This window comes from Chitinophaga sp. 22308, assembly GCF_052045305.1.
Taxonomy (GTDB): Bacteria; Bacteroidota; Bacteroidia; order Chitinophagales; family Chitinophagaceae; genus Chitinophaga; species Chitinophaga varians_A.
Window position 1 is genome coordinate 1 of record NZ_JBQEOP010000003.1, and the last position, 57,500, is coordinate 57,500.

The 57,500-nt window shown below is 47.0% G+C and carries 37 protein-coding genes and 2 rRNA genes (1 of these 39 running past the window's edge); 7 read left to right on the plus strand and 32 right to left on the minus strand.

Annotated features, from left to right (window positions below; genetic code table 11):
- The 19 genes from ACTJJS_RS11745 to nusG form a co-directional block, all read right to left on the minus strand.
- Positions 1 to 4,694 (minus strand): SDR family NAD(P)-dependent oxidoreductase (locus ACTJJS_RS11745; RefSeq protein ID WP_440663820.1); only part of this gene is annotated, 4,694 nt, incomplete at its 3' end.
- Positions 4,695 to 4,722: 28 nt separating this feature from the next.
- Positions 4,723 to 5,475, minus strand: a complete 753-nt coding sequence (locus tag ACTJJS_RS11750) for a 4'-phosphopantetheinyl transferase family protein (RefSeq protein WP_440663821.1) — start codon at positions 5,473 to 5,475, stop codon at positions 4,723 to 4,725.
- A complete protein-coding gene (locus ACTJJS_RS11755) occupies positions 5,472 to 6,749 on the minus strand; it encodes an MFS transporter (RefSeq protein ID WP_440663822.1) in 1,278 nt (425 codons plus the stop codon). The genes ACTJJS_RS11750 and ACTJJS_RS11755 overlap by 4 nt, the downstream gene beginning before the upstream one ends.
- Before the next feature lie 96 nt (positions 6,750 to 6,845).
- Entirely contained in the window at positions 6,846 to 8,132 is a 1,287-nt protein-coding gene (locus tag ACTJJS_RS11760) for a cation:proton antiporter (RefSeq protein ID WP_440663823.1), read from the minus strand.
- Between the two features lie 41 nt (positions 8,133 to 8,173).
- Positions 8,174 to 10,195 (minus strand): hypothetical protein, encoded by a 2,022-nt coding sequence (locus tag ACTJJS_RS11765; RefSeq protein WP_440663824.1) that lies wholly within the window; start codon positions 10,193 to 10,195, stop codon positions 8,174 to 8,176.
- A gap of 37 nt (positions 10,196 to 10,232) precedes the next feature.
- On the minus strand, positions 10,233 to 11,192 hold the full coding sequence (locus tag ACTJJS_RS11770; RefSeq protein ID WP_440663825.1) for an acyltransferase domain-containing protein: 960 nt from the start codon (positions 11,190 to 11,192) through the stop codon (positions 10,233 to 10,235).
- Positions 11,193 to 11,202: 10 nt separating this feature from the next.
- Positions 11,203 to 11,949, minus strand: coding sequence for a polyketide synthase (locus tag ACTJJS_RS11775; RefSeq protein ID WP_168875167.1), 747 nt, complete (start codon positions 11,947 to 11,949; stop codon positions 11,203 to 11,205).
- On the minus strand, positions 11,946 to 12,713 hold the full coding sequence (locus tag ACTJJS_RS11780) for an enoyl-CoA hydratase-related protein (protein WP_440663826.1): 768 nt from the start codon (positions 12,711 to 12,713) through the stop codon (positions 11,946 to 11,948). The genes ACTJJS_RS11775 and ACTJJS_RS11780 overlap by 4 nt, the downstream gene beginning before the upstream one ends.
- Positions 12,704 to 13,948, minus strand: a complete 1,245-nt coding sequence (locus ACTJJS_RS11785; protein WP_440663827.1) for a hydroxymethylglutaryl-CoA synthase family protein — start codon at positions 13,946 to 13,948, stop codon at positions 12,704 to 12,706. The genes ACTJJS_RS11780 and ACTJJS_RS11785 overlap by 10 nt, the downstream gene beginning before the upstream one ends.
- Positions 13,949 to 13,966: 18 nt before the next feature.
- Positions 13,967 to 15,217: a beta-ketoacyl synthase N-terminal-like domain-containing protein gene (locus ACTJJS_RS11790; RefSeq protein ID WP_440663828.1), complete on the minus strand. Its 1,251-nt coding sequence runs from the start codon at positions 15,215 to 15,217 to the stop codon at positions 13,967 to 13,969.
- A complete protein-coding gene (locus ACTJJS_RS11795; protein WP_168875163.1) occupies positions 15,214 to 15,456 on the minus strand; it encodes a phosphopantetheine-binding protein in 243 nt (80 codons plus the stop codon). Before ACTJJS_RS11795 ends, ACTJJS_RS11790 begins: the two co-directional genes overlap by 4 nt.
- Positions 15,457 to 15,458: 2 nt before the next feature.
- Entirely contained in the window at positions 15,459 to 17,714 is a 2,256-nt protein-coding gene (fabD, locus tag ACTJJS_RS11800; protein WP_440663829.1) for an ACP S-malonyltransferase, read from the minus strand.
- Positions 17,715 to 17,726: 12 nt separating this feature from the next.
- The gene (locus ACTJJS_RS11805; RefSeq protein ID WP_440663830.1) at positions 17,727 to 19,295 is read right to left on the minus strand and encodes a condensation domain-containing protein; all 1,569 of its coding nucleotides are present in this window, start codon (positions 19,293 to 19,295) and stop codon (positions 17,727 to 17,729) included.
- A gap of 42 nt (positions 19,296 to 19,337) precedes the next feature.
- Entirely contained in the window at positions 19,338 to 21,092 is a 1,755-nt protein-coding gene (locus tag ACTJJS_RS11810) for a non-ribosomal peptide synthetase (protein ID WP_440663831.1), read from the minus strand.
- Positions 21,093 to 21,121: 29 nt separating this feature from the next.
- Positions 21,122 to 22,270 (minus strand): adenylyltransferase/cytidyltransferase family protein, encoded by a 1,149-nt coding sequence (locus ACTJJS_RS11815; RefSeq protein ID WP_440663832.1) that lies wholly within the window; start codon positions 22,268 to 22,270, stop codon positions 21,122 to 21,124.
- Between the two features lie 34 nt (positions 22,271 to 22,304).
- Positions 22,305 to 23,441 (minus strand): phosphonopyruvate decarboxylase, encoded by a 1,137-nt coding sequence (gene aepY / locus ACTJJS_RS11820; protein ID WP_440663833.1) that lies wholly within the window; start codon positions 23,439 to 23,441, stop codon positions 22,305 to 22,307.
- A complete protein-coding gene (aepX, locus tag ACTJJS_RS11825; protein ID WP_168875157.1) occupies positions 23,435 to 24,307 on the minus strand; it encodes a phosphoenolpyruvate mutase in 873 nt (290 codons plus the stop codon). The genes aepY and aepX overlap by 7 nt, the downstream gene beginning before the upstream one ends.
- Before the next feature lie 50 nt (positions 24,308 to 24,357).
- A complete protein-coding gene (locus ACTJJS_RS11830) occupies positions 24,358 to 25,503 on the minus strand; it encodes an iron-containing alcohol dehydrogenase (RefSeq protein ID WP_440663834.1) in 1,146 nt (381 codons plus the stop codon).
- 36 nt (positions 25,504 to 25,539) lie between these two features.
- Positions 25,540 to 26,082, minus strand: coding sequence for a transcription termination/antitermination protein NusG (gene nusG / locus ACTJJS_RS11835; protein ID WP_168875155.1), 543 nt, complete (start codon positions 26,080 to 26,082; stop codon positions 25,540 to 25,542).
- Between the two features lie 917 nt (positions 26,083 to 26,999).
- Here nusG and ACTJJS_RS11840 point away from each other — a divergent pair.
- Positions 27,000 to 28,316, plus strand: coding sequence for a hypothetical protein (locus ACTJJS_RS11840; protein ID WP_440663835.1), 1,317 nt, complete (start codon positions 27,000 to 27,002; stop codon positions 28,314 to 28,316).
- Positions 28,317 to 28,360: 44 nt separating this feature from the next.
- On the opposite strand, the gene ACTJJS_RS11845 is transcribed toward ACTJJS_RS11840, so the two are convergent.
- The 6 genes from ACTJJS_RS11845 to ACTJJS_RS11870 form a co-directional block, all read right to left on the minus strand.
- On the minus strand, positions 28,361 to 30,175 hold the full coding sequence (locus ACTJJS_RS11845) for a glycoside hydrolase family 88/105 protein (protein WP_440663836.1): 1,815 nt from the start codon (positions 30,173 to 30,175) through the stop codon (positions 28,361 to 28,363).
- Positions 30,175 to 32,070, minus strand: a complete 1,896-nt coding sequence (locus tag ACTJJS_RS11850; protein WP_440663837.1) for a RagB/SusD family nutrient uptake outer membrane protein — start codon at positions 32,068 to 32,070, stop codon at positions 30,175 to 30,177. Before ACTJJS_RS11850 ends, ACTJJS_RS11845 begins: the two co-directional genes overlap by 1 nt.
- A gap of 30 nt (positions 32,071 to 32,100) precedes the next feature.
- The gene (locus tag ACTJJS_RS11855) at positions 32,101 to 35,268 is read right to left on the minus strand and encodes a SusC/RagA family TonB-linked outer membrane protein (RefSeq protein ID WP_440663838.1); all 3,168 of its coding nucleotides are present in this window, start codon (positions 35,266 to 35,268) and stop codon (positions 32,101 to 32,103) included.
- A 266-nt stretch (positions 35,269 to 35,534) separates the two neighbouring features.
- Positions 35,535 to 35,948: an LIC_13387 family protein gene (locus tag ACTJJS_RS11860; protein WP_440663839.1), complete on the minus strand. Its 414-nt coding sequence runs from the start codon at positions 35,946 to 35,948 to the stop codon at positions 35,535 to 35,537.
- Positions 35,949 to 36,210: 262 nt separating this feature from the next.
- Positions 36,211 to 38,196 carry a SusD/RagB family nutrient-binding outer membrane lipoprotein gene (locus tag ACTJJS_RS11865; RefSeq protein WP_440663840.1) on the minus strand — a complete coding sequence of 662 codons (1,986 nt, stop codon included), beginning with the start codon at positions 38,194 to 38,196 and terminating at the stop codon, positions 36,211 to 36,213.
- An 11-nt stretch (positions 38,197 to 38,207) separates the two neighbouring features.
- The gene (locus ACTJJS_RS11870) at positions 38,208 to 41,465 is read right to left on the minus strand and encodes a SusC/RagA family TonB-linked outer membrane protein (protein WP_440663841.1); all 3,258 of its coding nucleotides are present in this window, start codon (positions 41,463 to 41,465) and stop codon (positions 38,208 to 38,210) included.
- Between the two features lie 1,470 nt (positions 41,466 to 42,935).
- Here ACTJJS_RS11870 and ACTJJS_RS11875 point away from each other — a divergent pair.
- The 3 genes from ACTJJS_RS11875 (at position 42,936) to ACTJJS_RS11885 (ending at position 45,495) form a co-directional block, all read left to right on the plus strand.
- Entirely contained in the window at positions 42,936 to 43,868 is a 933-nt protein-coding gene (locus ACTJJS_RS11875) for a GlxA family transcriptional regulator (protein ID WP_440663842.1), read from the plus strand.
- Positions 43,858 to 45,039: a DJ-1/PfpI family protein gene (locus ACTJJS_RS11880; protein ID WP_440663843.1), complete on the plus strand. Its 1,182-nt coding sequence runs from the start codon at positions 43,858 to 43,860 to the stop codon at positions 45,037 to 45,039. The genes ACTJJS_RS11875 and ACTJJS_RS11880 overlap by 11 nt, the downstream gene beginning before the upstream one ends.
- 279 nt (positions 45,040 to 45,318) lie before the next feature.
- Positions 45,319 to 45,495, plus strand: coding sequence for a DUF3606 domain-containing protein (locus tag ACTJJS_RS11885; RefSeq protein ID WP_440663844.1), 177 nt, complete (start codon positions 45,319 to 45,321; stop codon positions 45,493 to 45,495).
- A gap of 224 nt (positions 45,496 to 45,719) precedes the next feature.
- Here ACTJJS_RS11885 and mnmE read toward each other — a convergent pair whose 3' ends face one another.
- The 5 genes from mnmE to ACTJJS_RS11910 form a co-directional block, all read right to left on the minus strand.
- Complete coding sequence (gene mnmE / locus ACTJJS_RS11890; RefSeq protein WP_440663845.1) at positions 45,720 to 47,099, minus strand: tRNA uridine-5-carboxymethylaminomethyl(34) synthesis GTPase MnmE; 1,380 nt, start codon at positions 47,097 to 47,099, stop codon at positions 45,720 to 45,722.
- A 101-nt stretch (positions 47,100 to 47,200) separates the two neighbouring features.
- Entirely contained in the window at positions 47,201 to 48,037 is an 837-nt protein-coding gene (locus ACTJJS_RS11895; RefSeq protein ID WP_168875144.1) for an energy transducer TonB, read from the minus strand.
- Positions 48,038 to 48,089: 52 nt separating this feature from the next.
- Positions 48,090 to 48,677: an ExbD/TolR family protein gene (locus ACTJJS_RS11900; protein WP_168875143.1), complete on the minus strand. Its 588-nt coding sequence runs from the start codon at positions 48,675 to 48,677 to the stop codon at positions 48,090 to 48,092.
- Positions 48,678 to 48,742: 65 nt separating this feature from the next.
- Complete coding sequence (locus tag ACTJJS_RS11905; RefSeq protein ID WP_168875142.1) at positions 48,743 to 49,405, minus strand: ExbD/TolR family protein; 663 nt, start codon at positions 49,403 to 49,405, stop codon at positions 48,743 to 48,745.
- Positions 49,406 to 49,463: 58 nt separating this feature from the next.
- Complete coding sequence (locus ACTJJS_RS11910) at positions 49,464 to 50,081, minus strand: MotA/TolQ/ExbB proton channel family protein (RefSeq protein WP_440663846.1); 618 nt, start codon at positions 50,079 to 50,081, stop codon at positions 49,464 to 49,466.
- Between the two features lie 990 nt (positions 50,082 to 51,071).
- On the opposite strand from ACTJJS_RS11910, the gene ACTJJS_RS11915 reads away from it, so the two are divergent.
- The 3 genes from ACTJJS_RS11915 to ACTJJS_RS11925 all read left to right on the plus strand — a co-directional run bounded on the left by ACTJJS_RS11915 (position 51,072) and on the right by ACTJJS_RS11925 (position 55,662).
- Positions 51,072 to 53,624 (plus strand): zinc-dependent metalloprotease, encoded by a 2,553-nt coding sequence (locus ACTJJS_RS11915; RefSeq protein WP_440663847.1) that lies wholly within the window; start codon positions 51,072 to 51,074, stop codon positions 53,622 to 53,624.
- Between the two features lie 146 nt (positions 53,625 to 53,770).
- Positions 53,771 to 54,805: a LacI family DNA-binding transcriptional regulator gene (locus tag ACTJJS_RS11920; protein ID WP_168875139.1), complete on the plus strand. Its 1,035-nt coding sequence runs from the start codon at positions 53,771 to 53,773 to the stop codon at positions 54,803 to 54,805.
- Between the two features lie 38 nt (positions 54,806 to 54,843).
- Positions 54,844 to 55,662, plus strand: a complete 819-nt coding sequence (locus tag ACTJJS_RS11925) for a hypothetical protein (protein ID WP_168875138.1) — start codon at positions 54,844 to 54,846, stop codon at positions 55,660 to 55,662.
- Positions 55,663 to 55,808: 146 nt separating this feature from the next.
- On the opposite strand, the gene rrf is transcribed toward ACTJJS_RS11925, so the two are convergent.
- Positions 55,809 to 55,920 (minus strand): 5S ribosomal RNA (gene rrf, locus ACTJJS_RS11930).
- A 121-nt stretch (positions 55,921 to 56,041) separates the two neighbouring features.
- Positions 56,042 to 57,500 (minus strand): 23S ribosomal RNA (locus ACTJJS_RS11935) (it continues 1,424 nt past the right edge of the window).

Below are 57,500 nucleotides of genomic sequence, written 5' to 3' on the forward strand. Positions count from 1 at the left end.
ATGATAAAACTGTCCCGCACCACGCCTGCCGCGTGGATAATACCGTGAAGCTCCCCGTAGTTGTCCTGCACCCAGCTGATCAGCGATGCCACTGAGGCCGCATCCCCCACGTCGCAGCGGCGATAGCTCACTGCCGGCAACGCTGCAACCCACGACGGCGCCTCGCTACGGCCGCAAAGCACCACGCGGGCGCCAGGCGTATTCGTGATATGTGACGCCAGCAACCGGCCAAGACCGCCACCTCCTCCGGTAATCAGGTACACACCGTCTGCACGGATACCTATCCCTGGTGAAGGAGAAGACGATGAAGATCGCAGTTCCTGTAACTGCTTTACTTCTCTCACACCGCCACGGTAGCGCACTTCAGCATCTGACGTATCCAGCTCGCAAGATACCAGCTGCGCCAGCTCTTCAATATCTTGAAGGGACAAGCGCTCCACGCCTATCGTTTTACTTTTAAGCCTGGGATATTCACGGCTGGCCGTTTTCAACAATCCTCCAATAAATCTGTAGCGCAAAGACTCCTCTTCAGGAAAAAGCACCAGCACATTTGCTACAGCCTTCCCTTCCATCTTTTTCCTGATCTCCAGGAACACCTGCACAAAATATTCTTCTGCTTCCACAGCAGTCGTAACAATCACTTCTGCTTCCGGTATTGTCTGCCGCAACTTCTCATCCAAGCCAAGCGGCCCCCCTGCAAGCAGTAAAAGATGAGTGCCAACCGATTGCTGCTTTTTACTTTCAGCAAGACTGCTTATTTGCCATATCGCGTCAAACAGGTGAACATTTTTATTAAAGCTTGACAGTACCGGCTGTTTAGCGGCAACAGTGCCTTTTGCCGGCAGCATACTCACTCCCCTGAAAAATAGTCGGACCTCTCCATCCATGGTCAACAGCACTGCATCATATACCGTTTCACCACCTCTTTTCGTCGCGTAGCAATACATCTGTGATGCTATATCTCCATAAATCAATACTTCTCCTATGCTGAACGGCAGTAACAAATCTGCTTTTTGCAGGGGAAGATTAAGGCACAGACATGTTTGCAGAACACCATCCATCAGTCCGGGGGGCAACCCGTAACCTGCTTCAATTGGAAGGCTGATGATTGCCAACGCCTCGGTCCCGTTATAGTTCAATTGTTCTATTCCCTGGAAACCTTGTTTATAATCCAGTCCCTGCTGACGCAGAAAACGATAACACGCATCTTTGTCTGCTGAATATTCCAGTCGCTGCCGGATGGCAATGAGGTCAGGAGAAGGGCAGGCAGCCGGCTCCCGGTAATCCAGCAGACCTCTTGCATGTATAATGCTGTCTGTCCCATTATTCGTATATACCTCATATCCAATATTTTCTCTGTCCGGATAAACACGGACATGTACCGCCTGAGGCGCATCATTTACGCGTATGGGGCTTAACCAATAGACTTCGCTGATCCGGGACGCATTTTTTCCCGTGGCCAACAAACCCGCTGTTCTGGCCATTTCCAGATAAGCAACTCCGGGCAGCATTTTTTTCCCGTCTACAATGTGGTCAGACAGGAACTGTTCGTTCCCGGTATATATGCTGGTATATCTTTGTTCGTTTAAGTCGGAGGTATTGTTATGTACCAGGGGATGCAGTTGTTGGGCACCTGCACTTTCAACCTTCTCGGACGTGGACACCCAGTAGGAGTCGCGGGCAAAAGGATAACCCGGCAGGACGGTCCTGTCAAGCTTTTTAGCCCCATATAACAGGTTCCAGTCAATCGCCGTTCCATAACACCAGTGTTTTGCAAGCTGTTCAGGATTACGGTCAGTAATCCATTGTTGTACAACGGAAGATGTTTTATTGAAAGCACCAGCCAGCTGGCCGTCTGTTTTCACATTTCCGGTAAAACAGCCGTTCAACACCGTACCTCCGGTATAGCAGCGCAGTTTTTCTACTAACTCCTTCACAGAGCTATACACAATAGCCAGTCGTTCATCCATTTCCTCACGGGCAGTCTGCATCGTGTAAGCAATACTTGCAGGGTCGGCTTCAGGCATATCCTGCAGATAAGCCAGCATATCAATAACATACGCCAGTAGCCTGTTTTTATTTTTGGCTGATAAAACGAAAATACATGGAGTAACCAGCTTTGCGGAAGGCGTTTCAGTCTGTGTAAAAGATTCCAACACAACATGGCAGTTGACACCGCCAATACCGAAACTGCTGACACCCGCCCGGAGTGGTAAGCTGCTATTTGCAGGCTTCCAGGGCTGAGCGATATGCTGAACATAAAAAGGGCTTCCTTCCAGCTCTATCTTTTTATTCAGCGTATCGAAATTTATCGTTGCCGGCAGATATTGCTTCTTCATTGACAGCAGCACCTTCAGCATACCGGCAACACCGGCTGCGGCCTCCAGGTGACCAATATTTGTTTTTATCGATCCTATTCCACACCAGGCCACGGCAGGTAATGCAGTTTCATGGCGTTTCTGCAGATGGTTAAATGCTGTCGTTAATCCCGTCACCTCTATCGGGTCACCCAGACTGGTACCCGTCCCATGCGCCTCTATGTAGCCTACCGTCGACACATCTATTCCCGCCTGCTGGTAGGCCGCTTTCAACAGTTCCTGCTGTCTATGGGGATTAGGAACAGTCAAACCACCGGATTGTCCTCCATGATTGACTGCAGTAGCCTTAATAACACCCAGTATCTGATCATTATCTGCTAAGGCTACAGTCAATGGTTTCAACAGGAAAAGCACCGCACCCTCACCTCTTACATATCCGTTGGCCTTTTCATCGAAGGTCTGGCATTTACCATCAGGACTTAACATCCCGGCCTCATAGTAAGAAAGGCTTTTGGCATAGTGACACATCAGATGAACTCCGCCGGCAATTGCCTGCATACACTCACCAGACCTTATTGCATTCACCGCTTCATGTATAGCCACCAATGAGGAAGAACAGGCTGTATCTATTTGAAGGCTGGGACCTTCCAGGTCATAAAAATACGATATCCTGTTTGCCAGAATGGACAACGCAGTACCCGTTGCGATCGCCGACTCAAATGCTTTCTCCTTTTGCAGCACCAGCTCATAATCACTCCCGCTGGCACCGATATATACCCCTGTCCTGCTACCTTTCAGGTTACCGGCCTTATATCCGGCCTTTTCCAGCAGCTCCCATGTCAACTCCAGTAATAATCTCTGCTGAGGGTCCATCAATTCGGCTTCTCTCGGTGAGATCCTGAAAAATGTCGCATCAAACTTTTCAATGTCCGGCAGATATCCTCCACGGCCAAGCCCCCTGTGCGTGTTCTCCGGATCTGTTCCTGAGGGCCAGCGCCACCTTTCGGATGGCGTATTGGTTATAACAGACCGCCCATTTGCAAGAATATCCCATAGCGCTTTCCAGTCAGCAGCACCTGGCAAACGAAAAGCTGTTCCTACAATTGCAATATCTTCTGTCCGGCTTTCCCGCCGGTCATCTGTTTTAATACCCGTTACCTGTTCTTCGTTTAAAAGATAGGAAACGATTTCATCTATCGTTGAATGTCCGTAAAACCGGCTTGGATTGCTCTTCAGCCCAAACTTATCCTGTAAGAAGGCGGAAAGCTCCAGGAATACTACGGACTCTATTCCATACAACCTGAGGTTAGCAGACCCGGTCAGGGTTGCCTCTCCCAACATGGACGACAGGAATACAGCAATGGCCTCAGACAAGGATTTCCGGTTATACGCCACATCAACTGCAGACTGTTTATCAACAGTTGCCGTCACCTCGGCTTCATCTTCATTGTCCCCGGCAGACACCACCTTAACAGAAAATATCTTCGCTATTAACTGCTTGTCTTCTTTTCTAAAAAGGGATGCACTCAGCCGCACCAATTGCGTTGTGATGAACTCACAGCTGTCAAGCTGATATTCCAGTTGCTCACCGGGATTCGCATTTCCGAAATAATAGATATCACGTGCCAGGCAGGAGCTCCGGTACGCCCAGTCTTTGGCCCCCGCTGATTGTTGATTAAAATAAAGCCGTTCGCATTTGTCGCTGATTTTCGGAAATGCAGCAAAATAAATCAGGCCTACGCCGTTAATATCATCGAAAGGATCAATAGTATAGTCTATATTAAATAAAGGCGTGGTATCCAGCTCGAATGGATGGCCTGCCAGGCTGAACTCCACATCCTTTGGTTGTCCCTCCTGCGGGAATAACCTCGTTTTAACATCAAAGTACTGCCGCGCAAACGAGGGTAGTTTATCGTGGGTTGCAATTCTGTCGTCTCCCTGCACCAACGGAACTGCATTTTTCAACGCCCGGTTGTCGCCTGTATTCCGCGCAGAAAAAACGGACATCAGCGAAGCCGTAATAGTACACTCCGACGAAGTCAATACAGCATCACTAAAGAACATCTTCTTTCCAAAGCGGGATAGTTCACTGTTGACAGACAAATGCTGGTTCTCCCGAAAAGCACCAAGGCTTTGGCTGCTTTCCCAACAAAGACGTACAAAACTGGCATAGAGCCGTTCTCCATTACTGTCCGTTAACCGGTCTGATGTCACGCCCAGTCCGTCCCCGATCATAGACCAATGGATGTCACCCAATTCTTTCAGCAGCCAGTTTTCAGACATCCCTCCCCAGACCATACCTGGCATGCTCAACGTGTAATCCCTGCTACAGAGGACCTTACCCGAAGAACTTTCCTTATCCTTCAGCCAACTCATATATGCTCAAAAATTTTTTGTTTGTATATTAAATTTTCTGCGTCACAGCACTAAAAGCGTTAAAGAAATTCAGCAGGGGGAACTGTGTTTTTTTAGGTAACGCAACGGCGCAGGCATGTTCGTTGACATAGATTACGACAGCCTTATATTGTTTTAAATATTTGAACGTTCCTTCATAAAACATGCCGTTGCGCTGCAGGCTGTCTATTTCCAGTACAATAAAGTCGGCCGTCATACCTGTCCGCAATACTTTCGATACCGCCTCCTTCATGCTCCATACAATTGTACAGCCGATTGACAAAGCAATACCACAGGCCGATATAAGCGCTCTTTCCTGTTCTGAGATATGGTCTCTGATAGCGTCAATATGATCGTCATCTACCTTTTCCATATCAATGCCCATGGGATGCTCCTCTTCAAATGCCAATGCCACACCAATGTTGCCGGTATGACTGATGCTCACTTGCAGGTTAGGAGTCTTCAGTCCCTTAACTACAGGGAAATGGAAAACACCAAAGCCGATAAAAACCGAGTCGGGCTTGTTTTCTGGGGCGATAGCAGCGAGAGCATTTTTTGCTGCTACCCTGCCCAATAGATAACTTTGTTTTCGCCTCTCTGACTTTAAGCCATCGTAGTATTCACGCTCTACAATATGCAACTGAGGAAGATATGCGGCCAGCACGTTCATGTTAGCTGTGATCATCGAGCAAGCAGCCGGCAGTATCCGGTTGTCCCGGGTAAGTGCAATCCTGTCGGTAAAACAGCAGGTGTTTATATTCATTCCTGCGCCTCCTTTATTTTTACGCTTTTGCTGAAATAGGTTTCCTTCACCGTTACCCTGGTGCGGAGGTAAAGGACAACCCAATACATAAGACCAACAGAAAGGATCATCGTCGCTATCACGATATTACCCAAGTCGGAATAATGTTCCAGTTGACCATTGCCGGATTGTGTCACCACGAGCCCGGCAACATAAGACGCGATACCGCCGGAGATCTGCTGAAAAGCAGAATTAAGGCTCATAAAGGCGCCCCGGTCTTCGGTTTCAGGCACCATGCTCATCAGCACGCCGGCTGAAACCTGGCGGAAGATAACGCCGGTAAAAAGCGCAATCACCACTGCTATACAGCTCCATAAAGGCGTGATGCCCAACGTGGTATAGATCCGGACAAGTATGACGCACAGCACAGACCCGGTCACAAACAGCCTGAAAGGGCCTACGGAGTCGCATAACTTTCCGCTCAACGGAGCTGCAATGATCATAAACACCCCCAATGCACCATATAACACCGGCAGTTCGTCCATTTTAAGCCCCAGGTTATGCACACCATACGCGCTGCCCAACGGTATTAACATAAACCCACCGGTTGTCAGTAATGTAATAGAAAGAAAGGCCCTTAAATAACCGGGATTGGAAATTGCGTCTTTCAAATGTTGTATCGCCCGGCGCTGCCGCTTTTCATTCAGATGTCCCGCTACAGAGGGAATAAATTTTACAAGGGCAACTGCAATCATCATCCCGCACAAAGTGATAAGCCAGAAAGGAGAATGCCACCCAAACCGGTTGGCCAAAAACAAGCCAACAGGAATACCCAGTACCTGACTGGCCCCGAAAGCCATTTGGAAAAAGCCCATCGCGCGTCCGCGCTGTCTTGCCTCGAACAAGTCAGTAATGATGGCATAGCTTACAGAACTGACAATTCCGCCCAAACCTCCGGCGAAAATCCTTGCCGCCACCAATACCTCATAGTTGGGCGCCATGGCACATAACAATGTTCCCAGTATAAATCCGCCGGTAAAAAGAACAAGTAACTTCTTCCTGTCAAACATATCTGCAAAACCCGCAGCGACCAATCCTCCGGCACACGCGCTAAAAGCATAAACCGAAACCGCCATCGAGAACCGGGCAGTAGTTATCTCCAGCTCCTTCATCATAATAGCACCCAATGGCGATAAAACCATAAAATCCAATATGATGAGAAACTGGAGAAGCGCCAGTATGACGATCGTTAATTTTTGCTGGCGGGTAAATTTCTTTTTTTCCTCTTTTTGCATAAAAACCAAACCGGCTTATCCCTACAGTTTTATCAACAAAATCTTTTAAAATAACCATAACGGCCTATTACATGCCATTGGTGAACCAGGCATCGCTCAGGAGCTGAGCGTCAAGTCACCGACCTCTCCGGCAACTCTTTCACGCTTTTTGTTCTTTTTCCCTACGGAGAGATTATACAAGGGCAACGCAGCAAAAGTGGTAGTGACCGCGACCAATACGATGATAGAAAAAAGATCAGGCGTAATAATATTATAAGACAGTCCGATATTAGCCACCAGCAAGTCCATCAGTCCCCTCGCATTTAACAGACTTCCGATAGAAGAAGCGTCCCGCCAGGAAGCACCTTTCAGTTTCATGGTGAGCGTACAGGAAACATACTTGCCGATAAAAGCAAAACCAATGATAGCGAGGCAAGGTAACAGGATGCTTGCATTCTTAAGCACCAGCAGGTTGGTCTTAAGCCCGGAGAAAGCAAAGAAAATCGGCAATAACAACACCACTGCCATATCCTTGAGTTTATTACGAAGTTCTTTTTCCATCGTCGGGCAGGAACGGGGAATAGCCAGGCCCAGGATAAAGCCGCCAAATACAGAATACACGCCAAGGTAATCTGTAATCATTGCCGCCGCCAATAACAGCAATAGTATAATACCAAATTCAAACTGCTCCATAAATCCCCTCTTTTCAACCTTCATTCCAAGCGACTTCAGCAGCGGCTTCACGACCAGGAAGACCACTGCCACAAAAACACCCGTGCCTGCCAACGTTTTCAGACCTTCGCCATATCCTTTATTCATAGAAATCGCAGTCACGAAAGCGAGTAACAGCCATGATACAACATCCTGGATACAGGCAGACAACAAAGACAGTACGCCAATCCGCGAATTGATCATCTTTTTTTCCTGCAGAAGCCGGGCCAGCATCGGGAAAGCCGTGATGGCCAGCATCGTCCCCATAAACAAGATGTAGGATGCCATCGGTACCGCCGGCTGTTTTAATCCGTCTGAAAACCAAAAAGCCGTGAGCACTCCCAGCACAAACGGCATCATCAGTGACGAGAACGAAAGCCAGCCTGCGTCAAGAAAAGTTTTCCTGTTAAACAGCTTAAAATCTATCTCGGCACCCACCAGAAACATATAAACCGACAGCCCCAGATTACTTAAAATAAAAAGGGAAGGCATCACTTCCACACGAAAAATCCTGTCTGAAATCTCAGGAGCAAAATATCCGAAAAAAGTGGGGCCTAATAAAACACCTGCCACCATTTCGCCCACCACTCTGGGCTGCCCAATGTAGGTAATCAGTTTCCCACATACCTGGGAGACAATCATAATAACAATGATGGCCGTAAGAACGGCTAAAAACAAGTCCAGATTATTCATAGGACATTTTAAATCAAAGGTTAAATAATGAGATGTGTAAACTACTCTTCTGTCAAAACAGCATTGGCCACCGCTGTACTTTTCTTCCTTTCAGCCACCCTGTTGAAAGCTTCACTGTAACGTTTGAAAAAATCGTGGTACTTTGATTTGTTTTTCAGATCATTAAACGGAATACGGGTAATTCCGGTTTTCCTGCCAATAAAGATGGTAGCAAACACCGCCAGCAGGCTAAGTCCGGGAATCAGCGGACCAGGATAAAAACAGGTGGCTACCATAGCACAAACAATAAACAGGTTCAGATACCGGTGCAGGTTGGTAGCCAGCGCCACTACAAGTACAATAAACGGATTATACAAAAAAAGAAGTGACAGGGGCACCTTAATAAAGACAGACATGGGCAGCAGACAGATAAAAGCCAAAATATTAACCTGCATCAGCAAATAGTTCAGGATGTAATGTTTCATCAAACTGAACCCGCTGTGCTCCTGCCATATTTTTTCCACCATTTCCTTTACACCGTCTACTTTATACTTACCCTCCTGACGATATTTAAAAGCATTATTAGGGAAAAGGTAGTACTTAAATATATCTTTGACGCTTTTGCCGGCAAACGCGGATCCCGCAATACCGATTAATTTCGCAAGATCGTGCGTATAAAACCCATAAAACACCAAATGGTCTGTCAGTCTTTTCTCTGCCGTTCCATAGTATTCAATATCATACTGCTTTATCCTCTCCTCTATATTCTGATAGATGCTGTCATTAAAGCTTTTATCGGTAATCATGCGGTGAACAAATAAACATTGCATTTCAATGATGTTGTTCAGTCCTCCCGAAGTGGGCCTTGTGTAACCTACGAGGTAAATATTCTTTAACTCCCTGGGAGCAATACCCATAAAATTATCGCGATAAACATATTCATACGGTTTATCCATGCTTCCGCTGCGTTTGGATATAATCAGCGGCAGGTTAGGCATTTCGCGGTCGCCTTCTATGAGAGCATCATATTGTACGATTTTATCTCCCCATTTAATCGTCTTGGTGTCAGTGTCTATAGTGGTTTGACTCTTGGACCAAAGGTCAACTTTTCCCTGTTCCACAAAGTAGCCGATATCATTCATCAGATATCCGTCCTCAATATGTTGCTCCAACTGACCATCATCATATAATCGCTGATAGGCGTCGATAGGCCAGTATTTGATAACAATATATCCGTTAGGTACCGGGCTTGTAGCGTCCCATCCCAACTCCTTTGCCAGCTTCCAGTTCCTGTTTGCCATAGGATATTTAACATGCAGCGTTTCGCCGAAAAACCATTTTCCAACGGTTTTAGGCAGCATCACACTGAAGTTGAACCCTCCGCCGATCAGCCGCTTATAGATAAACTTAGACACATACCGGAAGTTGTGCATTTCCAGCTGGTCCAGCGTATAGGAGTCTTTTTCAAAAAAAGCAAGCTTATCGAGACATACAAACCCATTGGTCAACAGCACAACACGATTATTTCCCGGCATCAGTTTGGACACGATCAGATTGGCGGAATCGCCATAGGCGGTAAACGCAATGGTTTTATTGGTAGCTGCCCCAAAGTCAAAATTGGTAATGGAATCATGAATCTTCCGCCGGAAGGCGGTAGCTATCATCACATGCGTTGCACGGTATATTTTTCCGCTTCTTGTATAGACCAGAGAAAAATCGTCATAGTTATGCACTTCCGTTACCCAGTCTTTTACAAAATATCGCTGATAGGTTGCAAAGTACTTTCTGTGGAAACTCAGAAACTCTTTAGACGTCGGATAAACATCTTTTGTATCATGATTCACCAGCTCAAAGGAATACATACTGGACTGTTTGCTGCTTACCAGATCAAAGTCCAGGCGACCGCTCTTCTCCAACCTTTCCCAGATCGAATAACCGTCGGCAATAATAATAAACGCTTTACCCTCCTTTTCAAGCTCCCTCACTAGTGGAATGGCAGAGAAGTTTCCGCCAACAATCAGTGTCTCAATGGTGACAACATCCTCACCGGACACGGCATTTCCGGAAATGCTTTTAATTTCCATAATATTAAGTTAAAGGTAAGTGGTATAAATCTGCATGCTATCGCACCAGCAGCTCGTGTAACATATTTAACTGCTGCTTTTCCTTTTGAAAAGGGGTCATTATTGGCAGGCTCCGGGACAGGCTTCCGGAGCCTAAATTATGCTTGAAAAAAGTGGCAGCCGTGCCGGAAGGGCCAAGGTCGATATATACGCACGGTCCTTGTTGTTCCATATAATGACAAAGCGCGGGAAAACTTGTATGATTGCTTATAGCCTGCCAGAAATAATCTGCTGGTAGCTGCTCTTGTGATGCGCAGGTCATCGCAGAAATAAATCCGCGACGGGCAGGCCGTAATTGTTGCGCACAGGCCATATAATAGGCAAATCCTCCCGCCGCCTCCGCAATACGGGGCGAATGAAATGCATACCTGACAGGCAGTTTTATATATGGTATCCCTGCGCTTTTCAAGACCTCTTCCAGCTTCACCAGGCATGTCGCATCTCCAGATACAGTGAAATGGCCGCTTGTATTGTCTGAAGCGAGAGATAAGCCGTATTGTGAACACAGCTGCTCCAGATATGGCCTGCTGCAATTGATGACGGCTGTCATGCCACCGTCTGCACAGTGCCTGATAAGTGCTTTGGCCTGCTCAATAGCCGCTTCCAATGCATCCTCATCACTCCATACACCAGCCACTACTGCAGCTGCAAACTCGCCCAGGCTGTTCCCTGCTACCAGGTCCGGAACAATGTCCTTTGAACATAACAACCGGTACATAGCTATTTCAACAGCAACAATAGCAGGATGGGTGATTAACAGGTCATCAAAAACGGGTCCTTTCACTGTATATAGTTCCGCTATAAGATCGGTCCCCAGTTGTTTCCGGACAATAGCGCTGCTTTTTTCCAGGCTGTCGCTGAAGACTTTTTCAGACCGGAACAACTGCTCCCCCATGCCCCTGTACTGGCTTCCCTGGCCGGTAAACAGAAATACTGTCTTCAATTGACTTTTCCCCATCTGAAAAGCTTTATCGTCCGAATAATGTGTTTATCCTTTCTCCAACTTCAGGCAGATGGAAACTGATCTCATGCATCTTTAACTCCCGTTCAATCACTTCAGGCAGACCAGCCTTAATCTGACGGGTTAAATGTTCCTTTAAAATAATCAACGACTGACGGGGTTTCTCCGCCAGCTCTCTGGCCATCGACAATGCTTCTTTCAATACGTCCGCCCTGGGAAAAACTTTCAGCTGAACACCACGCTCTTTCAACTGCCCCCCCCTGTAATTCCCGGCAGTGTATAACATTTCACTGCCCAATACTTCACCCAACTTTAAGGGCAGCATCATTGTGCCACCCACGCCTGGGGTAAACCCATATCTCATGAAGTTTGCGCTGTAAATACTTTCTTTGGCCATTACGGGGAAATCCGCATACAAGCCAAATACAAGCCCGGCGCCGATACCATGACCCTGCATCGCAGCGATCACCGGTAACCGGCATTCCAGTGGAAGCGTAAAAAAATCAATGTCATTGAATTTTATCTCTCCCTTAAAAATACTTATAAGCTCCTCTTTAGTACCTCCACAGCAGAAGTAATTATCGTAACCGGTAAGGACCACCACTTTGTAATTTGGATTACCCGCGATATGCTGAAAAGCCTCTAATAATCCCGCTACCAATTCCTTCGAGAACGTATTACGGGACACCCTGTCTTCCATGGCGATCAGCACAATACCATCTTCCAGCTCATGTAATGCAACTACCTTACTCATATCAGTTTACCATTTGATATAAAACCGCCTATTGTTTGTCGCACTTTTTCTGAAAGTGCCAGCGACGAAATTTTACTGACCGCCAGCTGCCGGGTTTCTTCATTGATCAGCCACAATTTGGATGTATAGTTTTTCAACTCCTTTATTGTCCCAGTCTCCAGTCTGCCTAACCTAAGCAGGCAACGACGTACCGAGTCCGCGGGCGTTTTACTGACTTCGTCTACTAATCCTATCTGCAAAGCCCTTTCGACATCAACAGCCTGGGTCATCAACGACATCCACTGGGCTTTTTGCGCACCCGTACGTCTGATCAGAAAAGGCATTACGCAGGCAGGCAGCAGGCCGAACAACGCTTCCGGCAGCGCGAATACCGCCTCCTCCCCGGCAATAACAATATCACTTGCCGCCACTAATCCAATACCTCCTGCAAGCACCTTTCCCGTTACTTTTGCAATCACAGCCTTGGAGCATAATGACAGGAAAGCAAGAATGTCATAGTATTTATTTGCATAATCCTCGAAAGATGCCGCCGCGTTTTCATCCTGTACGTTCCCAAAGTCCATTCCTGTACAAAATACGTCCGACAGACCTTCCAGAATAATGCACTTAATGTCCGGCTCTTTTTCTACGTCCAGCAGTACCGACATCATCTCGTCCATCAGTTCAACACTGATGGCATTCGCCGTCTCTGGCAGATTCAGCTGTATCGTAAGCGCAGCCCTGTCTCTGGACACCTTTATGGTAGCGTAGTTGTTTACACCCATTCGTATAGTCTGTGATAGTCGTTTATACCGGAGAAAACCAACCGGTTATTTCCCTTCAGTCGGTTGAAAATCCCGCTGAATGCAGTTTTGTCCACCTTATAATTTCTCGTTCCAAATTTAAGGCCTGCATTTGCCCGGATCGTTTCTTCATATTCTGTCATAGAGAGGGCCATCCGTTCATCAAGATGCCTGGAAAGCTCAAACTGGCGTAGTTTCTCCCTTGACTGCCCCGTTACTGTGCCGCTGAAAAATTCAGCGCAACAGCCGGAACCATAGGAAAAAACACCCAGCCTTTTCGGCTGTGGGAAACTGCCGTTATCAATGGCACTGGCCAGCGCAAGGAAAGTTGTAGCACCCATGATATTGCCTACGCGTTGACAATACATCAATGAAGGCAATACACGACTGGTGAAATCCGCTTCTATCTCCTCAGGTTTTGCCCTTCTGAATTTTCTCATATTGGTTCGGTGCGCACCTTTCACCATGCCGCCAAACGGCGTATGAAAAACGAGATAATCGAAAGAAGACTGATAATCGGCACCTTCCACCCTTTTCTGATATTCCCTGAAAGTGTTCTCACAACAATCCAGATAAGAAAGCAGGGAAAGATCAGCATTCCCGGCCTCCGCGTCGGGGACCGGGCGGCACGTATCCATAATTTCATAACCATAATACCCGCTGGCCCCCCTGTCTACTTTAAATAGAACCGGATAATCACTGACCAGCATAGCCACCGCCCCTGAGCCGGAACTGGGTTCAGCAAATGCCATCTCCAGCGACTCTTCTACCACCCCCATTCTCAACATGTCCGTGCAAACCACCAGCGCTTTGCGGCCCGGTGAAGACTGGCTGAGTATATAGTTGACCGCCATCTGAAGCCCCGCTGCACCTGAGTAACAGGCATTCTTCAGTTCAAACAACCTGCAGTTCCTGTTTAATCCCAGATAATGATGCAGATAGGTACTGATCGACTTGCCAAAGTCAACCCCTGATTCGGTACAGGTAATGACCATATCTATCTGGTCCCTTTCCTCCTTCGAAAGGCGGCTGATAATAGGCCATGCTGCGTTTACACCGTTGGAAACGGGATCTTCAAAGGGCATAGGCACTGATTTTTCTCTCATCAACAGATTTTCAAAACGCTGATTGTCCAAACCTCTTGCCTTTGCCAATAAGCCCACATCCAGCGAGGCTATACCGCAATAGATGTTCATTGCTTCAATTCCGGCATTCATTTTTCAATTTCATTTATATTAGTCCTTACTTAAAACAATGGCGGTATTTATTCCACCAAAGCCAAAACCGTTGCTGACAGCGTATTCAATCCCGGCTTCGATCATTGTGCCCCTTACCCAGTCTATTTCATTACTGACCGGATTGTCCAGGTTAGACGTAGGATGGAGAAAGCCGCCATTCATTTGTAACAGGGTGGTAATAGCTTCCACCACTCCGGCTGCGGACAATCCATGCCCAATGAGCGACTTCGTACTGTTAGCCCTGACACCTGCCAAGCCAGCACCAAGTATGGCCTCCACTTCAGCCAGATCACCGGCCTTGGAGCCCGTGCCATGTGTATTAACATAGCTGATCTGCGCAGGCGTTAGGTTGGCCGCGGTAATCGCCTTTATAATCGCCGTTTTTTCACCTGCTGCCGATGGGTTCGGATTCCTATTCGCATCCATACATACCCCGTACCCCCTGATCGTTCCATAAGCGCTCCTGTTCCTGGCGGCTGCATGCGTCTCCGATTCCAATATCATGCAGCCAGCAGATTGTCCGTACACGAACCCGTTATGCATTCTATCAAAGGGCCGGCAGATAGCCGACGGAACATCCGCTACAGGAGCCATCGCACCAAGGGCGGCAATGGCCTGGTATTCAAACACGGAAAGGTCCATAAGAGGCGCCACCACCAACACGACGTCATATTCACCTCCCAACAGCAACCGGCAGCCGTTTATGATCCCCATATTGCCACTGGCGGAAGCCGCGCCTATACAATGCCCTTCACCACGTATCTTCAGTAATTCAGACAGTACCCCCACGATATCCGTATCAAAAAAACCAAATCCGTAAGCCGGGTTGATAAACCGCAGCTTGTCATGGTAATTGTCCATGATATCCTTATACATCGCATGTTGCGTATTACTGCCGCAAGAGATGACAGCCACCCTTGACAGATCTGTGTTATCCCCGTTAAGACCAGCGTCTGACCAGGCTTCCAGCGCGCAATACAAGCCAGTCCGGGTGCTATGGGAAATATGCCTGAACTGTTTGGCCTTCCGGATAATATCTCCATCCAGCTGCAGCGTCTCCGTCAACGGCTGAAAAGAGCTTGTCTCCAACCCGCTGAAAGGAAATCTGAATATTTCCCCTCCTGATTCCATTGATAATATCGAGAACCGGGTCTCTCCCTTGCTGATGGCGGCTGTATATGACCGGCAACCCGTGGCGACCGGTGTTGCGATGCCCATTCCCGTTACACGTACAGACATTCCGCTCATGCCGGCAGCTTCTTTTCGATCAATGTTGCTATGTCCTCAATGCTGTTTGCAGTAGCAAATTCAACACGTGAAATGTCCAGTTGCAATCGTTCCAGCGTAACGGTAATAAGTTCCGCCCTGTCAATCGAATTCGCGCCAAGATCTACCAGACTTACATCACTCATCACTGTGGTACCTTCCAGCTCCGGAATGATTTCTATGAGATTCTCCTTTATCAGATTAATGATCTTATCTTTCATTTTCAGTTATTTTTAATATGATGCCCGCTTTCCGCAAACAGGGCTAATTTATCCAGCAGCAGCTGTGCAGCAGCTTCCATCAGTTTGATACCGATTTCATCGACATGCCTGTTTCTCCAGTTTTCCAGTGCTGTTCCCTTCACCCATTGATTGAAAGCTCCCATAGCTGGTCCTGTGTGCACCTGATAATTGACCAGATCATCTCTGTTGCCCTCAAAAGACAACCTGGCACAATAGCCGAAATACCAGCGAAATACCAATGCCATTTTGCTTTTGGGGTTCTGCAAAGCTTTGGTGACTATGGCCTCATTCCCTTGTCTGCGGAAATATGCCACTGTTTCATCCCAAACACCGGCAACTGGCTTTTTAAAGTAATTTTTCTCCAGCTGTTGCAGCGTTTTTTCGGGTATCTCCTCCAATGCGGCGAATTGATTGTAGAGTGCATATAATTTATTGGCCCTTGCAGGAAACAGGACGCCCTTTCTCAACACCTGCACCTGCGCGCCAATTTCAAACATATCTCCGGCGGGAGCATATGCTGTATCCTGCACATTCATGTCCATCAACAGGTCCTTTACCGTATCGCTTGTACCGGCTTCAACAGTGCATTGATTAATAGATCCGGTGAGCACAAAATCGGCTCCCATCATAAAAGCACATACAATGGCCTGGGGTGCGCCGATACCACCCGCCAAACCAATGTGTATCGGACAATCATAGTGGTACCTTTTTTCCATCACAGCCCTGAGCTCCTGAACAGCTGGCAGTAGTACCAGCGCAATGCCTCCATCTGTATGACCTCCTGAATCGGCCTCCACGCAGATGTCGGCACTCATAGGTACCCTGCGGGCCAGTGCGGCCTGCTCTGCATTGATCAGTCCTTCATCCAGCAATTCATTCACTATTTTTTCAGGAGCCGGGCTCATAAATGCTTCCGCTACTTCCGGCCGGGACAACTTCGCTAAGATTTTGTTATCACAAATGATATCTTCTCCCTCCTTCCTTATTCCTTTTAATTTATAATAGACAAGCGCCCGGGTTATCTGCATAAAGGCCGCCGCCTCTATTTTGCGGACTCCGTATTTTATATAAAGCTGTACGGTCTCCATCTCCAACCCGGGATCTGTCAAATTATGTATGAGGTTCATCCCGTAAACTTCGCCGTTGTTCAGTACGCTTTGAATATGTTTTATATTTTCTTCGATGTCATGCAATCCCATACCCGCAGTGCCCAGAAACCCCAACATACCTGCCTTTGCCATACGCACCACCAGCTCCCGGGAAGCAATTCCCCTATACATGCCACCAGCCAGATAGGCGTATTTCAGACCATATTCTTTTCTGAACCGCGCGTTGCCCAGCCTGGTAGCCAGTCCTCCCTGCTGTTCAGGAGCTGTTGCCGATAAGGGCACCTCCATTACCGGCGTGGTTTTCTCCCGGATCTCATTTACCATTTTAGTTAAAATTCCTCCTCCTATTTCATCATACGTCGTTACCCTCCGCCCCATTAAAAAACGGATTGAATCCATCCAGCGGACAGGACTCGCTATCTGTACGGTCAACAGCGATTTTATATCGTCATCAGTATATGGTTTTGCTGAAACATTCGATATTACAGGCACCTGTAACGGGGAAAAACGGAAATCTTCCAGAAAGACGCCAAACTCATCAGCTGCAGGTTTCATGTAACGGGAATGAAACGGAGCGCTCACATAGAGTGGGATAATCCGGATACCTTCCTGCTCAAATTGTTTAATGACATTTTTTATCTGCTCCTGCCGACCGGCGATAACTGTTTGACTGGGCGTATTATAGTTAGCAATATCTATATCTGTATAACCGGCTTCCTCCAGCTTCCGCTTAAGGGTGGCAACATCAGGGCCCAATACTGCCGCCATTCCTCCATTGGAGGCTGCAGCCATCAATTCTCCCCGTTTTTTCACCAGTCTTAGTCCCGTCTCAAAGTCAAAAGCTCCCGCAGCAAGTAGTGCATTATACTCCCCCAGGCTGTGCCCTGCGAAATAGGCGATTTCCCGTTTCTCATATTCATAATAATGTAACGCATTCACCACATACAACGCCGGCTGTGTAAACGCCGTACTTCCAAGTTGCCTGCGAGGGTCATGCAGACAAAGCTCTTCCAGGTTATAACCCAGTATTTCAGAAGCTTTGTCCGTTTCAGTTCTGTATACCCGGAACAGGTCCTTCCCCATTCCTTTATATTGAGCTCCCTGACCGGGAAATATAACTGCTTTCATGTTTTCATTTTTTTAATAACAAACAGCCAGCTTCGTGGACAACACGTCTTTATCGGACAATAATTCAATTAGCGACAGATACGCTTCCATCACCTGTTCAATATCTTCCTTTGAATGTGTGTTGCGATTATAGTCCGTCTTCATTAACACACAATTGCCAAACTCTATAAGGTTGCATTTGAAATCATAATGATTATAAGTGGCTTCCATATGCACAGGGGTAAGATCATTATACTCCATATCCGTTTTATGGATCAGATTTAACTGGAGTGGAATTAACACATCCAGCGGAACATCCAGCTCGTGAATGATTTGCTCATAGGGATAGAAACGAAACCTGGAGACATCCAGCATCAACATAGTGCTGCTTCTGATAAACTGGTAAATACTGAGATCTTCATCAGCTTCCAGACAAGCAATGGCGTCTCCCGTAAACCAGCCGGTTACTTTAGTGAGATCTTCAAATACCCGGGTATTAAAGGTGATGCCCATTCGTAGCATTTTACGCCGGTGTTGTCTGATAAAAAGCAGCCCGAAGACAGCCATCAATGTCATAAACAAGGAAGAGTCACATGAAACGGCCAGCTTTCTGGCTTTTTCCAACAACGCTTTCTGCATAAAGGATATATAGGAAGATCCCGGCTTAGGGTTAATATTGGCCATCGTTCCCAACGCCTCTTCATAATACAGTGCCGCAGCATTCCCCGGAATGCTTTCCATTTCCGTTTTTAATTCCTTCCGGTACGACCGTTGCGCTACGGCGTTTTCCATTGACAGGCTGGCCTTGATTTTATCCAGGTACAAACGCTTTGCCACCCTGAATTTTTCTGTTGCAGCAAACGTTGTTACCCAGGAAGCATATTCTTTGTATTGTAGTTTTAAAGCCGGCAGCGTTTCCCTGCACTTTGAATGATAGAGCCGGGTGAAGTCGTTCTCAAAGATCCTGGAAGAAATATCGTCTGAAATAGCGTGATGGGCCGTAAAGAACAACACATTTGACCCATCCGGATACACAACGGCCATCACATCCAGCAACGGTCCTTTTTCCAGATTGAACCGGATAGCCATACACTCCAGATAGATTTTCCGGAGATCGCCACCACCCGCCGTATCAGCAGCATGTACATACCTGATCTGCGGAATGGCCGGCGCACTGCGGTGAATCCGCTGTTGTAGTTTACCCCCCAGGGTAATAAAAGTTGTCCTCAGGCTCTCATGCCGGTCAATCAGTGCGTTGAGCGCTTCCTCTAAAAGTTCTCTGTCCGGATTTTCAATTTTTATATTGAAGGAGACATTGAAACTGGAATCTCCCAGCAGAAGAAACTTCAGGTACGCCTTCCGCTGTTGTATGGTAACATCAAAAGTGTCCTGGTCGTCGGGGAAACTGGTCCCGCGGAACGTAGCTTCCTCAAACCACACTGCATCCCCCGCCAGAATTGCCCTGATCTCGTCTCTGTATGCACGGATCTCTTCCAGTAATGCTTTGTTGACAGCAACGTCTTTGGGTACCCCAAACTTTACCTTGTCATCTTCGAGGAAAAAACGTATTCCAGCCCGTGTCGCCTTTGCTATTACCCCCATTGCCGGATTTAAATCAATACTATTATTCATCATTCAAAGATCTTACAAGTCATAAATGTCATAAGCTGCTTCCTCAACCGGCACATTGGCTGCTGTTGCCGAAATCTCCATATACGCAGCAATAGCTGCGATGTTTTTCAGTTGGAAGATCATCGGGAGTGATATCTCCACGGAAAACGCCTTTTTGATACAGGCAATCAGGTCAACGACCAGCAGGGAATGGCCACCAATCTCGAAAAAGTTATCTGCTGTTCCTATCTGCTCTATCCCCAACAGCTCCTTCCATATTGCCACCAATCGCTCTTCCAGCTCATTTTCAGGCGCAACGTATCTCCGCTCGCTATTATGATGGTCCTTGAGGTCAGGAAGCGCCTTCCTGTCTATTTTCCCGTTATTGTTAAGTGGTATGGCAGACAATTTCGTCAATACGGACGGAACCATATAAGAGGGCAGCACGTCCTTCAGTTGAGCAATAATATCCTGATTGCTCAATTCCTGCTGTGACACATAATACCCAACGAGCAGGTTATTCCCACCTTTGTCTGTCACACATTTTACAGCCGCATGTTCAATACCTGTTACCCGCAACAGTGCATTTTCCACCTCTCCTATTTCAATTCTGTATCCCCGGATCTTTACCTGGTCATCTTTCCTTCCAAGGAATACGAAAGTGCCGTCGGCCATTTGTTTGCCTATATCGCCGGTGCGGTACAATCTGGCTCCTGGTTTTCTGCCAAACCTGTCAGGCACGAATTTTTCCGCCGTGAGCTCCGCTTTATTCAGATATCCTCTGGCAACACCGCTGCCACCGATACAGATTTCGCCCGTTAAGCCTACAGGAAGCAAATTCCCCTGATCGTCTGTTATATATAGTCGCTCATACAACAGGGGCGTGCCTATACCCAGTATCTCGCTTTCATGAATAGCAAGAGAGCTGCTCCAGACCGTCGCCTCAGTCGGTCCGTACACGTTATAGATGCGTACTTCCTTTAATTCTTCTTTCAGCCGTCGGAAAGTTCGTTCCTGCAGATGCTCTCCGCCAACCATGAGTATTTCGAGGCGACGTAAGGGCGACAGGTCTGTTTCTGCATAGGTCAGGAGATTTAGTCTTGATGGTGTAAGCTGCACTACATTTACCTGATGCTCCTCCAGCTGCCTCCATATAACAGCAGGGTCAGTCTCATCTATCAACACAATTGTAATCCCTATCGCTAACACACACACCAGTTCCAATACGGACAGATCAAATGTATATGGTCCCATTGCGCCAATCCGCATGCCTTTCCTCATACCCCACCGCTGCGTAAGATTGTGGGTAAGGCTGGCCAGGTTACGGTGCTCTACCATTACGCCTTTGGGAGTCCCTGTGGAACCGGACGTATAAATTACATATGCAAGGTCAGACGGACTTATATCTACCGGAAGTCTTTCCACGTTCTCCTGCGCTATCTTATCCCCGTCAGCATCCAGATTAACAGTAACGGACACACGATTATTTCCACGGAACAGATCTGCCACGGTATCATCCAGAATGATCATACCGGCATTAATATCTTTCAATATAAAATCCACCCGTTCTGCCGGGAAACTGCCGTCAATCGGAACATAGGCGCAACCGGCCTTCATAATGCCCAATAATCCCACGATCATGTTAATTCCCCGGCTGACCATGATCGGCACCATTGTCCGGGGCTTTATACCAAGTCTGCTGAGATGATGTGCCAGCTGATTGGAGCGGCTTTCCAGCTCACGAAAACTCAGCTGTTGACTTCTAAATATAACTGCAGGTGTATCCATGCTTATTTAAATTAATCGTTCCCTTACCATTATCCCGCGTAATCATGTTCTGCAGAAAAGGCATACAACATACTGCGATCATATTTCTCCATAAAAAAAGCATCGTATCCCGTACCGGACATTCTGGTGAGGGTATCCGGATGTTGAATGCCCCGCATTATCAGTATTTCGGGGAAGTGGTCCTTTATACGCGTCAATAAATCGGGCTGGTCAGTGCCCGTTGGCATGTAGGAAATAACTATTCCGCTGACACCGTTCGCGGCCAGCACAGCAATTGCCGCCAGCACTTCCTTTTCCGGAACAGTAGCCGGGATTTCGGCGAAGAGTAAAAAATCGCTTGCCGTTGATATTTTCCTGAAACCAGCCACGACTCCGGCAATGAGTTTCAAACAGTCATCCCGCTGATCATCTCTGTCATCCAATTCAAACGTCACTCCCGACACGCCGAGTGCCTGTAGATGTATCAGATAGTCTCTGGTGGCATTTATGTCAGTCACCAGTCCGATACTGTGCAACAGCGGATAACTCGTATTTCTTAATATCTCCTGGATAGACAAAATCGAAAAATTCACAAAATCCGTGTCTGTGTAGGGATATTGCTTATAATGATAGTAGCGTAAGGCATGAACAGATACATGGGGCATCTTATTCCTGATGACATCTACAAAAAGAGGACTGCTGATATCTATAATAGTCAACGGATTTTCCTGAAGATTGCCTTCCAGCAAGACAAGCAGGCTTTTCAGCCTGCCGGACCGTGACGGCCCCGGAAGAGCCTCCTGGATAATGGTAGAAGAAATTCCTTTAGTGTATGGGACTTCTATCAACTTCCCATTCCATTTTTCCAGCTGCCGGATAATGTTCATGCGGGTAGTTGCCTGTACCCCATCTTTCCAGTCATCCCCATGCATGACAAATTCAGGTCTGATCAATTCCAGATTGTCGGAATAATCCAGCGTATACTGGGGCAGTACTTTGTGTACATACTTTATACTTTCCACGATTTCCTTTCTGCTTTCGTAGGGAAGATGGGGAAATCTCTTATAGGAGGCCATGGCGGCGTCTGTCAGCAGCCCAACAACCACATTTCCGTATTTCGCTGCCTCCCTTAGAATATTGATATGGCCGTGATGGATCAGATCGGCACACATACCAAGGTATACATTCGGTCTTGTCATATTGAAAAATTTCCTACCACCGGGAAGAACGCTTCTACAATGCAGCGCGGTCTCTATTCCGGAGATGCTTCATCAATTGGTCTTTTAACAGATGCGGAGCTTCATCCGGCCGTACCGGTTCTTTTCTGACGCCGTTTGCTATTTTAACTTCAATCAGCCCCAATGCTCCCAGTGCCTTTAATTCACGTACCGCCTGCGTAAGGTCAGCTGCCCCGGAAACGGTGTACACATATTTATACCCATTGCCGCGGGCTATTGCGGGGATATCAATATCCATAGCAAGCGTCCGCTGTCCTCCTACCGAATCATGCGCGCCGTTATTCAGTATCACATGAATGAAATCAGCCGGCTGCAGGCTGCCAATATTGGCCAACGCCCCAAGATGCATCAGTAAGGCTCCATCACCGTCGAGGCAACAAACATGCTGCTTCGGACTGCCCATGGCAATTCCTAATGCGATCATGGAAGCATGGCCCATAGCGCCAACATTGTAAAAATCCCGCTCATGAGGTTGCCCGGACAATTGACGCAATTCATATACTTCCCGTGCACATTTTCCGGTGGTGGAAACGAACACCGACTCTCTCAGTTCCTCCAGCAACACGCAAATGGCATCTTCACGATATAGGTTGTATGCCTGCTGTATCTCTCTGCGGAATGGCTCAAATGTGTGCTTCTTCACCAACAGGGCCACAGGCGTGGAAGATAAAGCCGCGGTTGCCGACAGGCGGCCTACCTGTTCCGTCGCCTCCTGAAAGTCTGCCGACAGGATTTCATAAGGTATGTTCATCAATGCCAACAACTGTTCCATTATACTTCCCATTAACCTGTGCTGAGGCTCGTCTTTTTCTCCCGGGAACCCCCTCCAGCCGATCATCAGAAGCATAGGAATTCTGCTGGCATCTGTATTGGTCAGGGAAGTAAGCGGATTTACCGCGTTGCCGAGACCCGCATTCTGCAGATATACAACCGGCAACTTGCCGGTACTGAGATAATGCCCGGCTGCCAGCGCTACGGCACTTCCTTCATTAGGTGTAATGACATGGCTTTGCGCACCCAGGGTATCATCCAGGTAACTGCAAAAGGGCTCCAGCACGGAGTCTGGTACGCCTGCAAAAAAATTAATCCCATGCTTGTCCAGCATGCCTGCAAATAACGCTGTGTTTAACATTGAGAACCGGGGATTAACGTAAGTATTTTGTCGATTGACATAATTTTGTCGCTGGCCTCATAAGACCTGTCATGGGTCAGGATATCAACCGCTACATTAAACATAGCCGGATAAGCTGCCCGCAAAAGATGGTTAGCATGGATTACAATATGAAAGCCTGAAGCAAACAATTGCTCGTCACAAATGCTGTTGAATTTGGATGGCACGCAGACAAGCGGAACGCCGGGGTGGGCCGTCACAAATTGCTCCGCAAAGCTGATCACGCTTTCAGGGGACTTGTCCTTACTGTGGATCAGGACGCCGTCGGCGCCCGCGCTAATATAGGCAGCCGCACGTTCAAGAGCATCGTCCATGCCTTTTCCCAACACCAGGCTTTCAATCCGCGCAATAATGCCTATAGGATGAGGCGTAGGCGTACTTTTACCAATACGGATTTTATCGCAGAAATTTTCTATTGTGTCCTGTACCTGCGAGTGATGATCATCAAAAAGTGAGTTTTGTTTAAACCCTACCTTATCTTCTATCACAATAGCCGTTGCACCGGCACCAGCCAAAGCACTCACCGTAAAAGAAAATTGCTGGTTCAGCCCACCAGTGTCGCAATCCACTACGATCGGCTTGGAAGACACCCGCTTGATCTCCTGTATAAGATTCACTTTAGTAGTAATATCCACCAGCTCTATATCCGGAAGCCCTTTGATGGTTGAAACGGTCAAACTGCTAAGCCATATGCCGTCAAATGCTTTTTTTGAGCCATTGTTGCCTACGACTGCCGTATTTTCAATAATCATGGCGGATAACGCGGAATGGGCCTCCAGTAAGCGGATATGCTGCCCTTGTTTGATTCTGTTTAAAAAGACATCCATGTAATAAAGTATACTATAGGTTAATAATCATCACTTGCGTAGTGATGCATTCAGGCAATTGCTGATAATCTGTCAAATGAAGAGGTGAATATTTGCTGAATATCAGATCTGTTAATGGTTACGGGGTGGTTGCGCAGCCTGTCTTCGTTGAAGTTGCACTGCTGCAGGACTGCCAGATCACCGGCACTGATGTATGCCGACAATGAAATATCAACATTTATGCGCGCAGCCAGACCACATAAAACCTCGAAGGCATGACGGCCTGACTTCACATTAAGCAGGCCCAGGATATATTCCAGATGCTGTCTGAGCACTGGATAACTTTCATCCTCTAAACTTAAAATCTTGTCATGGAAAAGGAAAAAATAAGGAAGCGTAATCATGACAGCCAGTCCATGAGGAATACTGAACTTCCTTGTTAACGGGTAGGAAAGTGCGTGGGGTCCTGTTGTCTTCGTAATAGCAATCGCCCGGCCGGACAAGAACGACGCCTTCATCAGACAAGTCATCGCTTTCGGCGAACGCGTCCGGACAGCTTCATCTATATTGTCCATGACCAGCCGTACCGCTTCTCCTGCATATTCCCTGGATGCTGTCACAGAGCCTTTGGACCAGATGCTTTCAATGGCCTGGCTCAGGGTGTCAAAGGCACCTACAGCTATTTGTTCGTTACTAAGGGAAACAGCAAGCGGTGGACAGTGAATAAATTGCTGGGGGATAAGGCTATTGCCATAAAAAGAATGTTTGGCCGCCCCATTATAGATAACGGCAAAAGGTGTCACCTCTGCACCGGTGCCACACGTGGTGGGTATTGTCAGGAGTTTTAACCTTTGGGGCTCCAAAAAATCAATATCAGTATCCAGTAATGAAAGCATCGTAGCTGCTTCCTGCTGCCAGAGTACCGACACCGATTTGGCAATGTCTATAATAGTACCACCGCCTATAGCGATGACCGTATCTATACCTTCTAAGCGGGCCGTATTGGCGACATTCAGAATGTCTTCCAGTTCCGGGTACAGAGAAAAACCTGATGCCCGGAATAACAGGATGTCCGGAGCTATCGCATCGGTCACAACAGATTCATAGTCTTTAAATGATTGATATCCGTGTATGAGCAGGACTTTCTTTGTGTTAAATGTATGCAGTATGCGCTTAATGCTTGCGCCAAGAGAACTTAGTGAACAGGGATCGTACATGCAGATTAATTTTCAACAGCCGCCTCATGACAATATTTATTCGGCTTCCATATTGGATAACATCAACGGATCGTTAACAACGTCCAGGTATTCGGGCAATACTTCCATCATTATATTTCTTTGCAACAGGCCAACTCTTACCACCAGTTTCCTCGTGCCTTTATATTTTACGACCTCACAAAAAAGACCAGACAAGGGTCCATATGTTATCAGCAACTTCTGCCCCGGCAAAAACTGCTCCGCAGACGCATTCACATTATGACCATAACAAACCGCGATGTCAATCTGGTCTATCAGACATTGGTCCACTCTCGCCAACTGTTTACCGAATCTTACATAACAACAAAATCCGTCAACAGCCTGTGTGGTAAAAAAATCTTCCTGATTCTCAAGATTAACAAAGACATAAGAAGGGAAAAGCGGTGTGTCTATCACCTTTTTTCTGTCACATCGTAGCCGTATCTCTTTAATTGTTGGCAAAAAGTATTTGATTTTGCGCTCAGCTAGTAGTTGTGCAACCTTTTTTTCACGCTGCGACATAGTGTAAATCAAATACCAGCCAGAAGCAAACTTACTCATGGGCAAACCTTTTAAATATATACAAGGGTTATTAAGAACGAGGGCGTTATTCGAGGTAGAAATAGCGGGAGTATAACAATCATGTAAAAGTTGTCATTATCGCGACCACTTTTAATTAGTAGATAAAGCTATCGCTACAGCCAGCAACAGTTACTTTCTGCAATTAAAAAATCAAATTAAAATTAACTTCACAGACTACACTGGTGGGTAATAATCAGATTACCCATCGCATTCCCCACAGATTAGAACAACAGTATGCTTTTTCTACGAACAAAATATCAGGTCACAAATCTAAATACCAGACAGGTTTATGAATAATCCATACAGGTCACTCAGCCTGTATATTTATCTTGTTACTCGATAAAAAAAGAATATAACAGAATATGCTCTTCGGGTTAAAAATCAAGCGCTTACTTAAATTGCTAAGGTTCAGGGTTGTGGTAACAAATTTTATGCGGTCGCAGGATGACTTCTCCGTCAGAGAAAAAATCAACAGCCACCCAATGAAACAGGCAAGGAAAAGTAAGATTAACATTATGGCACAGTAGAACCAATTTTGAATAAACAAATGTTCTGGCATAAGGCTTTCTGAATATTACTTGATTTCACTAATCTAATAACTGAAAATCAATTTACACAATTTTTTTTCGAGCGCCTAACTGTTTTTATAAAAAGATAAAAATTTGATTCATATTCATATGTAATAGAAAAACAAATGTATTATCTGTTAATACTGTCAAATTTGATACGTCGGCTCAGGAAAAACATGAATGTTTCCACACCCGGTTCAATTTTAAGAAAAATCAACGCTCCTGGATAAGCAACAGATAAATGTGCTAAAGTCTGCAGGAAATTACCATAATATTCCCCAATTTTACCAGCATAACTTATCAACCAAAACTATCTTGTAGCTACTTATGGACGAAATAAGAGATAGACGGTACATCAAAGAAATCATCAGTGAATATGCCACGCGTTTTGATGCCTGGGGCCCGCCGGAGTCCTGGGACCTGGACCAGTTCAAGACCCTGGAAAATATGATCCTGGAAGCAACAGATATTACTGTTAATGCTAATACATTAAAAAGATTCTTTCAGCAGCGTACCGGCAATCCACAGCTGGCCACACGAGATGCGCTGTGCCGTTTTCTGGGATACACCGGCTATACAGATTTTGTCACCAAAAGGATACGGGTGGAAGAGACGGCCCACATCCCGGCAGAGACCAGCGAGGAACAACCGCCTCCTACCGTGACCAGCGCAGCAAAATCAAACCGCATCTATCTCTATCTGTTGGGCGCGCTGTTATTAATCGTTGCCGGGTACTTTTTGTATATCCTGAAGCTCAAAGACATTTATACCAACTACCTGTTGTCGGCAATAGAATTTTCCGTTTCAGACCCAAAAGGCGCTAACCCTGTAACGATAACGGTGTCTTATAATATCCCGTCTCCCCTGCTAAAAGACATCAAACTGGTGTACGAAGAGGCCAATGGCGATACTTCTGAAAAACGGCTGACAAGGGAAACAGGCAACGTAAATGCTACGTATATCTACGAGGGCGATGGCTACTGCCACCTGCAATATAACGGGCGTACCATTAAAACCATCACGATAGAAAACCGTAAACCCGGCTGGTCTGTTTACACCCGCAACGAACGAAAGGGCATTTTCAGGACCCTTCCCATTAGCCAGGCTTATCACAAAGAAGGATATGTGAGCCTTCCCCTGGACAGCGTAGTGGCGGAAGCCCGCCCCGGACACCTGTTCGTAAGTTATGTGTACTATAAGGAAGGACTGGTGGATGGCGATAATTTCATGCTGGAAGCCAGGGTCCGTAACTCAGCGAAAGACTTTGCCATTCCACGTTCCGACGTTATGATGTACATTTCGTCTGATACCGGAAGACATGGCTTTGCCTTAAACGAAGCAGGTTATGCCTATATAAAATTCATCAGTGGCGAAAAGAGCATCAAAGGCGATGATTACAACCTGAGCAAATTTAATTTTGATGCTTCAACATGGCACATTATGGGCGTCAAAGTAGAAAAGGGGACGTCTACATTTTCCCTGGATGGACAAAAAATCTATCAGATAGCCTACACCAAACCGATAGGAACAGCCAATGAGTTGATTTTACGGTTCAAGGGATGTGGCGCGGTAGACTACATAAAGCTGCATAAGCTGGATGGACAGCTGGTCTACGAACAAAATTTTGATGAAATGATCCAATAATCAACGGGCGGCCCTGTAACAACAAGGCCGCCCGTTAAGCTGCACTACCGCTGCTTCTGCTGGTCCAGCATCTTCTGTACTTCCATACCGGCAAATATCACGGCAAAGGAGCCATGTGTATCATTGTCATAGAAAGGCCTGGTCATATAGTAATTCACATCTTCGGAACACATCGTGCCAACACAAATCTTATGCACGGTGCCATCCTCTTCGATTTCACCAGCAATTGCCTTCCACCCTCTTTCTACAACAGGGGCAAATTTCTTCCGGTCCAGCCATCCCAGCCGGACACCCCTGGCCATCGCCATCGTAAATATGGCAGTACCCGAAACTTCCTCCGGAGAATCTGCCCGGTTGATAACATTATGCCAGAAACCACCGGGGCTTTGATAACGGGCCAGTGAACCCGCGAAATCCCGGTACAGGTCCAGGACCGCTTTGTATTTGGCATGTTCCCTGGGCAAAGCCATCAACACTTCTGTCATTGCCCAGATAGCCCAGCCATTAGCGCGGGACCAGTAAGGCAATTTCACCTGCGGCCGGCGGGAGTAATTGGCATGCATAAAAAGTCGCGCGTCTTTATCCCATACATGTTTGGCGAAATCCAGCACCTGACTGGCGGCATCGTCAAAAAACAATTGCCTTTGTTCAGGGCTGCCGGCATAAAGTCCAGCCTGCATCAAAAAAGGAATGCCCATAAACATGTCATCCACCCATACCGTATATGCTTCAGGGGTAGTGCGGGTGTAGTTGGAATACCCCTCGCTTCTGATCTGTCCTTCCTGTGCATAGTGTATCATTTTATCGATATACGCTTTATAGATGGATTCATTTGCAAAACCTTTCTCTTTACGCAAACGGTAAATAAGCGGTAAAGAGGGGGCCAGTGTAAAGTCCAGCAGCCTGGAACCGATGACCATCGCGTTGGCTGAGTTGTACGCCCGCAGGCCGTTTACCTGGTAATCCACAAAAGGCGTCCCATTCATCTGGAAATCGCAGAAGTTCACCGCCCATTGACGATATTGCTTTTCGCCGGTCAGCTCGCTCAATTGCTGCATCGCCCATGCCACGCCGCCATTATGGTAATTCCATTGGTAGGTGGTCCCCCAGGCTTTGGCGCCGATTACATCCCCCAGCACTTCCTTTTTAGGAATAGTCCATGTTACCGGCCCCTCAAGCCCCGGATACATAGCGCCAAAAATAAATTCCTTTTCCGGCGTATGGCCCGCGGTGGCAGTAGTAGCAAAAGGACCGCAGACAAGCCAGCTGCTCAGCGCGGCCACGCTGGTATCAACATGCTTTACATACTTTAATCCAATTTCAGGATACGGCTGCCGCCCATTCAATACAGCGTCATGCTCACTGGGAGGCTGTAAAAACACACACCACTCTTTTCCACTGGTGGCCGACTTTATCAGCAGATCGTTGCTTCCCTTTTTTAATAACACCCGGAAGGAGTCCGACATCGCCATACTCCTCTCATCTCTCACTATAGCAATGTTGCTGTTGCCCTGCTTATCATAAACAAGTGCGCCGTTACACCAGATCGTACAGGCGTCATTATGCGCTGTCTGTACGGTAAAGAGGGTATCATGCAATACTGTCAATTGCGTATAGGCATATGCGACAGCTGCCTTTCCCTTCCCAAACGCCGCCCCGAAATCAACAAAACTTAAACCATTAAAACGTTCATTACGCGCAGGTGATATCAACCGGTAGGCAAACGGTGTTTCACGTATCAGCTTATCACCTATCTTTTTTACTTTATCTACCGGACGCGGGTTTTCTTTTCCCTGCTGTGCCTTGCCATTGGCCAGCACTAAAAGAACAAACAATAAGGTGCTTATATATTTCTTCATCAATAACCTTTATTCTGTACACAATTGCTGTTTCTGTCTAACTCTGTCTGGAAAACCGGAAGCGCATACTGATTATCTGAGTTCCAACCAATCGTTCCGGCCCTGCTTTTCTCGTACACCTTTGCTTCGTTCGGGCCAAGTCCCCATCTCCTTACATTGAACCACCACTTTGATTCACCAAAGGTTTCCGCCCACGTTTCATAATACAGCGCGTTCAGGGCCAGCTGATCTCTGAAGGCGGGATCTGTAGTATTAGGGTTCAGCTGCGCTTTGGTGATCTTTACACCGGATGCAATGGTGGTATAGTCTACACCAGGCTGACCGGTACCATCGGAAAGCTCCCATGCACGACGGTGTACCCGGTTGATATAGTCCAGCGCCTGTGCATCGTTGTCATTCCCGCTCAGCCTCCAATAGCATTCAGCCAGGTTCAGGTACACTTCGGGCAACCGGGTAAAATAAAAATCTGCGCCGTGCATCCGCGGGTCCTGGCTTGCCTGCACATCATACAAATTGAATTTGCGAAGGCTCCATCCATGTTTGATAACATCGCTGCTTAACTTCCTGTTCTCCTGGTATTCTGTTTCCACGCTTTGACCATAAGGCAATATGGCCACCCTGCTGGTATTGTTCATAACAGAGTCGACCCATGGCTGATAAGCACATACCCATAAACGAGGGTCCGGGTCAATGGCATATCGCTTCATCGTTTTCATATGCAAACAGGAATCGATATACGAAGGTTCAACAGTGCGGCCAGGAGTGCCCAGGTTTTTCATCACCGGATAATATTGCTGGGGGAACCCGAAACGGCCAAGGTTCCGGTCATGCATAAACATATTGCCATAACCGGGCGTCACGCCGCCGGGGGCGCCATTGTCATAGAAGGGGGTAAAAATCAGGCTCACGGCGGAAGCGGTGGAAGGGCCAGCCATCGCGTTATCACCAGACCTTACGATTGTGATCTGGTGCAGCGCTTCCGTATTATTTATCTCTGTATTGGCATATTGTGGATTACCATTCCACATATTGTAGTAATTCGGAAAACTCATCAGCGACTTGCCGGCATGCTGAACAATATCCAGAAAAGCATCGCGGGCCTCGCTCCAGCGCTCTTCATACATTAAAGAACGGCCTAACAGGGCTTCTGCAGCGTAATAGTCAATGCGGCCTTTGTCTGCGCCAGTCCAGGTTTTCTTAGCGCCGCCGGACGGATCGGTTAAAAGCGCCATTGAACTTTTCAGATCTGATATAATGTAGTCCCAGCATTGTTTAACAGTGCTGCGGGGACGCATTTCATCTTCACGGGTGCCAATCTTAACGTCTGATGTAAAAAGAATAACACCAGGATTGGCATTATCACCATTTCCTTTTACTACCACTTCCTGCGCATATAAATTCATCAGGAAGAAATAATGCCACGCACGGAGGTAATAAGCTTCTCCCAGTTTATACCGCAATGCCAGCGTGTCAGCGGCAGACAAACTATTCCCTTTCTTTTGTTTGAAATTGGGAACGATCTGATCTATAAATGTCCTGGACTGCTGTACTCCTCTGTACAGGCCCCGCCACTGGGCGCCGGAGTAGGTATTGGACGAATTCATCCTGAACAGCTGTATGTCATTCCATTCGTTGGTGCCCAGCCACGCCAGGTCTCCGGTGTGATCTATATTGTACATAAATCTGCCTAATCCGGTAAATCCAAACAGCTCCACGCTGTGGATGTTGGCGTAGGGGGAATTCAGGAAATAATCCACCTGGGCCATGCTTTCAGGAAAAATATCCGGGTTTAATACATTGTACGGTTTGGAGCCGTCTACGAAGTCCTTGTTGCATCCCCATAGCAATGCGCTTAAGCCAAGGAACAGGGTGAGTTTTATCATGGAGCGTTTCATGAATCGTATTTTTTTGCTTGATAGAATGGATTAAAACCCGATTTCAATTCCGAAGGAATGAATTCTTGTTCTCGGATATACTTCGGGTGATATAATTCCCTGCGCGAGGGCGCTGGAATTAGGACCGGCAAAACCCGCTTCCGGATCGGCGTTTTTCACTTTTGATATCACAAATAAGTTTTGACCGCTGTAATAAACCCTGAGCTGCCTTACTTTCAGGCGGCTCAACAGATTTTCCGGTAGATTATAACCTATTTGCAGATTCTGCAGCCGCAGGAAAGATCCTTTCTGTACGTGGTAGTCTGAGATCTTCATATAGTTGCCGTTGGGATCATAGAGGAAGCTGCCTCCGTTCATATAGCCAAACCTTGGTTGGCTTGTCAGGCCGTTGCCATACATAAACGAGCTGTTGAATACATTGGCGGTAGTGTTAAAATCGCTGTAGATGCTATTGAAGTATCCATCCATCCCGTTATAGACATCGTTACCATATACACCATTAAAGAAACAGGACAGGTCAAAATTCCGGTAGGACAGGCCAATATTAAACCCATAGGTCATTTTAGGCAGCGGGCTGCCGATCACTGTCCTGTCCTGCTCATTGATTGTATTGTCACCATTCAGATCTTCATACCACAGGTCTCCCGGCCCTGAACCGCTGGAATACCACCATGCGGCGCCCGAATTTTTTGCTTTTGCATTCAACTCGTCGATGGTCTTCTGGTCCGGTATGATCCCTTTTGTCTTAAACCCGTAGAATTGTGAAACAGGTGAGTTCAGTTGCGTGCGGGTAACGGTCCCTGACCTGTATTCCCCTGCATAGCCGGCATCAATGGGCAGGCTTTCCCCTCCGAAAGACAATATTTTATTGCGGTTGATGGCAGCGTTAAAGCCAAGCTCCACGCTAAACTGACCGAACCGCTCTTTGTAGTTGACAGTCACTTCAAACCCTTTGTTCCTCATTTTACCCAGGTTCATATCCAGCACATAGGTGTCCGGAGAGGAGTGGCCGTTGGCCATACCGGAGCTGGGAGGCAGATTGCGCTGGTACAGCATGTCTTTCGTGTCCCGGATGTAATAGTCCAGTGTCAGGTTTAGTTTGTTATTAAACAGTCCTACGTCTACCCCGATATTGGAGGTGGTAACTGTTTCCCAGCGAATGTTTTCATTCGCCACACGTCCGATTCCCCATCCGTTCACAGCGCTGGTTCCAGGCAACTCATTGAATTGTGTTTTATCATAGTTGGCCAGCGACGGGATATATACATAGCTGCCCACGCCATCGTTGCCCAGGCTGCCGTAGGACACTCTCAGTTTGAGGTCAGACAACTGCCTGAACCTGTCTTTCATAAAACCTTCTTCTGATATCCTCCAGCCGGCGGCGGCAGACGGAAAATTACCTGTCCTGTATTTCGGGGCAAACCGGTCACTTCTGTCCTGGCGCAGGTTGGCTTCAAAAAGATATTTATCCTGATAGGTATAACTCACCCTTCCGAAATAACTAAGCATACGGGAGATACCATAATCCATCTCTGAGGAACGTCCGCTCGTATTAGGCGGCACATTACTCAACAAAGACGATTCTGAAAATCCGACAGGAAAAGCATCGGGTATTAACGGCATCGTATAGGCTGAGTTGACAGCATAAATGGAGCCGGAGAGGTTATCGACAGAAGACCGCCGTCCTTCCATGCCTGCCAGTAGCTTAAACTCATGGGCGCCGATCTTTTTGTCATAGGACGCCACAATGTTTCCCACATACGCCATTGACAGGCTGCTTTGTTTTCTGAGGTTGTCTTTCTGCTGATTGGACTGACCGGAAACATACCACTTAGCTTCAAATTGACGGGCCATCGTAGTGGTGAAATTTCCGCCACCGGTGGCACGTACATGGAGGCCGTCTACGGGTTCAACATCGATATACAGATTACCTTCGATTTCCGGCGCTGTATATCTTCTGTCGATTGTGTTGACATAGGTGGCCCAATTGCCGCCGTTATAGTTATTGGAGGCAGGCAGGCCGCCCCAGGAACCGTCGTCATTTTTCATCCGCATCAGTGGGGTCGATCTGAAAGGCAGCGCATATGCGCCCACCTGGTTACCGGATATCACCGGCGGATTTTCCGAATAGGAATACAGGTTCAGTCGTTCTCCTACCTTTACCCTTTTTCCGAGATCATAGTCGCTGTTAACCCGCAGGCTGTATCGTTCTGACCAGGAATTGATGACAATTCCGTCCGCTCTTCTGTAGCCTGCAGAGACATAATAATTTTGTTTGGCGCTGCCGCCGCTGATGGACACATTGTAGTTCTGCTCCCTTCCGGTGCGGTACAGATAATCCACCCAGTCTGTATTGACCGATTCATCCCAGTCGGGCGCCGCTGGCTTGATAGCAGCCCAGGCCCGCTTATAATCCGGTGTACCCAGCAGTTTAGGCAGGAAAGTCCCCTGGCTGAAACCCTGGTTCATCGACACGTCCACATTCATCCTTTCCTTGCGGGAGCCTTTTTTGGTAGTCACCAGGATCACACCGCCTGCCGCCCTGGCACCGTAAATGGCTGCTGAAGAAGCATCTCTGAGCACCTGTATGCTTTCAATGTCCCGGGGGTTCAGGTTAAAGCCGGTATTACCGATAGCGGGCACCCCGTCAACCACATATAATGGCGACATGCCGCGGATATTTCCCACGCCCCTGATCACTATTGTTCCGGTAGATCTCGGGTCACCGCTTCCGTTGGTCACCTGCACCCCGGCGGCACGCCCCTGTAGCAGGCTGGCCACACCGGTGACGGCTGTTTTGGAGATATCCTTTGTATTGACGGATGAAACAGCGCCTATCAGGTTTGCTTTTTTCTGCGCGCTGTAACCGATCACCACGATGTCCTGCAGCTGCTTGGATGTGGCAGTCAATGTTATGGTCACCGTGGCATGCTGCCGCCCTACTGCTACTTTATACTCTGCAAATCCGGTACTACGGATGATCAGACCCGATGGATCTTTGGTTACCCTGATGGTAAACTGTCCATTGGCATCTGTGGTCGTTCCGTTGGAAGTTCCGTCCTCCATGACGGTAGCACCGGGAACCGGCTCATTTTGTTCCGAAACAACAACTCCCTTCACCACAACAGGAAGCTCCTGTGCGCTCGCGGACAATGTTAGCAGGAGCAATACAAGGCTAAAGAGCTTGTACATTTTCATTCGTGGAAAAATAATTCCATAGGGATTTGATCGCTGTTCACCACAGCAGGCATTTAGTTTTTTCATATACGTAGAAATTGAGGCTGACTTTAACTCAATCGTTTCCACGCAAAATAGAATGGCAGGCAGGCGGGGTCAAATTAAACAGGCTCAAAAGGCGGGACAAAGTACAGACAAAGTCGGAACAAAATTATATCTATCTCAAAATCAATTAATTAAGAACAAACAATAGACAGCCGGGAAAGGGGTATTTACTACCCCTTATCTCACATCATCAGCAGTATATAAGAAGCCATAAAACAGGTCCATGCTGCCGTAATGAGCAAGAACACCGGTTTAAACCAATACTTTCGGGCTATCCAAACATAAAACGCCATGGTCAGCAACGTCAATAACAATAAAAACTGGCTGGACTTGAGGAAGGTGAAATTGTACAACGCCAGATAAAAATTGATGATTCCGACAAAGGCGGCGCCGCTGCCATGTGTGGCATTAAATCCCATCCATGATTTCCACATTGTCAATTTTTCTGTCATTTGCAACGGCGAAATTTTCATGTCTGCTATCAGTTTTTCATTGCGGGGGAATAGCATGTTTGTCCACAATGTAGCGCGGATATGAGAAAGTCCTGCCAGGCCGATAATGGCCGAACCTGTCACCCAGAGATATTGAGCTACCATATATTATTATTTTTTCTATCGCAAAAGTAATGGGCAGACAGCTCCGGGTGAATGAACCTGGGTTAAGAAATAGGTTTGAAATGAGCACTACTTCCAAACATCACTATACTTCAAAAAGCAGGGCCGCAGGAATGCGGCCCTATCTTTTGTCATCATCTATTATTTAAACTCATGACAGGATTTTACCGACCTGCCAGAAGAACTTGTTTTTACGTGCATTTTATTTTTGAGAAGTCTTCATTTCCCCATGTTTTTAAGGCTACTATTCCAATGCATTCTTCCATTTTGTAGTCCGGCCGGTAAACCATACAGGGAGGTCCGGATTGTTGGAAGCGCTGATAATTGACCAACCGTCCGGATCAGAAGCCTGAATACTGCTTGGATAGGTCATTCTTTCTTTCCATTTGAATCTTTCATACATGGAAGCAGGATTGGTACCCAGGTATTTAATTAATCGGCGCGCAGCGGTATATGGCACTTCGAAGTTCAACATATTATAATGCAACTGGAGCTGATTAAAAATTGCCTGCACTTGTTGCGCACTTGACATGGCATCGAATTTCTGTGCTGCATTTTCAGCGTATACATTGGCATTGTATTCCATGGCAGGTCTGGCATTGATCCTCGAATCATCCATCGTTGTTGGCATGGCCGGCAGAGTGGTCTTGGAATATTGATTAGAATTGTTCAGTTCGTACCAATATTTGCAGGATAAGATAATCGCATTCTTATAGTGATCGCGGGCGGCGCCATTCAATTGCCCCAGGCCTCTTACCGCAGCTTCAGCCAGGGAAAGCTCTGTTTCAACCGCATGAATGGTCGGATACTTCAATGCAAAGTTAAATTGGGAGCGTACGTTGTACTCAGCAACCAGGTTGTTTTCAGTACCTACGTTCCAACCATTGTCATCATAGTTGGCAACCCTGTTGCGGAGTGTATTTAACAGGAATGCTTCCCGTTTACTCAGGTCCGCTTTGGAGGCTGCATCCAACACAATTGACTGGCTGTTATTTACACCATAATAAAATGTTGTCTTTGAAATATCAGTCAGGATAGGATCATTGATATACAAGCCACGCAACACTTTATTTAAATAGCTGTTAGGATCAGTATTGCCATCCCATTTTGTATCAACTCCCAGGTATCTGCCTTTCCAGTCTGGAGCGAAAATGTAGGCAACACGCGGATCAACGGTACCATCCAATAAACCGGTCGTAGAGTTATCACCGCTAAAATAGTACAGGGTTTGTCCGTTTACCACCTTGCTGCCCATGGTCGGTTGGCAATACATCACGTCCTGCAGGAATTTTTTCCCGGCACGGCAGTCGTCCGCCCTTTCCCTGTATGCGCGGGTAATACCTAATTCATTACAAATCCGGTTAAGCGCAATAACGGCTACGTCGGCCACACCAGCTACATCGTTATAGTCGGTCAGCAGCGGCTTGCCTTGCAGCTCGGTAAGCACCTGCCTGGTAAGAGCAGGCAAAACTTCACTGACATTCATCGCACAACGCAGTCTTAATGAGTTAATATACTTGCGCCATTTTAAAATATTTCCGCCGAAAAGGACATCCTGCTGGTTAAATGATGCTTGCTCGGTAGTGGTAAGCGTCAGCTTCGTCAACACGTCTTCGGCAGCTTTAAAATCACTGATTATTTTCGGATAGATGTCCGATTGGCCCAGGTATTTTGCTTTAACGCCATCAAGTCCGCCCGCAGAACCTGTTTCTATGTAGGGGATCTTGTCGTACATATCGGTTGCCCTTTGATAGGCATAACCTTTTAACACATGCATTAACGTGATATACAGGCTATCCAGATTGGTCCGCTTAGCTTGCGGCGTCAGGTTGTATTCACGTTGTGCCCAAAGTATCGGCGTGATCCATTGTGTATTAACAAAATTAAAAACAGATTCGTTAAAACCGCCCGTGCCCCAGTCATGCTCAACATCTGCAAGCGTGTAGGTGCTTCCTTCCGTGGTAACGTTATAAATCTGAACGGCATTCGCCATAATCCTGTCCCCGCTTCTTACCTGGTGATAAACAGAACCATAATCACCACTAAGAAAGAAGCCCTGGGTCAGCTGGGAAGTGAAGAACCCGGCGATAACGCTTACTCCGGACTTATCAGCCATGTCTTTAGAATAGCCATCAGGGTTCTGATACAGATCGTCCAGTTTCTTCTTACATGCCACAGAAGATAGTAACAACGTAAGCAAGAAAAATGATTTTAAGTGTTTATATTTCATCTTAGTTGTTTTTAGAATTTAGTTTTGATAGAAATACCTATTGAACGCTGTGAGGGTAATGCAGTTGTTCCATAGGAACCTACGCCCCATCCGGTACCGTTAGTTGATTCAGGTACTGAATTGGGTGCGGCTTTATAGAGGTAACCCACATTGTTGGCAAAAACGGATATGATCAGGCTGCTCATGCGGATCTTCTGAGAGAGCTTTGAGCTCACGGTGTAATCGATAGCTATATTACGCAGTGCTACATAATCGCTTTTAAAGATCCTGTCTTCAGGGAAGAAGCCATTTGAAAAATAAGAGTCATAGTAATAGTTGTCAGCGGAAACCACTTTGGTATTCGTTTTACCGTCAGTGCTAACACCGTCCAATATCACACCATCGTGGAAGGTGGGGCCACCATTGGGATTTGTGCCCGCCACTTTTTTGGAATTCGCATCTAAATAATAAGCAGCGCCGCCATGTGCCTCGTCTCTGTATTTCAATGTTTCGTTTAACGCGCCGGCAGCCATCATATAGGTTTCTGAACCGGACAGGAAAGTAGCGCCAAACTGGTAATCAATGTTTGCGATAAGGCGTATTTTTTTGTAGGAAAAAGATGTAAAAAATCCGCCTGTCACATCAGGAATCGTTTTACCGATCAACTTCGCCGTGCTCTTATAATCATAGGCCGATCCAGCGGCATTGACAACTCTTTTTCCATTGTTCGGGTCATTCGCATCATTTGGATTGTTATAAGTGTAGGTAGACTTGGTCAGGTAAAGCTGGCCATATTCCTCACCCACATTCGCCACTGCATTCACTGCGCCGAAAGCATTCCATAAAGTGAGCGATTGCAGTTTTCCATCCAGTTTTTCCACATATGTTTTACCGTGTGCAAACATCAGGTTCACATCCCATTCAAAGTCTTTCGTTAAAATAGGTTTTGTTTTAATCGCCAGTTCCCATCCTTTGTTCATCACATTACCAGCGTTCATCCTCACGTTTTTAACACCCATTCCCGGAGGGGCGGCTACCGCCATGATCTGGTCGTAGATATTTGATTTGTAATAAGAGAAATCCACACCAATTCTTCTGTTTTGGAGCAGGTATGTTTCAAAACCTACTTCGAATTCGCGTTTACGCTCAGGTTTCAAATTGGGCTGGCCATCGGTACCCATAGGAGGAAGATCGGCCGGAGGGGTAAGCACATAACCTCCACCAGTTTGAGAAGTTGAATAGTTCACGTTGCTGAAATAGCGCGGTCCGGGACGTCCCACATCGGCCCATGACGCCCTTACTTTAGCATAATCAAATACTGCCGGCAATTTCAGGCTTTCGCTCAGTATCCACGCAGCGCTTATACCAGGGTAGAAATAACTGTTCTGGTTTGGAGGTAAAATAGATGACCAGTCTTGTCTGGCCTGTGCCTCTATATACACCTGGTTTCTCCATGCCAGCTGCGCCGATCCCAGCAAGCTGTATAGGATATCCTGCCCGTTTGTAAACTGGTACTGGGGCTGCACGCCCAATGGCAAGTTATTAAATGAGAAATAGTTAGGAATAACCAGCTGTCCATACCCATTCACGGATGCGCCTTTCCCTTCCGTGTAATTTTTCCTGATCACGCCACCCACAAAACCAGACAAATCAAAATCGCTGTTTATTTTGGTATTGAAGTTAAGCATACCCTGGCCGTAAGTGTTCTTATAGACATTTGTTACATCGCTGTACATGAAGCCACTGTTAGGGCCAATTAACTGCGGATCCAACAATTTGCCTTTATACTCATTCCTCTCAGTACTATAATCTATACCGCCCATCAACGTAGCGCTAAATATATTGGTGAGTTTTATATCGGCAGACAAAGACTGGATATTGTGCAGTCTTGTAAAGGTAGATTTGTTCTGGAGCTGGTCCCATAGATAACCAACCACTCCTTTCCTGCCATTGGAAATTAAATTTCTGAGGCTTGGGTTGGCGAAGTAATTATATCCGTCAGGTGTCAGCAAATGCGATTTTAATAAGCCTACATTGATATCAGCGCTAAATGCCCCGATCTCCGCCTGCTGGCCTTCCCCGTTCATGGTGCTCAGGTTGGCGGCATTCACGTTTTTGGAGATATAAAAGTTGCCGGTATATTTAAGGGTGACGTTATTGTTTAACTTGTAGGACGCATTCAGGCTGAAAGTATTTTTGTTATAATCTGAACCTGGCCTGATAGGGGTCATACTTAAATTAGTGTATGAAAAACGGATCTGTCCCTGGTCGTTTCCTCCGCTTAAAGCCACATTGGTTGTGTTCTGATGCCCGGTTTGGTAAAGATCATTATAAATATTTTTGGTTTGTGCCTGCCATGGTCTTTCCACGCCATCCCACCACAGCAGCTTCACGCTCGGGTCAAATTTTGGTCCAAAGGCAGCTGCACCAAAACCATCTCCCAATGTAGTTGCCAGCGCTCTCTTTCCATTTGCATCAATATAATATCCCTGGGCGTCATTCCTTGAGTTGCTGGGACTGGAGCCTGTTCCATATTCATTTTGTAATTTAGGAAGGAATGCCGCACGGTCCCATGAAGTTGTAAAAGAAGCCGCCACGCCCAGTCCTTTGCCTTTGGCGCCGCTTTTAGTGGTAATCAACAGTACGCCGTTGGCCCCTTCACTACCATACAGTACTGATGCTTTCGCTCCTTTCAAAATTTCCATGGAAGCGATGTCATCGGGGTTGATATCGTTAATACCAGTTCCATTATCACGGTCGGTGGCCCCGAAACCCATTTGCGTATTCTGATCGTGAATAGGAACACCATCTACAACGATAAGCGGGCGCGTTGATGAATTCTGATCAAAAGATACCGCATTACGGATGTTGATTTTCATCCCGGCAGAAGGACCGGCTGCCGTAGCTGCCACCTGTACGCCGGGAGCGGCCCCGTAGAGCGCCTGCAAGGCATTGGTAGGTGTGCCGCTGGCCATGATCCTGTCATTATCGATTTTGGATACCGCATATCCCAGGGCTTTAGCTTGTTTTTTGATACCCAGGGCGGTAACCACCACTTCATCAGCGGTCCGGACATTGGCGACCAGTGTTATCTGCATCGAAGATGTGGCCGGCAGTTCCTGGGTTACAAACCCAACATAAGAAATGACCAACTTTGCATTTGGTTGTACATTGATGGTAAAATGACCACCCTTACCGGTAGGCACCCAGTTAGAGGAACCCTTTTCACTCACGGTGGCTCCCTCAAGAACGTTGCCGGTGGCGTCCTTGATCGTACCTGAAACTGCCATTTTTCCTTGCCCATAGGCAAACATGCTCCCTATGCAAAAAAGCATAAAAAGCAAAAGACATCTTTTGGTTGACTGCATCATCTTATTTTTTAGAATTGAATAGAAATGGTTTTAGTGTAATATCAAGCATAGAGATCTGCCGGTTGCGGGCGCAGGCATCCGTTACATCAATCAGCGATTGATGTGGTCAAAACCTATCATATCAAACATACAGTGCTGATGATACTGACAGTAGGCAGAGAAATAGAGATAGTGCATTAAGGCATTCAGGCGAAACTGGCTTCCCCGCCGGATAAAGGGTATTACCCATTCTCCCGGGCAATTTTAATCCCGTTGATATGACTGGATCTATTGGAGTGCTCTTTTGTGGAACCGGTGCTCTTTTTTTGGTCCATACTTTCTTGCAAAAGCGGTAGCTATGCGCTATTTCAACCTCCCTAGCCCATGTCCGGCTGTTTTGATATACGGGATAAAGGTGCCGTGCCTGAAAGACATTACTTACTGCTCACCAACGCTACCTGACGATAAAAACATTTTAACGTGCATATACCTGGAATAACAAGTGATTGATAAAAAACTGATTTAGTGATAACTCTGGTTGATTACTTAAAGGCAGTCCGATCTTTCAAATTTCTGCTGATCTTAGTTGAGTTTATTGTTTAGGAAGTAAATGTTGTAGGTTCCTTCGCGCTGGACGAAATATGCTAAACGTTCTTTCGCTCTTTAGTTAAACGTTTTAGCTAAAAAATTAAAAAAAAAGTGATCCACTTTTTTACTTTGCTCCGAATGCTCTTTCTCTTCTTTCTCAAACCTATATAAAGTTTTTTAAGTGACGTAATTTTCAAGCATTTTTTTTACAAAGAGGTCAATATAGAATTGATTTTTATCAAAATAGAATCATTAATATGGTCTATATACCTGGTATGGTGGGAAGCATTCAAAAAAAATGGGCCACGCCTGTAGAAACCAGGCATGGTCCCCTATTAGTTTTTTCAGGGATTTGCATCAGTTTTCAGGTGTGCAAAAGTCACCGAAAGCAGCCTATGACGGACGCACTCCTATCAACGTTTCGCAATTGGGAATGGAGGTTTCAGGCCGACACATTTTTACTACCTGTTTTTTTGGCGGAAACGTTATCGCCTTTTTGCAGATAAGCATATACGAGGTAGTCAATGGCATGAAGTTCTTCATCCAATGTTCTTCAGCATAACACCTGGCGGAGGATACAGCAGCAAGATTGTATTGGATGCTCTCATCCCACAGTCCGAGCCGTGTAAGATATGCGAAGGCATGTGCTGTGCATGGGCAGATGATGGCGCCACAGATGTATACCGGCAGCTGCATCCAAAGCCTGCGATGCCAGCTCCCCCCGGACAGAACCCGGTCGCGGTTTGCTTCGCCATTCAGGCATGGCTCAATATGACGCATCATTGTCCTTTACGGAAAGCGTAACAAGACTACTTTTGTGGGATGACTAAAAAAATTGCTTTTATCCTGCCTCCGCTTGTGGAGCTCTTAGACCTGGCGGGACCCGCCCAGGTATTCAGGGAAGCAAGTCTGATGGGCGTTGAAATGGACATAGCATTTTATGCTATAGACCAGCAACACGACACCGCCGTGGGGTTGCCTTTGGGAAAAATCAGGAATTACCGGAAAGCGGTACTGGGGAAAGGTGATTTTCTTTTCATTCCCGGGTTCTATTTTGAAGGCCTGAAAAGACGCCCTGACATTGAAGCTTCCTTCTTTCGCTGGCTGGGCGATTGTGCCGCCCGGGAGGTTAATATCTGCTCGGTATGCAACGCGGCTTTCATCCTTGGCAGCGCCGGGTTGCTGGACGGCCGTGAATGTACCACTCACTGGAGAAGTACGGACCTCCTGCAAAGCATGTTCCCTAAAGCCCGCGTACTGACCAATGTTTTGTTCGTAAAGAGCGGAAATATCTATACCAGCGCGGGCATCAGCTCCGGAATTGATATGGCCTTGTCCATCCTGGAAGAATGGCAGGGGCCATTACTCGCTAACCAGGTCTCCAGGGGATTAGTGATATATCACCGTAGAGGCGCTAAACATAACCAACAGCATGTCTACCTGGATTACAGGAATCACATCAACCCAAAGATTCACCAGCTGCAGGATTATATGATCAGCCATCTGGACCAGTCCCTGACAGTAGAGCGGTTGTCAGACCTTTTTAACAGCAGCCCCAGAAACCTCACCAGGATTTTTAAAGAAGCCACAGGCATAACAATCAACGAATATCTTACCCGTCTTCGGCTCGAAAAAGCGCTCACCCTTCGTAATAATCCTGAATACACCATGACTAAAATAGCCTCGGAATGCGGATTCAAATCTGCCCGGCAATTACAAAGAATACAAAAAAAACATCGCAAAAGTGAAAAATAATAAAGTGACTTACTGCATCCTCCTGATTACTGCTATGACCACGATCTGGCTTTTTCACGCCTGTGCCCCTGTCCGGGAGTTTACGAGATGGAAAACATTTAATGGTCCTTCCACTTTCAGCGACCAACGTCCGGGCTTTGACTCCACCAAAAAGACTGTATTACTTATCGCAGATAATGAGGGAACTGAGATCTTCGACCTGATGGCACCATATTACCTGTTCAGCGCCACCGGGATGTTAAATGTGTATGTTGTCGCCCCCAAAAAAGAACCGATTATCATGCGAAAGGGGCTTTTTCTCCTGCCTCATTTTTCCTTCGATGAATTCGATTCCGCCGGCATCAATGCCCGGGTGATCGTTATTCCCAATTTGTCTGCGATGGATGCCCGCCATCAAAATCCGGAGATTATTAATTGGATCAAAAAACATTATCATGATACCACGATCATGCTTTCTGTTTGCGACGGCGCGTTGACAGCAGCGGCAACCGGTATTTATGATGGTAAACCGCTTACTGCCCATGCATCTGATTTCAATGCTATCCGGAAGCAATATGATAAGCCGTTATGGGTTAACAATATTCGGGTAACTCATAGCGGAAACTTATACAGCACCGCGGGGGTCTCTAACGCTACTGACGGGGCGTTGTCCATCATTGACACCCTTTTCGGTCGTCAAACGATGTTACGGGTAAGCCAGTTAATCCACTACACCCCGCCTGCTGAACAAATGGCACATAAGAGTATTCCCATTGGTTTCGGTGATAAAATAACCATCGGCAGAAAAGTTCTGTTTGGAAAGAACAGGCAGGTCGGAGTATTATTACAGGATGGTGCAAATGAGCTGGAGCTGGCTGCAATATTAGATACGTATAACCGGACCTTTCCTCAATTGCTGGAAAGTGTAGCGTTGAAAAGTAGTATTACCACCGCCTATGGGCTCACGTTATTGCCCACAGCCGGTCTGGATAAATTTCATCCCGATGAGCTCCATGTTTTAAACCCGGATAAACTTCCAGCGAAAATCACGTCTTTAGTTGATCGTTCGGTAGTGGTTAGTTATGACCGGCAGCAGCCTTTGTATATTATTGACGCTTGTCTGGACCGGATTAACCGGCAATATGGGTACAGTTACACCGATGTGGTGAAACGTTTGCTCGATTATAATTAGGTCTTTATTCAGTCGCATATTACTGCTTATGATAAATCTGATTTGGGGTTACTAATCAGTATAAATTCAATCTCTACTTTATGCCTCAAGTCCCGAATTTATTTCATAAAAACTCAATAGTAATGCAATTTGTCATGAACAAAAATGGCTGCTATCGATTGAAGCCACGTCATCTTGGCAAGCTCCTCTTTAGGAATAAAAATTGAGCCGTTTAATCCCGACACCTCAAAAGGCACTCATCAACCGGAGTGTGAATCGGCCCTAAAAAAACACTTTTTTATGTCAGATGATCTTTCTAAAAGAAGACCCCAAGACTCAAGTAAAATCAATATTCATGAGGCTTGGGAAGTTAAGTACTGGTGTGATAAGTTCGGTGTAACCGAAGCGAGATTGAAAGAAGCTGTTCGAGCTGTAGGAACTTTTACTGCTGCGGTGCAAAAGTACTTAGGGAAATAAGTTAGGAGGGCCAACGTTGGCCCTCTCTTTTGTTTATGTGAGGTCACTAATAAGAAGGAGCAGTACTTATCATTGCGCATCATATGTATCGTTTAAGTATCATTACGTATCATTCTACTCATAATAAGAAACGCAAATCCAAGCCAATGAAAGCATAACTATTAGCAAGTGAAGCTTTCTGCCACAGCATTCAAGAAAGAATAAGCTAATGAAGGGAAACGTCCTTACTTCCCGATACAAAACTTACTGAAAATATAATCCAGCCTGTCTTCATTCGTCACTTCCCCGGTGATTTCACCAAGATAATGAAGTGCGCGTCGTATGTCCAGTGCCAGCAGGTCCCCGGGCAGCCCGTTGTCCATCCCGTTTTTCACATCCAGCAGTGACTGTTGCACTTCCTGCAAGGCGGCATGGTGCCGGGCATTGGTGATGATGGTATCTTCTGTATTGATATCGCCTGCCATCACTTTCTGCACCAGTTTATCTTTCAGGTCCTGGATATGTTCATGGTTTTTGGCAGAGATAAAAAGGATGGGGAGACCGTCGAATTTGGCGCGGGTAGCGGCTTCTCCGGTGACATCGGTTTTATTGCCGACGAGGAGGAAGTTGATATTGTCAGCTTCGAAGGACTGCACCTGTTGCCGGATATCTTCGGCTGAGAGTTCGTTCACGTCGAAGAGGTAGACTACCACGCCGGCTTCACGGATTTTCTCCATGGTTTTTTGTACGCCGATGGTTTCGATGGTATCGGCGCTGTCGCGGATACCGGCGGTATCGATAAGGCGGAAGAGGATGCCGTCGATATTGAGGACTTCCTCTATGGTGTCGCGGGTGGTACCGGCGATATCGCTGACGATGGCCCTGTTTTCATTAAGGAGTGTATTGAGCAGGGTGGATTTGCCGGCGTTAGGTTTCCCAACGATAGCGGTGTTGACGCCATTTTTGATGACGTTGCCCATACGGAAGGAGTCGATGAGATGGCGGATGGTGGTGGCGGCATTGGTCACCAGTTCATACAGGCGGCTCCTGTCGGCAAATTCCACATCTTCCTGGCTGAAGTCCAGCTCCAGTTCAATGAGCGCAGAGAAGGTGATGAGTTGTTCGCGAAGGGTGTGCAGTTCTTTGGAGAAGCCGCCGCGCATTTGCTGCATTGCTGTCTGATGGGAGGCAGCGGAGTTGCTGGCGATCAGGTCGGCTACCGACTCGGCCTGTGTGAGGTCCAGTTTTCCGTTGAGGAAGGCGCGCTGGGTAAACTCGCCGGGTTTGGCGAGGCGGGCGCCTGCTGCGATGGTGGCTTCGATGATTTGTTGTTGTATATAGGGGGAACCGTGACAGGAGATCTCTATAACATCTTCTCCGGTATAGGAACGGGGCCCTTTATAGAGGCTGACCACTACTTCATCGATCACGTGACCGTTATGTACGAGGCTGCCGAAATGGAGGGTATGGCTGGCCTGCAGCAGCAGGTCTTTACCGGGGAAGAGGGTGTTGCAGATAGGAAATGCCTGACTGCCGCTAAGCCTGATAACGGCGATAGCGCCAAGTCCCGGCGCGGTGGCGACTGCCACAATGGTGTCATCAAATCCTGTTAGTTTTCCCAGCATACCGGTACGAGTTTTTTTACGAAAGGCAAAGGTACTAAAAATCAAAAGCCCCGTTTCAAGTAGCTTGAAACGGGGCTTTTGTGTAATATCTCGAAGCAGTACTACTCTTGCAGTGTAAAGCGGATCGGGAGGTTGAACTGTACAGAAACCTGGCGGCCGTTTTGCTTACCAGCTTTCCATTTAGGCATGGTTCTTACCACGCGGACAGCTTCTTCTTCCAGACCGCCACCTTTTGCAGCGCCTACTGTTTTCACATCTTTGATGTTACCTTCTGAGTCAACTACGAACTGTACGAATACAGTACCGGAGATACCGTTTTCCTGCGCAACGCGTGGGTAACGGATGTTTTTGCTCAGGTATTTGGCCAGTGCGTCCTCACCACCCGGGAAGGTAGGAGGCTGCTCTACGAAAGTGAAGATCTCTTCTTTTGCAGGAGCAGGTGGCGCTTCTACCACACCAGTACCTTTACTGTCTTCCAGCAGGCCCGCATCGATACCGTTCGGGTCACCTTCCACAGTTTTAGTGCTGATGGATTTTTCTTTAATATCTGCCTGTTTTGGCGGTTCTTCGTCCGGTGGTACTTCGTTATCTTTCTTGATCACCGGAGGAGTGAACTGCACTGAAGGTTTAACCGGCGGCGGTGGTGCCGGCGGAGGAGGAGGCGGTGGCGGCGTTTTCGGATCATCCGGAAGTTTCACGTCTTCCATCTTGATCTCCTGGATCACCGGCTTCTTGTTGTTGTCACCTTCAGAAGCTTTTACGTAGTTGGTGATGATATAAGCCAGGAAGAACACGACGAACAAAGACACGGTACCCAGAATGGCATTCCGCACCCGCGCGTTATACTTTCTCCTCAGATCATAAGCCCCATAATCCTTGTTCCTGCCTTCAAACAGGATATCAAGAAAATCGGACTTTAAGACTTTAGCTGAATCCATTGTTAATTGTAATTTTTATATGGATGCAAAAATTTGATTAATTCCACAAAAGCTATTTAACACCGTTAGCAGCTTCTGTCTGCTTGATCCATGTTTTGTCCTGGTCGCTGATGTCAACAGTCGCATAACGCTGTATGCGGTTGATGGCCATCTCGTCCAGAATGTCCACGAAGTTGGCGTAAGTTGCGTCGTCGTCAGCTTTGATGATGACAACCACATCTTCTGGTTCTCCTTTTGCATTCCTCATTTTGGACACTTCATCCCTTTTCTTGATGATCTCATCGCGGATACCTCCTTTGTTGGCAAAGGAACTTGCTTTGAAGAATTCCGGATTTGCTGATGCATTCGGGTCTTGTGCCAAACCTTCGTAATAGTATACTCTGTTATCTTTTCCCAGCAGGATGGTCAGCGCAGTACTTTCTTTTACTTTGTTCTGCTCTTTCTCATCCTTGGTATCTTTTGGCATGATCAAGTCCATGGTTTTGGGCTTGCTCATTGTAGTGGTAAGCATGAAGAAGGTAATCAGAAGAAAACCCAGGTCCACCATCGGAGTCATGTCTACACGTGTAGATTGTTTCTTCGATTTCGTTCCACCGTGTTTCTTCCCACCACCACTACTGCTGGTATCCATTTCTGCCATAGTAGCTCTTTTTTTCGTTTTTAAATCAGTAGCCTTCCAGGACAGGAAGTTATTGCTACCGTTTACTACTCTTTCTTCTTACCGCCAGCCTGCTCTTCCTGCCATGCGGCAGTACCTTGAGGGGCTGCTTTCAGATTTGTTACCAGGTTGAGCTTCTGGATATGCTTCTGTTTGAACGTTTCCAGAATTTCCTTGATCTTGGGATAAGGAGTGGCGTTGTCTGCTTTGATACAGTATTTCACCTTGTTGATGCTACCTTCCTGCGCAGCCATGCCGTACTCAATCCAGGTCTTTAATTCATTGTTAGCGGAATCAGTAGGGATTCCCTTATCCAGACCCTGTTTCTTACGCTCGTCTTCAGAAAGAGACAGGTAATTTTTCAGGTCTTTGAGCGGAGTACCAACGCTGGCGCCGGTGACAAAGCTTTTCATTTCTTTGTCAGACAGACCAAGCTTGAACTGTGAGTTCAGGTCCTCGATCATTTTTTTTCTTTTGGGCTGGCCGTCCATGCTGAAAAACACCCTGCCGTCCTTATCTACTGTGAATAATAACACATCAGAATCAGGTAAAAGAGTAGTGTTGATAGAAGACGGGGTAACTACCGTTACCGGTTCGTCCGGTTTGAACTTCGTTGCCAGCATAAAGAAAGTTAAGAGCAGAAAAGCCACATCACACATTGCTGTCATGTCAATAGCCGTGCTTTTCCTGGGCATTTTAACTTTAGGCATCTTTACTTTTTTTATGGTTTACTTTAATTAGATTCAAAACCGCTTAAATTCCACAAAATTATTTGTGGTTGGCAGCAAAGCTCTGTGTTAAAGTAAAGCCGGACTCGTCAATAGCATAAGTGATGCCATCGATGTTGGTAGTAAAGTAGTTATACATGATGATCGCGATAGCGGAAGTACCGATACCCAGAGCGGTGTTGATCAACGCCTCGGAGATACCTAACGCCAGCTGTGCAGAGTCTGGTGCACCACCGGAAGACATCGCAGAGAACGCTTTGATCATACCCAATACTGTACCGAACAGACCCAGCAGGGTTGCTACGGAAGCAATGGTAGACAGGAACACCAGGTTCTTTTCCATCATTGGCAGTTCCAGAGCGGTAGTTTCTTCAACTTCGTTTTTAATGGTCAGGATTTTCTGATCTGTGTCCAGCTCAGAGTTGGTCATCATTTCTTTGTACTTTTTCAGACCAGCTTTCAGTACGTTACCAACGGAACCTTTTTGTTTGTCACACTCAGCTAAAGCTGCGTCAACATTTTTGTTAGCCAGGTGATATTGTACTTTACGTACCAGCTCAGAACCGCTGAATTTACCTTTAGCTTTAGACAGGTACAGGAAACGCTCAATTACGAAAGTCAGACAAACGAGCAATACAGAGATCAGGATAGGTACCACATATCCACCTTTGTAAACAGTGCCAAACCACTTGCCAATACCAGAATCAATTGGGTGACCATCTGGGTTATTACCTTGGAAGTTGGCTGGATTACCTAATACAAAAAAGAAAAACAGAAATCCTATCACTAAACAGATAGGCACAGCCAACGCCGCGAACAGGTTGGACGACTTTTTAGGTTGATGAGAAGAAGCCTTAGCTGTAGCTGCAGTCACAGTTGTTTTAGTCTCAGCCATGTTGATTGAAATTTTAGTGTTAAAAATTAAACTATTGTTTGTTAGAAGTTACGATTTACAATTTCTCATTGTGGAATGCTTCCCAGCACTCAATTTACTCTTTAATTTACTCTTTAATGAGCGATTCGCAAAGTTATAAGGTTGGCCCAAAAAAACAAGTGCAGCCCAAAAAAACCCACAAAAATTAACCTTACACCACAAAAGCCCTACCACAGGGCTTTTCACCACTTGTTTTTTGTTTGAGCAAACACTTACATCAGCAAATAACCAATAATATGCAGTCCTCTAATTTGTTACTGTCCCAAAAATTTGAAAGCGTTTAATTTTTTTCAAAGTTGGACGCACAATTTAAGAAAAAATTCAAATGTTCCAACAGAAATCTTACAAATCTGAGAACATATTTATTCCCGCGCCAGTCAACACTTTGAGACACCGCTAATTGGTTTTAGCTTACCCGCCTGCACACTTTTTCCCCTATCCCCTCTTCAAATTCAACACTGTAGCGGCATCGCTTCTATCCTCCCCTTTTATTGCTATATAAAAATATTATATGCTATAACAATAAATGATTACATAAAAAAGTTGGTATGGCAACTACTGTGCTAACTTCCATCACCGCCTTTAACCCGCCTTTTTTCCATTCCTACGCCCTTTCACACGCTTATGGATTTTCCTCATAAGTTAATACTTTATGTACGTAATTGCAATCCCATTTAAAAAAAAACGAACGTTACACAAAAACCAATCAATCAAATGTACAAACCACGCCACCTGAAACTGATGCTCGCAGCGGCCGGTATCGCCTGCCTCAGCACATCCGTTTCTACCCCCGCTGCGGCCCAGCGGAAAAAGAAAAACGCCACACCGCCAACTACTACCGCCCCGGCTAAAGACACCACCGCCAAACCTCCCATGATCAAACCGGGCCCAAAACCCGCTGTCAAACCCTTCGCGGAAGTTATCAACGATAAAGCCACTGCAGATTCCGGACTGTTCAATGTATACAAACAGGATGACCGCTACTTCTTCGAAATAGCCGACTCCCTCCTCGGCAGAGACGTACTCGTAGTCAACAGGATCTCCAAATCCGCCGCAGGCCTGCGCGCACAAATGATGGGCTTCTCCGGAGACATCATCGGCGAAAACGTGATCCGCTTCGAAAAAGGACCTAACAACCGCATCTTCCTTAAAAATATCTCCTATTCGGAAGTATCAAAAGACTCTACACAGCCCATGTTCACCGCTGTGATGAACTCCAACCTCCAGCCTATCGTAGCGGCTTTTGATATCAAAGCATTCTCTAAATCAGGCAACGGCAGCGTAATCGATCTCACGGAATATATCGCCGGCGATAACGATATCCTCTTCTTCGACGGCATGATAAAAAGTATGCTGAAGCTCGGTGGCGCTCAACCGGATAAATCCTACATCTCCGATGTAAGGTCCTATCCCATGAACACCGAAATCAAAACCGTTAAAACATATTCCCGCATGGGAGGCCCGGCTGCCCCTGGTATGCCGCCCGCTCCGGGAGGCTTCGCTACCGTTGAGCTCAACAGCTCCATGGTGCTGCTCCCCGCCGTTCCCATGAAACCACGCTACTTCGATCCCCGTGTAGGCTTCTTCACCACCGGTGTGACAGACTTCGACGCTGATCCGCAAGGCGTGAAAAGACTCCAGATGATCACCCGCTGGCGCCTCGAACCCAAACCGGAAGACATGGAAAAATATAAACGCGGTGAACTCGTGGAACCACAGAAACCTATCGTGTTCTATATTGATCCGGCTACTCCGGCCAAATGGCGTAAATATCTTATCATGGGTGTCAATGACTGGCAGTCCGCCTTCGAGGAAGCTGGCTTCAAAAATGCCATCATCGCTAAAATGGCCCCCTCCAAAGCGGAAGACTCCACCTGGTCCATCGAGGATGCCCGCTTCTCCGCCATCGTATACAAACCGTCTGAAGTGCCCAACGCCAGTGGCCCTCATATTCACGATCCCCGCTCCGGCGAAATCCTGGAAAGCCATATCAACTGGTACCACAACGTGATGCGCCTGCTGCGTAACTGGTACTTTGTACAGGCCTCCCCTAACGACCCGCGTGCCCGCAACATGCAGTTCAGCGATGAACTGATGGGCGATCTCATCCGCTTCGTTTCTTCCCATGAAGTAGGCCACACTCTCGGCCTTCGTCATAACTTCGGCTCCAGCTCTACTTATCCAGTGGAAAAACTGCGTGATAAAGAATGGGTGAAAAAGAACGGCCATGCTGCTTCTATCATGGACTACGCCCGCTTCAACTACGTGGCGCAACCAGGTGACGGCATCTCCGGGGCCGATCTTTACCCACGTATCAACTATTACGATAAATGGGCTATCCAATGGGGATATCAGTTGCTGCCCGATGCTAAAACACCGGAAGCAGAAACACCGGTCCTCAATAAAATGACAGTGGAAAAACTGAAGGATAAAAAATACTGGTTCGGTACCGAATCCAATCCTAACGATCCGCGCTCACAAAATGAAGACCTCGGCGACAATGCCATGAAAGCCAGCACCTATGGTATCAAAAACCTGCAGCGCATCATGCCTAATCTCCTCGCCTGGACACGCGTCAATAACGAAGGATACACCAACCTCTCTGAACTGTATAAAGAAGTGGTTTCCCAGTTCGGCCGCTACATGGGCCATGTTACCAAAAATGTGGGCGGTATCTACGAAACACCTAAAACAGTAGAACAAGAAGGCGCTGTATACGAATACGTTCCAAAAGCCACGCAGAAAGAAGCGGTCCAGTTCCTCTCCCAGCAACTGTTTACCACGCCTAAGTGGCTGGTCAACCAGGACCTGCTCAGCCGCATCGGCGGCGACGGTACAGCACTGGTCATGTCCACACAGGCGCCGGTTCTCGGCAGACTGCTCTCTGTTAATACACTCAATAAACTGAGCGCAGGCGAAGCCGCCCTGGGCGCTGCTGCCTACCAGCCGCTGGAAATGCTCAACGACCTGAAGAAAGCCATCTTCACGGAAGTATATGCCCACCAGGCGGTGGACAACTATCGCCGCAACCTGCAACGTACTTATGTTGACAACCTGACGGGTATGCTGGCCCCTGCTGCACCAAGCCCGATCCCTGGTTTTGGCGCTCCTGACGCGTCCCGCTCAGATGCTGCCGGTATCGCCCGCGCACAACTTTCCTCGCTCAGAGCCGACCTCCGTGCGGCTGCCGCCTCCGGTGATGCGATGACCCGCAATCACTATCAGGACCTCATCGCACGTATTTCCAAAGCGCTGGACCCTAAATAACGGATAAGTATATACGAAAAATACAGGATCCCCTTCCGTCTTCCGGAAGGGGATTTTTCATTTTGCATCTCCCCGGGGCAGCTGTACATATTATTGCGGAAATTGCTTAATATAGCTTTACCTTTAATACAAATACAGCCTCAAAAGTGAAAGAGCGTACCAATAAAATAACGATATACGACATTGCTCAGAAACTGAATTTGTCCGCGTCCACGGTGTCACGCGCTTTGCAGAACAATCCGCTGATCAACGAGGAAACCCGGGAAAAAATTCAGGCGACAGCCATGGATATGGGCTATGTGCCCAACTGGATAGCATCCAGCCTGCGTAAAAAACGCTCCAACATCATCGGGCTGATCGTACCACGTACCTCCATGTACTTCCAAAGTACCGCCATCAGCGGTATCCAGCATGAAGCACACAAGTACGGCTTTAGTATCGTAATCGGCCAATCCGATGAAACAGTGGCCATGGAAAAGGAACTGGCGCACACCTTCTACTCTCTCAGGGTAGATGGCCTGCTGGCGGTAGCTTCCATGTTCACCACCAACTTCGACCACTTCAGCCCTTTTATAAAAAACAATATTCCCCTTGTATTCTACGATCGCGTACCGGTAGACTTTCCAGGCTACAGCATCACCGGAGATGACTTTAAAGGCGGCTTCCTGGCCACGGAACACCTGATCAAACAGGGCTGTAAAAGGATTGCGCACTTCTCCGGCCAGCTTACCTGTAACCTTTACCAGCAAAGACTTTCAGGATACAAAGAAGCGCTTGCCAAATACAACATCCCCTATGATGAACAACTGGTATACATCCATAACCTCACTATGGATGCTGCCGGTCAGGCCGCAAGGGAGTTATTTGATAAGGGAAACCTGCCCGACGGGTTGTTTGCTGCCAACGACAGCTCTGCTGTAGCTTTTATCCAGGAAGCCAACAAACGGAACATTGCCGTTCCCGGGCAAATAAAGGTGGTAGGATACTCGAATGACCTCTCCTCCCGTATTATCTCCCCTTCGCTCACAACAATCGAACAATCGGGCTATAATATGGGTCAAAAGGCAGTGGAGACCATCGTGAAACTAATCAACCATGAAGAGAACAGTAAGGTCACCAAAAACTTTGTTTTTCCGGTAGAACTTATCCAGCGGGAATCAACCATGGTCCAAAAGAACTGATACGCAACCTATCATTAGCAAACAATACCTGCAACTTTATGAAACCTAGTTATCTCGCGGGCCTGTGCCTGTACGCGGCCATAGGGCTTACTTCGTGCAGCAAACACATTTATGCCCCTAATGCTGCCAACGTTCCGCTCCTGAAGGAGAAAAACGAATTCAAGGCCAGTATTACGCCTTATAACCTGCAAACAGCTTTCGCCCTGACCAACAACATCGCGATCATGGCCAACGGCCATTATGTGTACCAGGTTAATCCCGGAGTGGAAAATTATCCTTCTGACGATCTGTTCATCAACGGAGATCTCCGTGGTGGCATGGGAGAAGGCGCTATCGGCTTTTTCAAGCCGCTGGACCCGAAGAAGAGAATGGTCTTTGACGTGTTTGCTGGCGGTGGGGCCGGAAGCTTCAGAACGTTAGCTTCGGGCGCCGATGCGGAAGGCGTTAACCGCGAAGATTACCGTTTACGCAACAGGTTCTCCAAAATATTTATCCAGCCGAGTATCGGTTTCGTACATCCCGTTGTGGAAGCGGCTTTCAGCAGCCGTTTTTCCTGTGTGAATTTTTATGATACCTATATGGGCCCCCGGGCATTTGAGAACGATGCCACTGCTAAAAGCGATTTTGTACGCATTGCGGATAAACCTACGGTATTCTACGAACCTACTTTTACAGTAAGAGCAGGCTACAAGTACGTCAAATTCCAGTCGCAGTTATTGATTGCCGTTCCGCTGACGGAAGACAATACGCAGTATAACCGGATGAACAACTATTTCCAGCCGGTAGTTTTTTCCATGGGCGTATCAGTAAATATTGCGCACTGGTATGATGATTTCAGAAAAGACAGGAGAAGATAACCTTTTGATTTTTACTTTAGGTAGATAGATGCCCACCGGAACAGCTGTTTTCGGTGGGTTTATTTTTTTGGGGGGTCAGTCAGGCTATAGGAAGATATAAAAACAAAAAAGCCCTGATGTATGAACACCAGGGCTTTTCTTAATAAATATGGCAGCTACCTACTCTCCCGCATGATAGTGCAGTACCATCGGCCATAAGGGGCTTAACTTCTCTGTTCGGAATGGGAAGAGGTGAACACCCTTGGCAAAACCACCATAAGATCTTTGGCTGTGACGGTCTCCCGTCATAAGGAAGCAGATGATTGATCATCTTATCCTTGCAGCACGCAATAAGATAACATATTGGGAAAGTCGTATACGAACTTWGCAGTAATAAATAAAGTTAAAGCTTACGGGCAATTAGTATTACTCGGCTCTGATGTTACCACCTTTACACCTGTAACCTATCAACGTCGTAGTCTCCGACGGCCCTTAAAAGTAAACTCATCTTGAAGCAGGTTTCACGCTTAGATGCTTTCAGCGTTTATCCTGTCCGTACATAGCTACTCTGCACTGCACCTGGCGGCACAACAGATACACCAGCGGTACGTACGACCCGGTCCTCTCGTACTAAGGTCATGTCTCCTCAATTTACTAACGATCACAACAGATAGGGACCGAACTGTCTTGCGACGTTCTGAACCCAGTTCACGTGCCACTTTAATCGGCGAACAGCCGAACCCTTGGGACCTTCTCCAGCCCCAGGATGTGACGAACCGACATCGAGGTGCCAAACCTCACCGTCGATATGAGCTCTTGGGTGAGATCAGCCTGTTATCCCCGGAGTACCTTTTATCCTTTGAGCGATGGCCCTTCCATACAGAACCACCGGATCACTTTAGCCTGCTTTCGCACCTGCTCGGCTTGTTTGCCTCACAGTCAAGCACCCTTATACTAATGCGCTCTGCGTACGATTACCAACCGTACTGAGGGTACCTTTGCGAGCCTCCGTTACCTTTTAGGAGGCGACCACCCCAGTCAAACTACCCACCAAACAATGTCTCCCCTTGCAGGGATTAGACTCTAAATAACAGAAGGTTGGTATTTCAACGATGACTCCACAACTCCTGGCGAAGCTGCTTCATAGTCTCCCAACTATCCTACACATCTGGCATTCAAAATCAATGTTAAGTTGTAGTGAAGGTTCACGGGGTCTTTCCGTCCCGTTGCGATTAACCGGCATCTTCACCGATACTACAATTTCACCGAGCTCGTGGTAGAGACAGTGTACAACTCATTAGACCATTCGTGCAGGTCGGAACTTACCCGACAAGGAATTTCGCTACCTTAGGACCGTTATAGTTACGGCCGCCGTTTACTGGGGCTTCAGTCAGAAGCTTTGGATTGCTCCGAACATCCTTCCTTAACCTTCCAGCACCGGGCAGGTATCAGGCTCTATACGTCATCTTTCGATTTTGCAGGGCCCTGTGTTTTTGTTAAACAGTTGGTTGTACCATTTTACTGAGACCACATCACTGTGGTACGCCTTATCCCGAAGTTACAGCGTCAATTTGCCTAGTTCCTTTACCACGGATCACTCGAGCGCCTTAGAATACTCATCTCGACTACCTGTGTCGGTTTACGGTACGGGCTGCTATAAACGAACCTTAGAAGTTTTTCTTGGAAGTCTGATTAGGGACATTATCAGCGCTGCCGAAGCTTTGCTGTACTATCAGGTTCAGCACCATCTGCGGATTTACCTACAGTCGGTATACCTACTCCCTTTAACGCACTATTCCGTAAGTGCGCAGTCCTTTCACTACTCCGTTACTCCATCGAATTTATAGCAGGTACTGGAA

Coding starts and splice junctions, on each gene's coding strand:
- ACTJJS_RS11750 (WP_440663821.1), bottom strand. CDS start 5,475: ATGAATATAAACACCTGCTGTTTTACCGACAGGATTGCACTTACCCGG.
- ACTJJS_RS11755 (WP_440663822.1), bottom strand. CDS start 6,749: ATGCAAAAAGAGGAAAAAAAGAAATTTACCCGCCAGCAAAAATTAACG.
- ACTJJS_RS11760 (WP_440663823.1), bottom strand. CDS start 8,132: ATGAATAATCTGGACTTGTTTTTAGCCGTTCTTACGGCCATCATTGTT.
- ACTJJS_RS11765 (WP_440663824.1), bottom strand. CDS start 10,195: ATGGAAATTAAAAGCATTTCCGGAAATGCCGTGTCCGGTGAGGATGTT.
- ACTJJS_RS11770 (WP_440663825.1), bottom strand. CDS start 11,192: ATGGGGAAAAGTCAATTGAAGACAGTATTTCTGTTTACCGGCCAGGGA.
- ACTJJS_RS11775 (WP_168875167.1), bottom strand. CDS start 11,949: ATGAGTAAGGTAGTTGCATTACATGAGCTGGAAGATGGTATTGTGCTG.
- ACTJJS_RS11780 (WP_440663826.1), bottom strand. CDS start 12,713: ATGGGTGTAAACAACTACGCTACCATAAAGGTGTCCAGAGACAGGGCT.
- ACTJJS_RS11785 (WP_440663827.1), bottom strand. CDS start 13,948: ATGAATGCCGGAATTGAAGCAATGAACATCTATTGCGGTATAGCCTCG.
- ACTJJS_RS11790 (WP_440663828.1), bottom strand. CDS start 15,217: ATGAGCGGAATGTCTGTACGTGTAACGGGAATGGGCATCGCAACACCG.
- ACTJJS_RS11795 (WP_168875163.1), bottom strand. CDS start 15,456: ATGAAAGATAAGATCATTAATCTGATAAAGGAGAATCTCATAGAAATC.
- fabD (WP_440663829.1), bottom strand. CDS start 17,714: ATGAAAGCAGTTATATTTCCCGGTCAGGGAGCTCAATATAAAGGAATG.
- ACTJJS_RS11805 (WP_440663830.1), bottom strand. CDS start 19,295: ATGGGGGTAATAGCAAAGGCGACACGGGCTGGAATACGTTTTTTCCTC.
- ACTJJS_RS11810 (WP_440663831.1), bottom strand. CDS start 21,092: ATGGATACACCTGCAGTTATATTTAGAAGTCAACAGCTGAGTTTTCGT.
- ACTJJS_RS11815 (WP_440663832.1), bottom strand. CDS start 22,270: ATGACAAGACCGAATGTATACCTTGGTATGTGTGCCGATCTGATCCAT.
- aepY (WP_440663833.1), bottom strand. CDS start 23,441: ATGTTAAACACAGCGTTATTTGCAGGCATGCTGGACAAGCATGGGATT.
- aepX (WP_168875157.1), bottom strand. CDS start 24,307: ATGGATGTCTTTTTAAACAGAATCAAACAAGGGCAGCATATCCGCTTA.
- ACTJJS_RS11830 (WP_440663834.1), bottom strand. CDS start 25,503: ATGTACGATCCCTGTTCACTAAGTTCTCTTGGCGCAAGCATTAAGCGC.
- nusG (WP_168875155.1), bottom strand. CDS start 26,082: ATGAGTAAGTTTGCTTCTGGCTGGTATTTGATTTACACTATGTCGCAG.
- ACTJJS_RS11840 (WP_440663835.1), top strand. CDS start 27,000: ATGGACGAAATAAGAGATAGACGGTACATCAAAGAAATCATCAGTGAA.
- ACTJJS_RS11845 (WP_440663836.1), bottom strand. CDS start 30,175: ATGAAGAAATATATAAGCACCTTATTGTTTGTTCTTTTAGTGCTGGCC.
- ACTJJS_RS11850 (WP_440663837.1), bottom strand. CDS start 32,070: ATGAAACGCTCCATGATAAAACTCACCCTGTTCCTTGGCTTAAGCGCA.
- ACTJJS_RS11855 (WP_440663838.1), bottom strand. CDS start 35,268: ATGAAAATGTACAAGCTCTTTAGCCTTGTATTGCTCCTGCTAACATTG.
- ACTJJS_RS11860 (WP_440663839.1), bottom strand. CDS start 35,948: ATGGTAGCTCAATATCTCTGGGTGACAGGTTCGGCCATTATCGGCCTG.
- ACTJJS_RS11865 (WP_440663840.1), bottom strand. CDS start 38,196: ATGAAATATAAACACTTAAAATCATTTTTCTTGCTTACGTTGTTACTA.
- ACTJJS_RS11870 (WP_440663841.1), bottom strand. CDS start 41,465: ATGGCAGTTTCAGGTACGATCAAGGACGCCACCGGCAACGTTCTTGAG.
- ACTJJS_RS11875 (WP_440663842.1), top strand. CDS start 42,936: ATGACTAAAAAAATTGCTTTTATCCTGCCTCCGCTTGTGGAGCTCTTA.
- ACTJJS_RS11885 (WP_440663844.1), top strand. CDS start 45,319: ATGTCAGATGATCTTTCTAAAAGAAGACCCCAAGACTCAAGTAAAATC.
- mnmE (WP_440663845.1), bottom strand. CDS start 47,099: ATGCTGGGAAAACTAACAGGATTTGATGACACCATTGTGGCAGTCGCC.
- ACTJJS_RS11895 (WP_168875144.1), bottom strand. CDS start 48,037: ATGGATTCAGCTAAAGTCTTAAAGTCCGATTTTCTTGATATCCTGTTT.
- ACTJJS_RS11900 (WP_168875143.1), bottom strand. CDS start 48,677: ATGGCAGAAATGGATACCAGCAGTAGTGGTGGTGGGAAGAAACACGGT.
- ACTJJS_RS11905 (WP_168875142.1), bottom strand. CDS start 49,405: ATGCCTAAAGTTAAAATGCCCAGGAAAAGCACGGCTATTGACATGACA.
- ACTJJS_RS11915 (WP_440663847.1), top strand. CDS start 51,072: ATGTACAAACCACGCCACCTGAAACTGATGCTCGCAGCGGCCGGTATC.
- ACTJJS_RS11925 (WP_168875138.1), top strand. CDS start 54,844: ATGAAACCTAGTTATCTCGCGGGCCTGTGCCTGTACGCGGCCATAGGG.